This is a genomic window from Achromobacter sp. (genome assembly GCF_032113835.1).
Taxonomy (GTDB): domain Bacteria; phylum Pseudomonadota; class Gammaproteobacteria; order Burkholderiales; family Burkholderiaceae_B; genus Achromobacter.
In genome coordinates this window covers 1-44,557 of record NZ_DAMCTG010000043.1, presented here as the reverse complement: position 1 = coordinate 44,557, position 44,557 = coordinate 1, and the positions used below count along the sequence as shown (strand labels likewise).

The window sequence follows — 44,557 nt, the reverse complement described above, 5'->3', positions numbered from 1 at the left end:
TCACAGTATTATCTAACGTTTTGCGGCATTTTTGCAGGAACATCAACATGACACCGAAGGGAAAGCTAGGCGATGCAAGTCGCCGCGCGGACGGATCGGCCGGTGCTGGTGTGAAAGCTAAGCTGAATGCTGACCTGAATGCTGACGTCAAGCGCATCGACGCCTTTGCCTTTGCCCGTCTGGGTAAAAGCGCGCACGGCACGATCGCCTTGGTGCGTCTGGCGCGTGTGGTCGACGGCTTGCCCGAGCAACCGCCGGGCGAAGCCGGACTTGTGACCTGGTCCGTGCAAGGCGAAGAAGGCAAGACCGGCTTGCTGCTGGGCCAGCCGATTCTGCGTCTGAATGTGCAGGCCAATCCGGTGGTCGTGTGCCAGCGGTGCAATGCGCCGTTTGCGTATCCGGTCGACAGCGAAGTCGTGCTGCAACTGGTCAAATCCGAAGACGATCTCGACGACGATCATTCCTTTGCCGATCAAGGCGACGATGACGACGACGAGGACGACGAAGGCGTAGGAAGGGATTCTGTGTCCCAGCTACCTGAAAAGGTGGTGGGTTCGCATCATTTTGATCTGTTGGCCCAGATCGAAGATGAGCTCATTCTGAGCATTCCGTATGTGCCCAAGCATGATGTATGCCCGGGCGCGCAGGCCAAGACCAGCGAAGCTCCTGAAGAGGAGCCCGCTGTCAAGCGTCCGTCGCCGTTTGCGGTGCTGGAACAACTGAAGCACAAAGATTGAGATCAACATCGGGCCGCATCGCGTACAATGCGCCCCGTTTCTAGGAGTCATCATGGCCGTTCAACAAAACAAGAAGTCCCCCTCCAAGCGCGGTATGCACCGTTCGCACGATTTTCTGGTGGCCCCGTCGACCGCCATCGAACCCAACACCGGTGAAACGCACCTGCGTCACCACATCAGCCCCAACGGCTTCTACCGTGGCCGCAAGGTCCTGAAGACCAAGGCCGACGAATAAGGCCCCCGGGCCGAACTCGTACTCGGACCATTTCGGCTGAGCGCTGATACCTGGCACCCGTGATACGCATCGCCATAGACTGTATGGGCGGAGACTTCGGTCTGCCCGTCACGATTCCGGCTGCGATCGAGTTCGCCCGGCAATTTCCGGACACCCGGCTATTGCTGGTCGGGCTTCCCGACGCTATTGAAGCGGCGCTCTCCGAGCACCGCAACGTGGCGCGCGATCGCATTGAGATCGTGGCGGCTTCCGAAGTCGTCACCATGGACGACCCGGTCGAGGTCGCCCTGCGCCGCAAAAAAGACTCCTCCATGCGCCTCGCTGCCCAGTCCGTCAAGGATGGGCGGGCGGACGCCTGCATTTCCGCGGGCAACACCGGCGCCTGGATGGCCATTTCACGTTATGTGCTCAAGACGCTGGACGGCATCGACCGCCCGGCGATCGCCACGTCCATTCCGAACCAGACGGGCCGCGCCACCACGGTGCTGGACCTGGGCGCGAATGTGGACTGCACGGCCGAGCACCTGCTGCAATTCGCCATCATGGGCGCCGCGCTGTCGCAGGCGGTGGACCATCGCGACAACCCCACCGTGGGCTTGCTGAACATTGGCGAAGAAGTCATCAAGGGCAACGAAGTCGTCAAGGAAGCCGCCGAGCTTCTGCGCGGCAGCCCGCTGAACTTCTACGGCAACGTCGAAGGCAATGACATCTTCAAGGGCACGGTCGACGTGGTCGTCTGCGACGGCTTTGTCGGCAACGTCGTGCTCAAGTCCGTGGAAGGACTGGCGAAGATGCTGTCCAGCATCATTCGCGAAGAGTTCAAGCGCAATCTGATCACGCTGATCGCCGGCGCGGTGGCCAAGCCTGTGCTGAACCGCCTGCGCAACCGCGTGGACAACCGCCGCTACAACGGCGCAGCCTTGCTCGGCTTGCGCGGCGTGGTCATCAAGAGCCACGGTTCCGCGGACGTTTACGCTTTCGGTTTTGCCTTGCAACGCGCCCGCGAAGCCGTAGTGAGTAAACTGCTTGAGCGCACCGCGCAGACGGTCGCCCAAATTACCAAGCGCGTTCAATCCGGCGATCGCCCTTCGGCGGCGTCGCCCAACGTGGCTGGGGATACCGCTTGATGGATACCGCAATGAAATACTCCGTGATCGCGGGCACCGGCAGCTTCCTGCCGGAACGCGTGGTTTCGAATGACGAACTGGCTGCGGAACTGGCGACGCGCGACATCGCCACCTCCGACGAATGGATTGTCGAGCGCACGGGCATCCGTCAGCGCCATCTGGCCGAGCGTGGCGTGACCACCAGCCAGCTGGCCACCGAGGCCTCGCGCCGCGCGCTGGCCGATGCGGGCGTTGATGCTTCCGAAATCGACCTCGTCATCGTCGCCACGTCCACCCCCGATTTCGTGTTTCCCAGCACGGCTTGTCTGGTGCAGGCCAACCTGGGCGCCAAGGGCTCGGCCGCGTTCGACGTGCAGGCGGTGTGCAGCGGCTTCGTTTACGCGCTCACCACCGCCGACAGCTTCATCCGTGCTGGCCGCGCGCGCTGCGCGCTGGTGATCGGCGCCGAAGTGTTCTCGCGCATCCTCGACTGGAACGATCGCAGCACGTGCGTGCTGTTTGGCGACGGCGCCGGCGCCGTCGTGCTGAAGGCCTCCGACAAGCCCGGCATCATGGCCGCGCAACTGCATGCCGACGGCAGCCAGATGAAGATCCTCAGTGCCGCGGGCAACGTGGCCTACGGCGACGTCACGGGCGATCCCTTCCTGCGCATGGACGGCCAGGCCGTCTTCAAGCAGGCGGTCACCGTCCTGGACCGCTCCGCGCGCGACACCTGCGCCGAAGCCGGCGTCACCGTTGCCGACGTCGATTGGTTGATTCCACATCAGGCCAACGTGCGCATCCTGAATTTCCTGGCTCGCAAGCTGGACGTGCCGGTCGAGAAGGTCGTCATCACCGTCGACAGTCACGCCAACACGTCCGCGGCCAGCGTGCCGCTTGCGCTCGATGCCGCGCGCCGCGACCGCCGCGTCAAGCCGGGCCAGCTCATCCTGATGCAAGGCGTGGGCGGCGGATTCACCTGGGGCTCGGTACTGGCTCGCATGTAAGCGCGAGTTCGGGTCGCGGCGGCAAGTGTGTCGCTGGCGGCCTGAGAGCGCGCCTGGCATCCCACACAGACACTGAATCAATCCACACGCTCAATCATGAAAATCGCTTTTGTCTTTCCTGGCCAGGGTTCGCAAGCTGTCGGCATGCTCGACGCCTGGTCCGGCGTGGCGGCGGTCACCGACACCGTGGCGCGGGCCTCGCAGGCGCTGGGTCAGGACCTGGGCGCGCTGATCGCGCAGGGTCCCGTCGAACAGCTCAACCTGACGACCAACACGCAGCCGGCCATGCTGACCGCCGGCGTCGCGTTCTACAACGCCTGGATTGCCGCTGGCGGCCGCAAGCCTGATGTCGTGGCCGGCCACAGCCTGGGCGAATACGCCGCGCTGACCGCCGCCGGTTCGCTGGCGCTGGAAGACGCCGTGCGCCTGGTGCGCGTGCGCGCCGACGCCATGCAGGCTGCCGTGCCGGTCGGTACCGGCGCCATGGCCGCCATTCTGGGCCTGGACGACGATGCCGTGCGCGCCGCGTGTGCGCAAGCCGCGCAAGGCGAAGTGGTCGAAGCCGTCAACTTCAATGCGCCCGCGCAAGTCGTGATCGCCGGCCACAAGGCCGCCGTCGAACGCGCCTGCGAACTGGCCAAGGCCGCCGGCGCCAAGCGCGCGTTGCTGCTGCCCGTGTCCGCGCCGTTCCATTCCAGCCTGCTCAAGCCCGCCGCCGACGTGCTGGCTGGTGCGCTGGCCGGCGCCGCCGTGTCCGCCCCGCAAGTGCAGGTCATCAACAACGTTGATGTGGCTTCGCCCACGGATCCCGACGGCATCCGCGATGCGCTGGTGCGTCAGGCGTGGCATCCTGTGCGCTGGGTCGAAACCCTGCGCGCCATGAAGGCGCAAGGCGTCACGCACGTCATCGAATGCGGTCCGGGCAAGGTGCTTGCTGGCCTGACCAAGCGCATCGATCCCGAACTCACCGGCCTGGCCATCACCGATCCTGCTTCGCTGGAAGCGGCGTTGGCTGCCGTCAACGGAAACTGATCAATGGACAACACCTCGACCGAACTGCAGGGCAAGATCGCGCTCGTCACGGGCGCGACCCGCGGCATTGGCCGGGCGATCGCCCTGGAACTGGCCGGGCGCGGCGCAACCGTCGTCGGCACCGCCACGTCCGAATCGGGCGCGGCTGGCATCACTGAAGCGCTGGCGCCGTTCGGCGGCCGCGGCGTGGTGCTGGACGTGACCGATGCCGCCGCCTGCGATGCGCTGATCGACGCGCTGGGCAAGGAAGGCGGCGGTCCGCACATCCTCGTCAATAACGCCGGCATCACCCGTGATACGCTGGCGATGCGCATGAAGGACGACGACTGGTCGGCCGTCATCGACACCAACCTGGCCTCGGTCTTCCGCCTGTCGCGCGCCGTTTTGCGCAGCATGATGAAGGCCCGTTGGGGACGCATCATCAACGTGACTTCCGTGGTGGGCTCCAGCGGCAACGCGGGCCAAGCCAATTACGCTGCCGCGAAGGCCGGCGTGGCGGGCATGGCGCGTGCGCTGGCACGTGAACTGGGCAGCCGCAACATCACCGTGAACTGCGTGGCGCCTGGCTTCATCGACACCGATATGACGCGTGCCCTGGGCGAAAACCAGACCGCGGCGCTGCTGCAACAGATTCCGCTGGGCCGGTTGGGCTCGCCGTCTGACATTGCGCATGCCGTGGCCTTTTTGTCCGGGCCGCAGGCGGGTTACATTACCGGCACCACCCTGCACGTCAACGGCGGGATGTACATGCAATAAATCACGAATCACGCGCCGCCGCCGGGCAATCGGCAAGGCGGCGCGCGATTCTCCGGAAACGCCGCACATGGTCATCCTGCGCCGCTCTCGGCGACAGAACAAATGCGCGGTGTTATTTTTGTCACGGTCAGGCGTTGCATCACTCCGCGCTTGGCTATAATTCGCGGGATTTTTCCCAATTGGAGATCTGCATGGAAAGCATCGAACAGCGCGTCAAGAAGATCGTCGCTGAACAACTTGGCGTCAACGAAGCCGAGATCAAGAACGAATCCTCCTTCCTTGACGACCTCGGTGCCGATTCGCTCGACATGGTCGAACTGGTCATGGCCCTCGAAGACGAATTCGAGACCGAGATCCCCGACGAAGAGGCCGAAAAGATCACGACCGTGCAACAAGCGATTGACTACATCAATTCGCACGGTAAGCAGTAAGCTCAGCCTATATCGTCCTGGTTGCCCGATTTCTTCGGCCAACCTGGAATCAGGGCGGTTTCAGGAGTGCCGTGTGGTCCACCGGCGGGTCGGGCGTTGTAACGCCTCACCTGCCTTCATGTGGCCCACACGCGCAGCGCATCCCGAAAACCGCCTTTCTTTTGTCTGTTTGAGGAGTCATCCGTGAAGCGACGTGTCGTCATCACCGGCCTGGGTATCGTTTCCCCCGTAGGAAATGATCTGACCACCGCTTGGGACAATATCGTCAACGGACGTTCTGGCATCAGCCGCATCACCCGTTTCGATCCCTCGGCCATCACCACCCACATTGCTGGCGAAGTCAAAGACTTCGACATCAGTACCTATATTTCGGCCAAGGAAGCCCGCCAGATGGATACGTTCATCCATTACGGCCTGGCTGCCGGAATGCAGGCCTGGCGCGATTGCGGCCTGGAAGTCACCGAAGAAAACGCCGAGCGTATCGGCGTGATCGTGGGCTCCGGCATCGGCGGTCTGCCGCGCATCGAAGAAACCCAGGTCGATTACCTTGCCAAGGGACCTCGGCGCATTTCGCCGTTCTTCGTGCCGGGTTCGCTGATCAACCTGATTTCCGGGCATCTGTCGATCGCCTACGGCATGAAGGGCCCCAGCTACGCCGTGGTGTCGGCCTGCACGACCGGCCTGCATTGCATTGGCGATGCCGCACGCCTGATCGAATACGGCGATGCCGACGTCATGGTGGCCGGCGGCGCCGAATCCACCGTGTCGCCGCTGGGCATTGGCGGCTTTGCCGCCATGCGCGCGCTGTCGACCCGTAACGATGATCCTCAGACCGCATCGCGTCCCTGGGACCGCGACCGCGACGGCTTTGTGCTGGGCGAGGGCGCCGGTGTCCTGGTGCTGGAAGAATACGAGCACGCCAAGAAGCGCGGCGCGCGTATCTACGGTGAACTGGCTGGCTACGGCATGAGCTCCGATGCCCACCACATCACCGCGCCGGACAAGGACGGCCCGCGCCGCGGCGTGATCAACGCGCTGCGCAACGGCGGCCTGAATGCCGAAGACGTCCAGTACGTCAACGCGCATGGCACGTCTACGCCGCTGGGCGACAAGAACGAAACCGACGCGCTGAAACTGGCGTTCGGCGACCACGCCAAGAAGCTGGTGGTCAATTCGACCAAGTCGATGACCGGCCACCTGCTGGGCGCCGCCGGCGGCATCGAAGCCGTGTTCACGACGCTGGCCGTGTACAACCAGGTCTCGCCTCCGACGATCAACATCTTCAATCAAGATCCTGAATGCGATCTGGATTACTGCGCGAACGAAGCGCGGCAGATGAAGATCGACGTGGGCCTGTCCAACTCGTTCGGCTTTGGCGGCACCAACGGCTCGATGGCCGTTCGCCGGGTCTGATTTGGACGGCTCGGTCGGGGGGCGTTGGTCGTTCCGCGTACCTGTCTCGCAGCCCAGGGGCGCCGTCGCGCTCTTCGGGCTGGCGCTGGCCGCCGCAGCGGCCAGTGTGCTGACAGCGGCCGCCTGGCATGGTCATGCCTGGACGGCGGCTGCGCTTCTCGCCCTTCTGTTCCTCTTGGCCGGGCTGTTACACTCGGCTCGGAATACCCCGTCCCCGGTAACGGCGCTACGTACCGCGACCGGGGCTGGCCACTGGCAGCTACGCCGGCCGCAAGGCTGGCAGGATGCGGCGCTGCTGGACCAGCAACGGGGTCCAGCGTGGCTGACGCTTATCCTGCAGCCCTTGCCCACCGGGAGTACGGCCTTTACCACTAGCAAAATTACCCTCACCGTCTGGAAGCACACGCTGCGACCCGAATCCTGGCGCCGTCTGCGCCTCGTCGCGGGCACGGCGCGACAGGCACGCCCGGCGCGCCGTTTGCGGGAGGCCTCATGAGCGAGCGCGAAGTCGACGCTGAGCTTGTCGCCCGCGTGCAGCGGGGCGACAAGAAGGCATTTGACCTTCTGGTGCTGAAGTACCAGCGCAAGATCCTCCGCCTCTTGGCCCGGATGATCCGCGATCCCTCCGAAATCGAGGATGTGGCGCAGGAGGCCTTCATCAAGGCCTACCGCGCCTTACCCCAATTCCGCGGCGAAAGCGCCTTCTACACCTGGCTGTACCGTATCGCCATCAATACCGCGCGCAACTGGCTCGCCTCGCAGGGGCGGCGCCCCAGCGCGCCCAATGCGATTGAAACGGAAGACGGTGAAACTTTTAACGAAACCGACAACCTAATGGATATAAGCACGCCGGAATCCATGGTTGCCAGCCGCGAAATCGCCGAGACGGTGAACGCGGCCATTGAGGAATTGCCTGAAGAATTGCGCACCGCAATTGTCCTGCGTGAAATCGAAGGTATGAGTTACGAAGACATCGCCCAGAGCATGGATTGCCCGATCGGTACGGTGCGCTCCCGCATTTTTCGTGCGCGTGAAGCCATTGCGACCAAGTTGCGTCCATTGCTCGACACCGATGTCGAGCGTCGCTGGTAAGGAGTGGCAGTCATGCAAACAGCAGCCAAATCCGTTGAGATCGCCGAGTCCTCCTGGGAGGAATCGGTTTCCGCCTGGATGGACGGAGAGGATTCCGACGATATTCTTCCCAGTCTGTTGTCCAAAGAGGGACGTCAGACCTGGGACACCTATCATCTGATTGGTGATTCCCTGCGCAATTCCGATCTGGCGCTGACGCCCAGCGCGGCCTTCTCGGCCCGTCTGGCGCGCGCGCTGGACGCGGAACTGCCCATCGTAGCGGCGCCTCGGCGCCGCTCGCCATTGCGCATGGGCCTGTCCGGCCTGGCCGTCGCCGCTGCCGTGGCCACGGTCGCGTGGGTGGCGCAGCCGTACGTCACTGGCTCGCCCACGACGGATGTGCGCGTGCTGGCCGATGCCAGCTCGCCGGCTTCGGCCTCCGACGACTCGGGCCTGCGCGACTACCTGGAGGCCCATCGCCAGATGGCCGGCCCCAGCGCGGTCCGGCAGGTGTCGTTCGATGTCGGAGCGGGACGTTGATGGCGCTTGTGCTTCCATCACGCTGGCCGGTGCTGGGACGTGCTGCCTCGTGGCAGGCTCATCGCGCCGGCTGGTTTGCCGCCACGCTCCTCACCGCATTCCTTGCCGCGCACGGTCCCGCAGCCGCCGCTGGCGCCACGCCGGCCGGCCAAACCGAAGACGTCGTGCAGTTGCTCACGCGCATCCAGCAGGCGGCGCGCAAGCAGGACTACGCCGGCGTCTTCATGTATCAGCAGGGCGATGTGATCCAGTCCTCGCGCCTCGTGCACGTTCTGGACGGCACCGGCGAGCGCGAACGCCTCGAGATCCTTGATGGCCAGCCGCGCGAATACCTGCGTCACAACGACGACGTGCAGTGCCTGATCCCCGAGCGCAAGACCGTGCTCGTCGAGCGCCGCCGCGGTGATCGCTTCCCCGGCCTGCTGCTGGGCGATCCGGCCAATCTGTCGGAACACTACAAGATCCGCACGGAGCCCACGCCGCACCGCGTCGCGGGCCGCGAATGCCGGCTCATCACGATCGAACCGCTGGACAAGCTGCGCTACGGCTATCGCCTCTGCGCGGACGTCGAAACCAATTTGCTGCTGAAGGCCCAGACGCTGAATGCCGCGCGTGGCGTGGTCGAGCAGGTGTCCTTCACCTCGCTGCGGCTGGGTTCCGAAGTGGATCCGCAGTCGCTATCCTCGCGCTGGAATACCCGCGACTGGAAGGTGCTCGAGGCCAACATGCAGCCCGTGGACCTTGCGGCCCAGGGTTGGCGCATTCCGGCGCCCAACGGCTTCAAGACCATCATGCAGGTGTCGCGCGCCATGAAGCGCGGATCGCCGGTCAGCCAGATGGTGCTTTCCGACGGCCTGGCGGCGATCTCGGTTTTCATCGAACCCTATGACAGCCAGCGCAACCACCAGCCGGCGCATGGCGCGTCGCAGCGTGGCGCGATCAACGTGTACGGCGCGCGCATTGCGGACTTCTGGCTGACCGCGGTGGGCGAAGTGCCCGCTGCCACGCTGGAACAGCTTGCGCAGGCCACTGAGTACGTGCCTCCCGCACCCGCGGCAGCCGCACCCGCGGAGGGCGGGGCCAAATAATTCCCGCCGTTCCGCAAGCAGCAATTTCGGAGTGACATATGAAAGCAATGACGGTCTCGAACGCTTTTTTCCGGCGCTTTCTGGCGGCTGTCGCGGCGGGGACAATGCTGTCCACCGCCTACGTGCCGGTGACGGTGGCGCAGACAGCGCCTGCCGCGGTCGGATTGCCCGACTTCACGGCCATCGTTGAAAAGGCCGATCCGGCCGTCGTCAACATCCGCACGACCGCCACCGTTCCCGTGCGCGGCGGGGGCAATGGTCCTGGCGGCAGCGATCCCTACGAACTGTTCCGCTGGTTCTTCGGCCCCGAATTCCAGCCGCCCGGCCAGCAATCGCCCAATCCGCGCCAACGTCCGCAGCCGACGCCGCCCGAAGAGCGCACCGTGCCCCGCGGCGTGGGTTCGGGCTTCTTCGTGTCTGCCGACGGCTACATCCTGACCAACAACCACGTGGTCGTGGATGCGACGGATATCTACGTCACCCTGACCGATGGGCGCGAGTTCAAGGCCAAGGTCATCGGCACGGACGAGCGCACGGATGTGGCGCTCATCAAGATCGAAGCCAAGGACCTGACGCCGCTGGTGATCGGCGATCCCAAGAAGCTCAAGAAGGGCCAGTGGGTGCTCGCCATCGGCTCGCCGTTCGGCCTGGACTCCACCGTCACTTCCGGCATCGTCAGCGCCATCGGCCGCGATACGGGCGAATACCTGCCTTTCATCCAGACCGACGTCGCCGTCAACCCCGGCAACTCGGGCGGCCCGCTGATCAACCTGGACGGCGAGGTTGTGGGCATCAATTCCCAGATCATCTCGCGCAGCGGCGGCTTCATGGGCATCTCGCTGGCCATTCCGATCGACGAAGCCATGCGCGTGGTGGACCAACTGCGCACGACCGGCAAGGTCACGCGCGGCCGGGTTGGCGTGCAGATCGGTGAAGTCGGCAAGGATGTGGCCGAGGCCATCGGCCTGCCCAAGGCCGAAGGCGCGCTGGTCAGCAGCGTAGAAGCCGAAGGTCCTGCCGAGCAGGCGGGCGTGCAGCCTGGCGACGTGATCCTTAAGTTCAACAAGGAACCGATCAAGCGCTGGTCCGACCTGCCGCGCATCGTTGGCGAAACCAAGCCGGGCACGCGCGCCGACATGGAAATCTGGCGCAAAGGCAAGAGCATGACGCTGTCGGTCAAGGTGGGTGAAATCCCGACCGAGAAGGCGGCTGCCGCCGGCAAGAAGCCGGCGCCGGAACCCGAGGTCACCAACGCGCTGGGCCTGGGCGTCATCGATGTGCCTGCCGACACGCAGAAGAAGCTGCGCATCAAGGGCGGCGTCCAGGTGAAGGTTGCCGATGGCGCTGCCGCGAAGGCGGGGCTGCAGGAAGGCGACATCGTGTTGGCGCTGAACGACACCGACGTCACCGGCGCCAAGCAGTTCGGCGAACTGGTCTCCAAGCTGGACAAGAGCCGCGCGACGGGCCTTCTGGTGCGCCGCGGCGACCAGACGCAATGGGTAGCGGTGCCTGCGTCCAAGTGATGACGGCGCTTTTTGTCCCGGGGCGCGCCCCGGGCAAAAAAAATGGCTCAAGACCGGCTAAAATGGTTGGTTGCCGCAAGAGGGGGCGCTTGGCGCCCCCTCAGTTTTGTCCGGGCATAGCCCGTCAGCGCCTCACACGTCGGCCGTGCACATTCCGGCGGCGGTGTCTCCCGGCCGTGTGCCGCCTGTTCCGTCCCTTATAAATTCAAGCATGCAGCATATCCGCAACTTTTCCATCATTGCCCACATCGATCACGGCAAGTCGACTCTGGCCGATCGCCTGATCCAGCGCTGCGGCGGACTGGCGGATCGCGAGATGTCGGCGCAGGTCCTCGATTCCATGGAAATCGAGCGTGAGCGCGGCATCACCATCAAGGCCCAGACGGCCGCGCTGCATTACAAGGCGCAGGATGGCAAGGTCTACAACCTGAACCTGATCGACACCCCGGGGCACGTGGACTTCTCGTACGAAGTCAGCCGGTCCCTGTCCGCCTGCGAAGGCGCGCTGCTGGTGGTGGACGCATCGCAGGGCGTGGAAGCGCAGACGGTGGCCAACTGCTACACCGCCATCGAACTTGGCGTGGAAGTCGTGCCGGTGCTGAACAAGATGGACCTGCCGCAGGCCGATCCTGAAGGCGCCCGCCAGGAAGTCGAGGACGTGATCGGCATCGACGCCTCTGACGCGGTACTGGCCAGCGCCAAGACCGGCATGGGTATCGACGAAATCCTCGAAACCATCGTCGCCCGCGTCCCCGCTCCGGAAGGCAATCCCGATGCGCCGCTGCAGGCGCTCATCATCGATTCGTGGTTCGACAACTACGTCGGCGTGGTCATGCTGGTGCGCATCATCAATGGCGTGCTCAAGCCCAAGGACAAGATCCTGCTGATGGCGTCCGGCGCCACCCACCTGTGCGAGCAGACCGGCGTGTTCACGCCCAAGTCGCAGCAGCGCCCGCATCTGTCGGCGGGCGAAGTGGGCTTCATCATCGCCGGCATCAAGCAGCTCGAAGACGCCAAGGTCGGCGACACCGTCACGCTGGCCAACAAGCCGGCCGCGACCCCGCTGCCGGGCTTCAAGGAAGTCAAGCCGCAGGTGTTCGCCGGGCTGTATCCGGTCGAAAGCTCCGAATACGACCAACTGCGCGATTCGCTCGAAAAGCTGAAGCTCAACGACGCCGCGCTGATGTTCGAGCCCGAAGTCTCGCAGGCGCTGGGCTTCGGTTTCCGCTGCGGCTTCTTGGGCCTCTTGCACATGGAAATCGTGCAGGAGCGCCTGGAACGCGAATTCGACATGGACATCATCACCACCGCGCCGTCGGTGGTGTACGAGGTCGAGCAGCGCGATGGCTCCGTGATCACCGTGGAAAGCCCGTCCCGCATGCCCGAGATCGGCAAGATCCAGGACATCCGCGAGCCCATCGTGAAGGTCACGCTGTTCATGCCGCAGGACTACGTCGGTCCGGTCATGACGCTGTGCAACAACAAGCGCGGCGTGCAGGTCAACATGAGCTATCACGGCCGCCAGGTTCACCTGGTGTACGAGATCCCGCTGGCCGAGATCGTGCTGGACTTCTTCGACAAGCTGAAGTCGGTGTCGCGCGGCTATGCCTCGATGGACTACGAATTCCTGGAATACCGCTCCGCTGACGTGGTGCGTGTGGACCTGCTGATCAACAACGACCGCGTCGACGCGCTGGCCGTCATCGTCCACCGCAGCAACGCGCGCCACCGTGCGCGCGACGTGGTGACCCGCATGCGCGGCCTGATCCCGCGCCAGATGTTCGACGTGGTCATTCAGGCGGCCATCGGCGCAGAAATCATTGCGCGCGAGAACGTGAAGGCGCTGCGCAAGAACGTGCTGGCCAAGTGCTATGGCGGCGACATCTCGCGCAAGAAGAAGCTGCTGGAAAAGCAGAAGGCTGGCAAGAAGCGCATGAAGCAGGTGGGTAGCGTGGAAATTCCGCAGGAGGCATTCCTGGCCATCCTGCAGGTGGAAGACAAATAGAACCCCAGAAGGCGATTAGCTGATGAGTTGGAACTTTGCCCTGATCCTTTTTATTCTGCTGGTGGTTACCGGCGTTATCTGGGTGCTCGATCTGGCCGTGCTGCGCAAGGGGCGCGAGCGCCGCGCGCAGGCTGCGATGGCTCAGTACGACGCGGCACTGGTGGGCGATGCGCAAGAGGCCGAGCGCCTGCGGCGCGAAGCCGGCGACGCCGCGCGGCGCGTGCCCTGGTGGGTCGAGTACGCGGTCAGCTTCTTTCCCGTCATCCTGTTCGTGTTCATGCTGCGCTCGTTCGTGGTTGAGCCCTTCCGCATTCCGTCCGGCTCGATGCTGCCCACGCTGCAGTCCGGCGACCTGATCCTGGTGAACAAGTTCAGCTATGGTCTGCGCCTGCCCGTGATCGACAAGAAGGTCATCCCCGTCGGCGAGCCCAAGCGTGGCGACGTCTTCGTGTTCCGGTACCCCGTGGATCCCAACGTTGATTACATCAAGCGTGTGGTGGGCCTGCCGGGCGACGAAGTCGCATACATCGACAAGAAGCTCTATGTCAACGGCGAACTGGTCCCGCACGTGCGTGATGGAGACTATTTCGAGCCGGATCGTGTTTCGTACATCGCGCAATATAAGGAGAAGTTGGGCGACGTTGAGCACAAGATCCTGCTCGAAGAGAAGGTTCCGCAGATGTATTCCCCGGAAAGGTGGACTTTTCCGTACCGCGAAAACTGCCAATACAGCCACAATGGGGTACGCTGCAAAGTACCCGAGGGCAATTATTTCGCCATGGGCGATAATCGGGACAACAGCGCGGACAGCCGGTATTGGGGCTTCGTTCCGGAAGCCAACATCGTCGGCCGCGCTTTCTTCATCTGGATGAACTTCAGCGATCTGAGCCGTATCGGCCGATTCAACTGATTATGTCGCTAGCCACGCTAGAAAACCGCCTCGATTACCACTTCGGTGACGCGGCCTTGCTTGAACAGGCGCTGACGCACCGCAGCCACGGTGCGCGCCATAACGAGCGGTTGGAATTCCTAGGGGATTCCGTGCTGAACTTCGTCGTGGCGGCGATGCTGTTCGAGCGCTACTCAAAAATCGACGAAGGCGATCTGTCGCGTCTGCGGGCCAACCTGGTCAAGCAGGCGTCGCTGGCGGATATCGCCCAGCGGCTGGAACTGTCCCAATACCTGCGCCTGGGCGAAGGCGAGCTCAAGAGCGGCGGATTCCGCCGCCCGTCCATTCTGGCCGACACGGTCGAAGCCATCTTCGGCGCTGTCTTTCTGGATGCGGGTTTCGAGGCGGCGCGCCGCGTGATCGTGCGCCAGTACCAGCCGGTGCTGGCTTCGGTGGATCCCAAGACGCTCGGCAAGGACGCCAAGACCTTGCTGCAGGAATTTTTACAGGGCCGCAAGCTGGCCCTGCCGCTGTATACGGTGGTGGCCACGCACGGCGCGGCCCACAGCCAGCAGTTCGAAGTCGAGTGTGCCATTCCGGCGCTCGATATCAAGGTAATGGCGCCCGGCGCCAGCCGCCGCGCCGCCGAGCAGTCGGCCGCAAAGCTGGCGCTCGAGGCCGCGCTGGCCGTCAGCCCGGCCACCAAGGCTGCCCGCAAGTCGGGCAAGGCGCGCAAAACCGCGCAATTGTCGCTGCCCGTGGCAGTGTCTCAAGAGACTAAATGAGCGATACCCCTTTTCGTACCGGCTTCGTTGCCATCGTTGGCCGTCCCAATGTGGGCAAGTCCACCCTGACGAACGCCCTGATCGGTTCCAAGATCTCCATCGTGTCGCGCAAGGCGCAGACCACGCGCCACCGCATCCATGGGGTGCTGACGCGCGAGCACGAGCAGTTCGTGTTCGTCGACACCCCGGGTTTCCAGACGCGCCACGGCGGCGCAATGAACCGCATGATGAACCGCGTCGTCACGCAGGCCCTGGCCGACGTGGACGTGGTGGTGCATGTGGTTGAAGCCGGCAAGTGGTCCGAAGGCGACGCCAAGCTGTTGCCGCTGTTGCCCAATCCCGAACGCACGATCCTGGTCGTCTCCAAGATCGACGCGCTGAAGAACCGCGACGACCTGTTCGCGTTCGTGTCCAAGATCATGGCGCTGCATCCGTTCGGCGCCGTGGTGCCGGTCAGCGCCACCAAGAATCAGCAACTGGATCAGTTGCTCGACGAAATCGCATCGCGCTTGCCGGAAGGCGAGCCGATGTTCGAAGAAGACACGCTGACCGACCGCCCCATGCGCTTCATCGCCGCCGAACTGGTGCGCGAGAAGATCTTCCGTCTGGTGGGCGACGAGCTGCCGTACGGCTGCACGGTCGTCATCGAGCAATGGGAAGAGACCGCCAAGGGCGCCACCATCAACGCCTGTGTCGTCGTCGAGCGCGACAGCCACAAGCCCATCCTGCTGGGCACGGGCGGCATGCACATGAAGCGCATCGCCACGGAGGCGCGGCAGGACATCGCCAAGCTGCTGGACAAGCCTGTGCATCTGGAGGTCTACATCAAGGTGCGCAAGGGCTGGTCCGACCGCGAGGGTGCGCTGCGCGATCTGGGCTATGAGTAGACGGGCGCCACGCGTCCAGGATCGACCAGGATTCATGCTCCACGCCACGGCGTGGCGTGAAACCTCCCTGATTGTCCAGACTTTTTCTCGCGATCATGGCTGCGTGGCCATGGTTGCCAAGGGCGCCAAGCGCCCTTATTCCGTTTTGCGCCCCGTGTTGTCGGCTTTCCAGCCGCTGCTGCTGTCCTGGACGGGCAACGGCGAGGTCAAGACGCTGACGCGCGCCGAGATCGCAGGCATCCGGCCGCTGGCCGGCGCCGCGCTGATGTCCGCCTGGTACATGAACGAACTGCTGCTGCGCCTGCTGCCGCGCGAGGACGCGCACCCGCTGCTGTTCGACGCGTATGACATGGCCTTGCAGCAGTTGTCGGCCGGCACCCGGGCGGCCGGCGCGCTGCGCCGCTTTGAATGGACCTTGCTGCGCGAGACGGGCTACGGCGTCGATGAGGCGCCGCCCGATTTCGAAGATCCCACCATCGAGCCCGCGCTGCGCACCGACTTGCGCGCGCGCCTGGCCGAGATTCTGGCTGGCCGTCCGCTCTCCACGCGGCGTGTGCTGCTGGATCTGCAACGCATCTGATTGCGGCGCCGGCCTCATGACGTTCTCGCTCAAACAGGTCGAAACCTTCCGCACCGTCTACGAGACGGAAAGCGTCACCGCCGCCGCACGGCGGCTGGACGTATCGCCCGCCACTGTCAGCGCGACGCTGGCCGCGCTGGAAGCCAGCATCGAGTTGCGCCTGTTCGAGCGCGTGCGCCAGCGCATGCAGCGTACGCCCGAGGCCACGTTGCTGTACGAAGAGATCCGCCGCCTGAATGTGGGCCTGGAAAGCCTGGGACGCAAGATCCGGGCGATCCGCGGGGCCGCGCAGCCGCGGCTGCGCATCGGCTGCATCCACGCCTACAGCGGCGCGATCGTCAGCGATGCGATTTCGCGCTTTCGCGTGCGCTATCCCGATACGCCGCTGTACCTGCAGATCCGCGATTCCAATACCCTGCGCGACATGGTGGTGTCAGGGGAGCTGGACCTGGCGGCGGTCGCCGATGAATCCGAACTCGAGGGGCTGCGCGGGCATCGTCTGGCCAGCCTGCGGGCGGTTGCGGTGTTTCCCGCCGGCCATGCGCTGGCGCGCGTGGAATCGGTGAATTTCTCACATCTGGCCGAGGTCGACGTGATTGCGCTGAACGCCGAAGACGGTTCGCGCAAGCGGCTGGACGCGCTGCTGCGTCAGGCAGGTCAAAGCCTGCGCGTGGCGATCGAGACGCCGTATTCCAGCACTGTATGTCAGCTTGCGCTGGCCGGTCATGGCGTTGGCATCGCCAACCCGGCGACGGCGCTGGGCATGGAGGCCGCCGGCCTCAGCTACCGGCCGTTGGAAGCCTCCGTGCATTTCGAATGCCACATGATCGTGCACGGTAGCCGGCCGTTGTCCGAAGCCGGCAAGTTCTGGGCGACGTGTCTGCGCGGCGCGCTGGCGCCGCTGATTGAACGGTTTGGCGTGTAGCCCGGGATTCAGCCCCGGCGGCCGTCCGATGTCAGCATCAGCACCACGTTCGATTCCGCATCCAGCTTGCCTGCGCGCCTGAGCCGCGCGATGGCCGCCAGCGCGGCCGCCGACGACAGTTCCGCGCCCAATCCCATGCGTTCCAGGCGTCGCCGCGCCTCGGCCGCCTGAGCGTCCGATGTCTCCACCGGCATGCCGCCCGATCGCGACAGAGCTTCCAGTGCTTGCAGCGTGCATGTGCCGCCCGCAATGGAATACTGCTGGGTCGCGCTTTCCCATTGGCCGCGGGCATCGCCGGTTTCGAGCGCGCGCGACAGGCGGGCGTAGGGTTCCACCGCGTGCAGCCGGGGCAGCCGCGCGATGCGCCCAATCTGAAGCAGATGCTGCCAGCCCAAAAAGATGCCCCACAGCAGGTCGCCGCGCGCCGTCGGGACGATGATGTCCGTGGGCAGGCCGCAGTCGTCCAGGATTTCCTGGGCAATCGGCTTGTAGCCCTCGACGCCGTACGGATGCGTGCCCACGGGCGGATTCAGATAATTGGTGCCGGCGAACGCGCCGTGGTTGCGGCACAGGTCTGCCACGTACGGCCAGCGGCCCAGGCTGTCTTCGAAGGCACGCAGCCGCGCGCCGAAGCGCTCCATGGCTTCGCGCTGCAGCGGCGGGCAGTTGTGGGTAATGGCGATGTCGGCTTGCAAGCCGGCCGCTGCGCAGTAGGCGGCCAGCGACACGCCCGCGTTGCCGCTGGAGGCCGCCGCGACGCGCGTGGCGCCGGCCAGCCGGGCGCGCGAGACCAGTTGCGCCGACATGCGGTCCTTGTGGCTGCCGGTGGGATTGGCGCTTTCGCACTTGAGCCACAGCCCGCCCACGCCTTCTTCCCGCGCCAGTTCGGGCGCGGACAGGCACGGGGTGCCGCCTTCGCCCAACGTCACCGGCGACAGCACCGGCAGGGGCATGGCCTCGTCCCGCGCCGGCGCTTCATATTGGCACTCCAGCGTGGCGGGGTGTCCAGCAGCCAGGCATGAAGGGCAGCCTTCGGGATAGTCTCCCGCGGGCCAGAGGGTTGCGCAGCGGATGCAGCGCAGGCCGGTCAATCTGGGGTTCATCTGCATGGGTCAGTATCTTGATGCGAGAGAGTCCAAGGGAAGGGCGGGCGCTACCTGCAGCAGGCAATCGCCGTCATCGCTGCGCGCGATGGGACGCAGGCAGACGATCGTGCCCGCCTGCGGGCTGAGTAACGGACGCGGCGAGGTGTCGGGCCGCGCCGGTTCGATGAGGCGGCCAATGCACTGGTGCGCGATCACGGATTGTCCCAGTTCCACGGCGGGAACGAACACGCCGGAATCGCGAGCTCGCAGCGTCGCGGCAGGCGCGTCCATGTCGTAGAGGCGGACTTCCGCGGCGCGGGCGGGGTTTGCGTGTGCGGGTGCGGGACGGGTCAGCAGCCCCAATTCCGCCAGGCAGCCCAGCAGCCCGTCGCGGCAGCGGTCCGCCAGCGACTGGCTGGTTTCCCGGCCGCCGCCGATCTCGGCAGAGAGCCGCAGCACGCCGTGCCGGCTGGCCGCCGCCGGCATGGAACCGATTTCGCCGCTGCGAAAGAACACGCAGTCAGGCAGTCCGAACGCCCGCGCAAGCGCCGGCAGACGTTCGTCATACGCGTCGTTCCCGTAGCGCGTGATGACGGATGACGGCAGGTAGCGCAGCGACGCGCCGCCGCTGTGCACGTCCACCATGGCCTGCACGCGGGGAAGCAGCCGGGCCTCCAAGGCCGCAGCGATGCTTTCGGTGTAGCCGCGCGCCGGCTCGCCCAAAAACGCGCGGTTCAGATTGCCGCCGTCAGACGGCGACAGCCGCGTGCCGGCCAGCGATGCTTCCGCATTGACAGCCGGAAGCAGATAGACGGTGCCGCGTTGCAGGATGTCGGGCATCTGATGCCAGAGGTACAGGATGGCGGCCTGCCCCTCCCATTCATCGCCATGCACGCCGGCGATGAGCGCGACGGCAGGCCCCTGGCCCGCCTCGATCCGCAGCACTGGAATCGTGACGCGCCGGTAAGCCGACGCGTTGGTGGCGGCGGCCACGGAAAAGTCCTCGCGGGTTACGTTGGCCATGCGGCGGCTCCGTTGGGTGTGCGGGCGAGGTTCAATCCAGCGTGGCGGCCTTGATGATGCTTTCCCACTTGGGCAGCTCCTTTTTGATCTGCGCTTGTACATCCTGCGGCGTGCCGCCCAACGGCTCCTGCGAGCGGCTGCGCAACTCGCGGCTGACGGCGTCCGAGCGCAGCGCCTGATTCATCGCGGCGTTCAACCGCGAAATGGCGGCGACCGGGGTACCCGCGGGCGCGACAAGGGCGCTCCACGCGGACTGCTCGTACTCCGGATAGCCCTGTTCGGCCACCGTCGGCACGTCCGGGTTGGACGCGGCACGCTTGCGCGTGGTGACGGCGAGCGCGCGCAGGCGCCCGTCCTTCAGGTTGCCGATCAAGGGCGGCAGGTTTTCCATCATTGAATCCACATGGCCGCCCAGCAGGTCCGAAAGCTGCGCTGCCGTCGCCTTGTAGGGAATCTGGCGAACCGCGGCGCCGGTCTGCGCGATGAACAGCTTGACGCCGACTTCGCTGGTCGTGCCCGGATCGGCCGAGGTCATCGTCAGGCGGTCGGGCTGTGCCCGGCTGGCTTCGATGAAGCCTTTCAGATCGCGGTACGGCGACGCGGCATTCACGACGATCACGTTCGGGGTCTCGGCGACCAGCCCGATGGGCTTGAGGTCACGGTCCAGGTCGTAGAGCTGCTGCTTGAACAGGTAACGGTGCAGCACCAGCGTGCCGACGTGGGCATAGCCGATGGTGTAGCCGTCCGCGGGGGCCCGGACCACGGCTTGGGTACCGATGCGGCCGCCCGCTCCCACGCGGTTTTCGATGACGACGGGCTGGCCGAGCAGCCGGCTCATCTCCTGGCCGATGAGGCGGGCGGTGATATCGGCATTGCCGCCCGCCGCGGCCGGCACGATGAGCGTGATGGCGCGTTCGGGGTAGTCGGCGTGCGCGTGCGGCGCGGCAAGGCAAAGCAACAGGGCGGCAAGGCAGGCAGAGCGTTTCATGACGATTCCCGAGGCGTTGAGGGCAGCGCCATTGTGCGGCTGGGAACCGGCGTTTCCGTTTGGCTGAATCAGATGGTTGTTCAGATCAGGCTAAGGAAGATCGCCGTTTCGGCGATCAGCCTGCTTGCCCAACCCGTAGCCCACGGCGGCCGCGCCCAGGGCCACGGCGGCGCCCAATAGCGCAATCAACGCCGCGCCGTAGCCCAGCATGTCGATGCCTGCCTTTACCCAACCGCTGGCGGCGTCGCCGCCGCGATAGACCACCGTATCAATGACATTCTTCGTCTTGTATTTGTCTTCCGGCGTGACAGCCGTGAACAGCATCTCCCGCCCCGGCCGTATCAGCGCATACTCGCCGGCGCGGCGCAGGATCATGGCAGCCGCCAGCACCGCGAATACGGGGAACGCGGCCAGCGCCAGGAACGCCAGTGCGACCGCCAGCGGCACCGCGGTCAGAAGGAACCGCAAACCCAGACGCGCGGCCACGCGCCCAGTGATGAAGATCTGCGACAGCAGCGCCAGCGTCTGCACGGTGAAATCCAGCGCACTGAAGACCCGGATGCGCTGGGCGGTATCCGGAAACGCATCGGCGACGAGCCGCGCCTGTTCCATGTACAGAAACGTGTTCAGGGTGGCGAGCAGCACGACAAGCAGCGAAATGCCCAGCAGATAGCGGGACTGGAAGATGCGCGCCAGCCCGGCAAGAATGCCGCCTTCGATGGGGTGCTGCATGTCCTGCAGGCCGACTTCCGGCCGGGAGGCGGCGCGCCACGCCAGCAGCCATTGCTTGAGCGGCAGCGTGGCGGTCAGCAGCAGCGCCGACAACACAAGTAGACCCGCTGGACCCAGCACGCCCGCCAGCAGCGCGCCGAGCAGCGGGCCGCACAGGCCGCCCGCGCTGGCGCCCGCCGCAATCAGCGCGAACAGCCGCTTGGCAGATTCCATGCGGAACACGTCGGCCATCAGGCTCCAGGCGATGGACACGACGAACAGGTTGAACACCGACAGCCAGACATAGAACGCGCGAGCCGCCCAGATGCTGCCGGGTTGCTGGTGGAGCAGGGCGGCAAATCCCACCATGGTCAGCGCGAAGAGGGCGTAGACCCAGGTCACCAGCGTCGTGCGTGGCACGCGGGTGGAGATCCAGCCAAACAGCGGCACGACGGCCAGGGTGGCAAGAAAGGTGGCGGTGAACAGCCATTGCAACTGGTTTACGCCGGCCTGGATCCCCATCGTCTCGCGGATGGGGCGCAGCATGAAATAGCCGCAGAAGAGAAAGAAGAAAAACGCGAAGCCGCAGGCGGCCGGGGCGAGTTCGTCCTCTTGGATGCCCAGCGCCCGCGACATGCGGGCGCGCCAGGACAGGGGGGCGGCCGCCATGGCGTCAGGCGAGCAGCGCGGCGATGCGGTCGCGCAGGGCGGCGTCGGGCTGGCGGCCAAAGCCGGCGCGCGCGTTGTCCGCCATGTTGGCGGGCTTGGACGTGGCGGGAATGACGGCGGTGACGGCGGGATGGCCGATGATGAACTTCAGGAAGATCTGCGCCCAGGAGGTGCAGTCGATCTCGGCCGCCAGCTTGGGCAGCGCCACGCCCTTGACCTGGCGGAACAGCGCGCCGTCCTCGAACGGGCGGTTGATCAACACGGCGACACCGTTGGCCTGGCACGCGGGCAACAAGCGCTTTTCAGCGCTGCGCGAGGCGATCGACAGGTTCACCTGCAGGAAGTCGGGCTTTTCCTTTTCGACCAGCTCGGTCAGGTCGTCGTGCGCGTGGTCCGTGTAGTGCGTGATGCCGATGTAGCGCGTCACCCCTTGCTGCTTCAGGTCGCGCAGCAGGGCGAGCTGGTTGCGCGTGTCGATCAGGTTGTGCACCTGGATCAGGTCCAGCTTGTCGCTGCGCAGCGCCTCTTGCGATTGCCGCACCTGGCGCATCGCGGATTCGTGGCCGCGTGTGCTGATCTTGGTGGCGAGGAACACGCGCTTGCGGAGGCCCCCATCGCGAGCCAGCAGCGCGCCCGTCACGGCCTCCGCCTCGCCGTAGCTGGGCGCCGTGTCGATCAACGTGCCGCCCGCTTTCATCAGCGTTTCAAGGACCTGGGCCAGCGGCGCCATGGCCGACGCATCGCTCGGGGATACGTTGAAGGTGTCCGCGGTGCCCAGTCCCACGACCGGCAGCATTTCGCCCGTCGACGGGATCGCGCGTTTGAGCATGGCTTGCGCCGGATCAGCCGCCCATGCCGGCCACGCGGTTCCAAGGAGGGCGGCGCTGGCGGCGGTCTGGAGGAAGCGGCGGCGATCGGGCATGGCGGGGCTCCGGGCGGGATGAAGGTGAACAGGCGGGCCAAAGAGAAAGGGCCAAAGAAAAAGGGCCTACATGTTGTGCATGCAGGCCCTTTCGGTGCTGGTCTGGCGACGGCGCGTTACTCGCGATTGCCGCCGAAGATGCCCAGCAGCATCAGCAGGTTCGAGAAGACGTTGTACACGTCCAGGTAGATCGCCAGGGTGGCGGAGACGTAGTTGGTTTCGCCGCCGTTGACCACGCGCTGCAGGTCAACCAGCATGAATGCCGAGAAGATCACGATGGCGAGCACCGAGATGGTCAGCATCAGGGCCGGCAGTTGCAGGAAGATGTTAGCCAGCGCGGCGACCAGGATCACGACGGCGCCGATGAACAGGAATTTCTGCAGTCCCGAGAGATCGCGCTTGATGGTCGTGGCCAGGGTGGCCATGGTGCCGAACACGATTGCGGTGCCGCCGAATGCCGTCATGACGAGTTGCGAGCCGTTGCTCATGCCCATCACGAAGCCCAGCAGGCGCGAAAGCATGACGCCCATGAAGAACGTGAAGGCCAGCAGCAGGACGACGCCCAGCGAGCTGTTCTTGTTCTTTTCGATGGCGAACATCAGGCCGAAAGCGCCGACCAGGAAGACGACGGCCGACAGGCCGGGGCTGGCGCCCATGACACGGTTGATGCCGGTGTAGAGGCCGACCGCCGCGCCCAGCACCGTCGGGATGAGCGACAGGGCCAGAAGCCAGTACGTGTTGCGCAGGACCTGGTTGCGAGCGACCTCGCCCGGCGCGCCGGCGACAGAGCCGGAACGGTTAAAAGGGGACGGACGATATTCGTTCATGGAGAACTCCTGTATACGGCAAATATGGTGATTGCCTAGAAGGCTTAGATGCGAAGGATACCTTACAGTTCCCTGAAGAATCCAGTCACCCCCGTCGTACCTCATTGAGCACACGGGAAACGATAGCAGGCAATTCCGCATCCATGCGCGCCTGAAGCTGCGTGACAGACTCGGCAAGCGCCTGCCGCATGAGCTGTTCGACCTCGGCTTGCAGGCGTGCGGCGAGCACGGTGGCGTCGGGCAGGGGGGCGGCGGCTGGCGCAGGCGCCGCCGGGGTTGCCTTATCGGTTGCCGTTGGCGCTGCAAGCGGGTTTGCCGCCGGCTCGGACGTGCGTGAGATCGGCATCAGGGCCGGCTCGTCGTCCTCGTCGGCCACGTCCGTCAGGACGGGAAACGGGTCATGTTCATACGGGTCATTTTCGTACACGGGGCCGGCTTCGTCGGCCAGCTCGGTCAGGAGCGGCGCGTCGGCGTCGTCGTCGGCCGGGTCATGGAACGAGGGTTCGGCCCGATGGGTCAGGGTGGGGATGCCGGGGTCGGATGGGCGAGCGGGCATGGAAACTCCCGTAGTCTGGTGGACGCGGCGCGCGGGCGCGCGTGGGGGCGGTTCAGCCGCCTTGGGCCTTGCGGCTCAGGTCGTGGCTTTGCGGCGTATGACCGGCCGTCTGGTAAGTCCGCCAGCGCTGCCGGGCCGCCTGCTTGTCGTCGGGGTCGTCGGAGACGATTTCCAGCAGACGTTCGAAAGTGTCGAATCCGGGCGGGCAATCGTCGTCCAGGTTCAGCAGCCAGGGCTGCGGCTGGTCGGGCTGCCCCGCCGACTGCAAGGCCTGCAGCGGGTCCCCGGCGGTGAGCACCACCGGGGTTTCAGCGGCCAGCGGATCGTTTGCCAGGACATGCGGCACGAAGGCCGTGTCGTCGAACGCCCACAGCATCCGGTCGAACGCGGACAGGCGCGAACCGTCTTTACAGTACACCACCAGTCGCTGACCTGCCAGGACGCGCTTGCGCACGACCTGGCAGGCCATGCGCAGGCGGTCGGGCGCGCCGAAGGCGAAGTCGATGCGCGTCATGGGGCAGTCGGCGTCAGGCGGTTCAAGCCTGGTCCAGCAGGTATTGCATCAGGAGCGGCACCGGGCGGCCGGTCGCGCCCTTGTCCTTGCCGCCGCGCCAGGCCGTGCCGGCGATATCCAGGTGCGCCCAGGGGTAGGCCTTGGCGAAACGGGACAGGAAGCAGGCCGCCGTGACCGCGCCGGCCGGAGGGCCGCCGATGTTGGCGAGGTCGGCGAAGTTGGACTTCAGCTGTTCCTGGTAGGCGTCGTCCATGGGCATGCGCCATGCGGTGTCCAGCGAGCGGCGGCCGGCCGAGGCCAGCGCGTCGGCCAGAGCGTCGTCCTTGGAGAACAGGCCGGTGTTGACGTTGCCGAGCGCCACGACGCAGGCGCCGGTCAGCGTGGCGATGTCGATCACGGCCGACGGCTTGAAGCGTTCGGCGTAGGTCAGGGCATCGCACAGGACCAGGCGGCCTTCGGCGTCGGTGTTCAGGATTTCGATGGTCAGGCCGGCCATGCTGGTGACCACGTCGCCCGGCTTGTTGGCCTTGCCGCTGGGCAGGTTCTCGCAAGCGGGGATGAGGCCGACGACGTCCAGCGGCAGTTCGAGTTCGGCCAGGGCGCGGAACGAGCCGAGCACGCTGGCGGCGCCGCACATGTCGTACTTCATCTCGTCCATGGTGGCCGCGGGCTTGAGCGAGATGCCGCCCGCGTCGAACGTGATGCCCTTGCCGACCAGCACGATCGGGCCTTGCGCGGCCTTGGCGCCCTTCTTGGCGGTCTTGGCGCCGGCGTGACGCAGCACGATGAAGCGCAGCGCTTCCTCGGAGCCGCGCGCAACCGACAGGAAAGAGCCCATGCCCAGCGCTTCGACCTGCTTGCGGTCCATGACCTCGACCTTGAGCGACTTGAATTCGCGGGCCAGGCGCTTGGCGGTGTCGCCCAAGTATGTGGGCGTGCAGATGTTGCCCGGCAGGTTGCCCAGCGTGCGGGTCAGTTCCATGCCGTTGGCGATGGCGCTGCCTTCGCGCAGGCCTTTCTGGGCCTGTGCGGCATCGGCGCGTTCGACGACCTGCACGATCTTCTTGAGCTTGGGGCGCGCGTCGCGGTCCGGTTTGCCGAAGCTGGCGTCGTAGTGGTAGACCGCGCTGCCGGCCGCGATCGCGGCGCTGCGGGCGCGAGCAATGAGGTCGATGTCGGCGATGGGGTTGGCGAGCAGCGTGGACACGCCTTCGGCAAGCTGGGCGGCGACGCAGGAAGCGGCGAATGCCTGCTCGGCCGACGCATGGGTGCGGGCCGAGTATTCTTCCTGCTTGCCCAGACCGACCAGGACCACGCGCTGCGCGGCGACGCCCGGCAGCGTGCGCAAGGTCAGCGTCGCGCCGGCTCGGCCGCGGAATTCGGTTTTGACCACCGCACGCACGGCGCCGTTGGAAGCGCGGTCGATGATGTCGGCGGCGGGGCTCAACACGCCGTCCGCGAACACGCCGACGGCGAGGGCCGCGGTTTTGACCTGGTGCAGGGAAGCAGTGGTCTGTGTGCTAAATTCCATGAGGGTTTCCCGTGTGCGTCTGTGTATGATGCGGTCGATTATCCCGCATATTCTCCCATGTCTCTATTCAAACGCTCTGTCGTCAGCGAGATCACCAGTCACGCTGGCGTTGTCTTTTCCACGTTGCTCGTTGTGTGGCTCAGCGTGCTTCTCGTGCGCCTGCTCGGCGAGGCCGCGGGGGGCAACATCGGAGCGGACGTGGTGGTGGTGCTTGCCGCGCTCTCGACCATCACCGCGCTGCCGACCATTCTGGCGGTCTCGATCTTCATCGCCGTGCTGACCACGGTCACGCGCAACTATCGCGAATCCGAAATGGTGGTGTGGTTCGCCAGCGGCCTGTCGCTGGCTGACTGGCTCAAGCCCGTGCTGCGCGTGGCGGTCCCCGTCGCGATTGCCGTGGCGGGCCTGACGCTGGTGGCGTCGCCCTGGGCCTACCGCCAGATCGGCGAATACCACGAACGCTTCGAGCAGCGCTCCGACCTGTCCAAGGTCACGGCAGGCCAGTTCGCCGAGTCGTCCGGCGGCAGCCGCGTGTTCTTTGCCGAAGACCCGGTCAATCCCGCCGACGAACTCGGCAACGTGTTCGCGCGCGAGATCGGTCCTGAATGGCTCAGCGTGCTGACCGCAAGCAGCGCGCACAGCGAAACGCTGCCCAACGGCGACCGCTTCCTGGTGCTGGGCGAGGGACACCGCTACGACCTGAAGCCGGGCACGCCCGAACTGCGGCTCGTGCACTTCGAAAAATACGGCCTGCGTCTTGAAAGCAAGTCGGGCGGCGATCCGATGGCCGAGGCCCGCGCGGCGGCGGAGCGTTCCTCCAAGGCGCGCAGCACACCGCAACTGGTTGAAGACAACACCAACAGCAGCTGGTCGCAGGTCATGTGGCGGATCTCGCTGCCGCTCGCGGCGCTGAATCTCGCGCTGCTGGCCATTCCGCTGGGCGCGGTGAATCCGCGGCTGGGGCGCTCGGGCGACCTGCTCATCGCCGGTCTGGTCGGTCTGCTCTATATGAATATGATCAACCTGTCGCGCGCCTGGATCTCCAACGGCAAGCTCAGCTTTGGCGTGGGCGTGTGGCTGATCCACGGCGCTGTCGCGCTGCTGACGGCCTTCCTGCTGATGCGCCGCTTGCGTGTGAAGGCGCCAAAGAACAACGCCTAGCGCAGCGGGCGCCGCCGGCCGGCGTGCTCAGGGCAGATACTTCATCGTTCCACGCCGGCCTGCCAACAGGTCGGCGTTTTTCAATACCGACTTCCGGATGAATTCCCACAACACCGTCACGCGCTTGAGCTTGCGCAGGTCTTCGTGGCAGTACATCCAGAACGAGCGCGTGATGGCGATCTCGTCCTGCAGCACGGGTTTCAGCCGCGGATCCTGGGCTGCGATGAAGCACGGCAGGATGGCAAGCGACTGGCCCTGCAGCGCCGCGTGGTACTGGGCCACGACGCTCGTGCTGCGCAACACCACCTTGCTCGCCGGCAGCACGTCTTCCAGATAGCGCAGGCGCTCGCTGAACAGCAGCTCGTCCACATAGCCGATGAACGTGTGATCCGCGAGGTCCTCGCGCCGGGTGATGGGCGCGTGGTTGGCGAGATAGCCCGGCGTGCCGTACAGCCGCAGCGTGTAGTCGCACAGCTTGCTGCATACATACGGCCCGCGCTGCGGGCGCTCGATGGTGATGGCCAGATCGGCCTCGCGCTTGGACAGGCTGACAAAGCGCGGCACGGGCAGGATGTCGAGCGTGATGTGCGGATATCGCCGCTGGAAGTCCGCGGCAAGCGGGGTCAACACATAACTGCCGAAACCCTCGGTGGCGCCGATGCGCAAATGACCCGATAGCGCCTGCCCGATGCCGGACAGGTTTTCGCGCGCGGTGTGCACGACGCTTTCCATCTGTTCGGCGTGGACGAAAAGGCGCTGGCCGTCGTCGGTCAGCACGAAGCCCGCGCTGCGGGATTTTTCAAAGAGCAGGGTGTCCAGTTCCGTTTCCAGCGCCCGGATGCGGCGCGATACGGTGGTGTGCTCCACGCCCAGCTTGCGCGCCGCCGCGCTGACGCGCTGCGTGCGCGCCACTTCCAGGAAATACCGCAGGCTGTCCCAATCAAGCAAGATCCATCGCTCCTAGGCCCCGGCAGCACGCTGCCAGGCGGCTTTTATTGTGTGTGCATGAATGCACAAGGAATGTGCATTTCTGGTGTTGCTTGTTGATTTTCACACATCTACACTGGATCGGCTGGCCTTGGGCTATGCCCTGGGACCGCAGGCCGCGAAGACGGCGCCACAACGCTACTACTCAGCGCATAAAAACTCAGGAGACAAATCCATGAAAGTGCACGCACGCGGACTCGCCGCAGGCTTGTGTCTGGGCGCCGGTTTGCTTGGGCAGGCCCATGCGGCGGATAAGCCGCCAGTGAAGATCGGCATTCTGACGGATATGTCCGGCACCTATGCCGGCATGGGGGGCGCAGGTTCGGTCGCCGCGGCGCAGTTGGCCATCGACGACTGCCTTGCGGCGGAGTGCAAGGGCATGAAGATCGATCTGGTGTCCGCGGACAACCAGAACAAGGCGGACGTCGGCGCCGCGCGCGCCCGCGAATGGTTTGACCGCGACGGCGTCACCGCCATCGCCGACCTCACCAATTCCGCCGTCGCGCTGGCCGTGCAGGGCATCGCCCGCGAAAAGAACAAGGTGGTGATGTTCTCCGGTCCGGCCACCACGGCGCTGACCAACAAGGAATGCTCGCCGGTCGGCTTTCACTGGATGTTCGACACCTACTCGCAATCCGCGGGCGGCGCCAAGGCGACCGTGCGCGAGGGCGGCAAGTCGTGGTTCTTCATCACCGTCGACTACGCGTTCGGCCACTCGCTGGAAGCCGACACGGCCAAGGCGGTCAAGGCGCTGGGCGGCACGGTGGCCGGCAGCGTGCGGCATCCGCTGAACGCGCCCGACTTCGCGTCCTATCTGCTGCAGGCGCAAAGTTCCAAGGCGCAGGTGGTGGCGCTGGCCAACGGCGGCCAGGACACCGTCAACGCCGTCAAGCAGGCACGTGAGTTCGGCATCGTGGCGGGCGGCCAGCGGCTGGTTTCGCTGCTGATCTTCCTGTCCGACCTGCGTGCGCTTGGCCTGGAGAACGCGCAGGGCTTGTCCTACGTCGACGGTTTCTATTGGGACTATGACGATGCCTCGCGCGAATGGTCCGGGCGTTTCGAAAAGGCCTTCCGCGGCCTGAAGCCCACCATGACGCAGGCGGGCGTGTATTCCAGCGTGTTGCATTACCTGCGCGCCGTGGCCGCCGCCAACAGCACCGATGGCAAGGTCGTGGCCGACAAGATGCGTGAGATCCCCATCAAGGATCCGATCATGCGCAACGCCTCGATCCGCCCGGACGGCCGCGTGATCCACGATATGTACCTGTACGAAGTCAAGAAGCCCGCGGACTCCAAGGGCGGCTGGGACTATTCGAAGCTGGTGGCCACCATTCCGGCGGCCGAAGCCTTCCAGCCCCTGGCCGATTCAACCTGCCCGCTGGTGAAGAAATAACCCGAGGCCCGCGGGCGCTTGTCCCGCGGGCGCGGCTCGATCCAAGAACGCGGACGACCATCCGCATCGACTACGCAGTGTGAGGAGCATCAAAATGAGTGAAGTCCCGCGCGTTCCGCTACTGATCGGCGGCAAGCTTGTGCAGTCCAAATCCACCGAATGGCGAGACGTGATCAACCCCGCCACCCAGGAGGTCGTCGCCAAGGTGCCCTTCGCCACGCGCGAAGAACTGGACCTGGCCGTCTCCAACGCCAAGGAGGCTTTCAAGACCTGGCGCAACGCCGGGCAGGGCGCACGCATGCGCGTCATGCTCAAGTTCCAGGAGCTGCTGCGCGCCAATACCGGCAAGCTGGCCGAGATGATCACCCGCGAACACGGCAAGACGCTGCCGGACGCCGAAGGTGAAGTCGGCCGCGGCCTGGAAGTGGTCGAGCACGCCTGCTCGATCGCCAACCTGCAGCTGGGCGAATACGCGGAAAACGCCGCGTCCGGCATCGACGTCTACACCCTGATCCAGCCGCTGGGCGTGTGCGCGGGCATCACCGCGTTCAACTTCCCGGTGATGCTGCCGTGCTTCATGTTCCCCATCGCCGTGGCTTGCGGCAACACGTTCGTGCTCAAGCCCTCCGAGCAGGATCCGACCTCGTCGCTGTTCCTGGCGGAACTGGCGCTGGAAGCCGGCCTGCCGCCGGGCGTGCTGAACGTGGTGCACGGCGGTCCCGAGACGGCCAACGGCCTGTGCGAGCACCCGGACATCAAGGCGGTGTCGTTCATCGGCTCGACCCGCGTGGGCACCGAGATCTACAACCGCGCGTCGGTCGCCGGCAAGCGCTGCCAGTCGATGATGGGCGCCAAGAACCACTGCGTGGTCCTGCCGGACGCCGATCCGGAAGTCGCGCTGAACCAGCTGCTGGGCGCCGCCTTCGGGGCGGCCGGCCAGCGCTGCATGGCGTCGTCTGTCGCCGTGCTGGTGGGCGAGGCCCGCAACTGGCTGCCCGATTTCGTCGAGCGCGCCAAGAAGCTCAAGGTCAACGCCGGCACGGATCGCCAAGCCGATCTTGGCCCGCTGGTGTCGCCCAATGCGAAGAAGCGCGTGGAAAGCCTGATCCAGAAGGGTGTGGACGAAGGCGCCAAGCTGCTGCTCGACGGCCGCAACTTCAAGGTGGCCGGATTCGAGGAAGGCAACTTCGTCGGTCCGACCGTGTTTGACGGGGTCGCCGAGAACATGACCATCTACACCGAGGAGATCTTCGGGCCGGTCCTGTGCTGCGTCGGCGTCGAGACGCTGGAAGACGCGGTGGCGTTCATCAACCGCAACCCCAACGGGAACGGCGTCGCGCTGTTCACGCAGGACGGGGGCGCGGCACGCTACTTCCAGAACAACATCGACGTGGGCCAGGTCGGCATCAACGTGCCGATTCCGGTGCCGGTGGCGTGGTTCAGCTTCACGGGCTCCCGTGGTTCCAAGCTGGGCGACCTGGGCCCCAACGGCAAGCAGGCGGTGCAGTTCTGGACGCAGACCAAGACCGTCACCGCACGCTGGTCGGCGCACGCCAAGACCGTCAACACCACGATCTCGATGCGCTAAAAGAGGGGACGCCTTGCTCCTAAGCTTATACAAATAATTCATATAGCAAGGCGTTCTTATTACTTATAATTGGCCCGTCTATCAGGGGCCAATTAATGAACCTCCAGCAATTTCGTTTCGTGCGTGAAACCATCCGGCGCGACTTCAACCTGACCGAAGCCGCCCGGATGCTCTACACGTCGCAACCCGGCGTGTCCAAGGCCATCATCGAGTTCGAGGACGAGCTGGGCATCAAGATCTTCGAACGCCACGGCAAGCGCATCAAGGGGCTGACCAAGCCCGGACTGGCTGTTTCTCAGGTGATCGACCGCATCATGCGTGAAGTCGACAACCTGAAGAAAGTCAGCGATGAATTCGCGCGCCGCGATGAAGGCGGCCTGGTCATTGCCTGCACGCACACACAGGCGCGCTATCTGCTGCCCCGCGTGATTCCTGCCTTCCGCAAGCAATTCCCCAAGGTCCACCTGTCGCTGGCCGAGGGCAGCCCCGCGCAGTTGGCCGAAATGGTCCTGCATGAACAGGCGGATCTGGCGCTGGCCACCGAATCGCTGGCGCTGACGCCGGGCCTTGCCACCTTGCCGGTCTATGCGTGGGAACACACCGTGGTGGTGCGGCCCGATCATCCGCTGGCCGAACTGACCTCCAGCGCCGCCAAGCGCCTGTCGCTGGCGCAACTGGCCGAATACCCCATCGTGACCTACGACCGCGCCTTTACCGGCCGCAGCACGATCGACGAGATCTTCGCCAACCAGGGCATCCATCCCGACATCGTGCTCGAGGCCATCGACGCCGACGTGATCAAGACATATGTGGACGTGGGCCTGGGCATCGGCATCATCGCGGGCGTCGCCTATGACCCGCGCCGTGACTCCAATCTGGTCGGCCTGCCGGTGGGACACCTGTTCGGCACGCATACCACCCGCGTGGGGGTGAAGGCGGGCGTGTTCCTGCGCGACTACGTCTACACCTTCCTGGAAATGCTGGCGCCGTCGCTGACCCGGGCGGTGGTCACCGATGCGGTGCAGGGGTCGCCGAAATAGCCTCTCTGCCGGCTCCCGGCTCCTGCCTCGACAACACGCGACGTCCTCACGACGTCGCGTTTTTTTTGCCCGATGACCCTGTGGAAAGCGTGAGACGGCTATCCCTTTCCATAAGCTCATAAAAATAATTAAATAAGAACCGATCTCATTTGAGTTGACGAAAAAATAGGAATCATTATCATTACATCCAGGCTCAACGACCCAGTGAGGTAAATCATGACGGCAGGACTTAGTGCAGTAGTAGTGGGCGCCGATCGCCTCGGCAATATTCCCGATCTGCTCAAGGGACACAACATCTCGATCACGCACCACATCAGCGGGCGCGATCCCTCGCATCAGAAGAAGACCCTGCAACTGCCGTCTGGCACGCAGCTGGTCATCCTGCTTACCGATTTCCTTGGCCATAACGTCATGAAGACGTTCCGCAACGCCGCACAGCGCGGTGGCATCCGGGTCGTCGCTTGTCGCCGTTCCGTGTGCAGCATGCAGCAGGCCCTGCAGCAGTGCGGCCTGTGCCCGCGCGCCGGTACCGTTCATTGATGGGACGCGTCTTGCCGCGCATCCACGACAAACTGGGGAGGCCGATACGGCCTGCGGTCTGAACACCGCGAAGAGAACAAACAAAAACGCCGCCGGACAAAAGTCTGGCGGCGTTTTGCATTTTTGGACAATGGCGGCGCGTGGGCCTGCGTGCGAATATGTTGCCTTGTGAACAGGCAGGGCGGGGCGGTCAGTTTGCTGCGCGGGCCGATGCCATCAGGGTGTTGTCGAGGCGGCGGGCGCCGTTGTAGCGCTTGGACCAGTAGGCCATGGTCATCTTTTCGACACGCACCACGCCGCCGGCGCTGGGAGAATGCACGAAGCGGTCGTCGCCCAGATAGATGCCGACGTGCGAATAGCGGCGGCCCATGGTGTTGAAGAAGACGAGGTCGCCGGCCTGCAGTTCGTTCTTGGCGACGGCCACGCCTTGCTGCGCGATTTCGGCGGCGTTGCGGGGGAGTTTGAGGCCCAGGCCACGTTCGGCCGAATAAGCAACGAGGCCGCTGCAGTCAAAGCCGGTATCGGGGGAACTGCCGCCGAAGCGGTAGCGGATGCCCAGGTGATTCAGGGCTTCGCTGACCATGGCGTTGTCGGTGCCGACACCCGAATGGGTCCGCTGGCGTTCACGCTTGAATTTCTGGACCACCAGCATGCCGATGGGGTCATCGGCGGTGGCAACCCATTCCATCTCGTAGGGATCGATCTCGGACGTATGGGCGGTTGACTTTTGGCCAGTACCTGCACAACCCGCCAGACCCGCAAAGCAAGCAACCAACGCGAGCATGCGCAGACCGCGCTTTGCAAGGCCAGAGGTTGAATTGAATCGCGCGGGTATGGAGTGTCGATGCATTCGCCTGGGGAAGAATCACTGAACACAGCAAAAACCGCGCATTAGCCGCGGTTGGGGCCGAGATGTCAGCAAATTCAACAATTATGTGCAACTTCGCGGGGATTCTACCAAACTTTTAGTGCCGCTTCGTTACGTATCGGCCCTAAATATCCATGCAGCGTGGACATCTGGAAGAATTTTTTGACGTGCGGCAAGCCTCGTGCAAGGTTTGCCTACCAGAATGACCGAAATGATTAGACAAAAAATCAATCAGCCGTAAGGCCTATGAACAATACCAGGAGACAAGCATGCAAAGAACCCGGGATTTCCACTATCGCTCGGTGAACGACCGCGACGCGTTCTGGCGTGAAGAGGCCTCGCGCATCCACTGGGAAACGCCTTTTGACAATGTGCTGGACTTCTCGCGTCCGCCCTTCGCCAAGTGGTTCGTGGGCGGGCGCACCAATCTTTGCTACAACGCGGTGGACCGCTGGCTGCCCACGCAGGCCGACAAGCCGGCGCTGATCTGGGTGTCCACCGAGGTGGACCGTGAGCAGGTCTACACGCGGCAGGACGTCTACGAGGAAGTGAACGCGGCCGCCGCCATGCTGCGCGAGCTGGGGGTGGGACGCGGGGACCGGGTGCTGCTTTACATGCCGATGGTGCCGGAAGCCGTGTTCACCATGCTTGCCTGCGCGCGCATCGGGGCGGTGCATTCGGTGGTGTTCGGCGGGTTTGCGTCCGTGAACCTCGCGCAGCGAATCGACGATGCCGCGCCCAAGGTGGTGGTGTGCACGGACGGCGGTTCGCGGGCCGGCAAGGTCGTGCCGTACAAGCCCCTGCTGGACCGCGCCTTGAGCCTGGCCAAGTCGCCGCCCGCCTCGGTGGTGGTGTTCGATCGCGGCCTGGCGCCGTTCGAGCCGGTGGCGGGGCGCGACCTCGACTACGCCACGCTGCGCGAGCTCCACCGCGGCGCGCGGGTGCCCGTCGAATGGCTGGAATCGTCCGAGCCCAGCTACATCCTCTACACCTCCGGCACTACCGGGCGTCCCAAGGGCGTGCAGCGCGACACGGGCGGTTACGCCGTGGCGCTGGCATCGTCCATGGAATACCTTTTCGATGGCAAGCCCGGCGACACCTATTTCTGCACCAGCGACATCGGCTGGGTGGTCGGGCATTCGTACATCGTCTATGGACCGCTCATCGGCGGGCAATCGACCATCCTGTACGAGGGGACGCCTGTACGCCCGGACGGCGCGATTCTCTGGAAGCTGGTCGAGCAGTACGGCGTGAACACGCTGTTTTCGGCACCCACGGCGGTGCGCGTGCTCAAGCGCCAGGATCCCGAACTCCTCAGGCGGCACGACCTGTCCACGCTGCGCGCCGTGTATCTGGCCGGAGAACCGCTCGACGAGCCGACGGCGCAATGGATCTCCGAAGGCCTGGGCAAGCCCATCATCGACAACTACTGGCAGACGGAATCCGGCTGGCCGATCCTGTCGGCGCAGCCGGGCATCGAAAAAGTCGCCACGCGGTTCGGCAGCCCGTCGTTCCCGGTGTATGGCTTTGACGCGCGCATCGTCAGCGAGTCCACCGGCGAAGACCTGGGACCCGACGAGAAGGGCGTCGTCGCCATCGTGCCGCCGCTGCCGCCCGGCGCCATGTCCACCATCTGGGGCGACGACGCGCGCTTCGTCGAGACCTACTTCACGTCGATTCCTGGCCGGCAGGTGTATTCGACCTTCGACTGGGGGCGGGTAGATGCCGACGGCTACTGGTTCATCCTGGGCCGTACGGACGACGTGATCAACGTGGCGGGCCACCGGCTGGGCACGCGCGAAATCGAGGAATCGGTCAACAGCCACAACGGCATCGCGGAATGCGCGGTGGTGGGCGTGTCCGACTCGCTCAAGGGGCAGGTCGCCATGGCGTTTGCCGTGCTGAAGAATCCGGCCGGCGCCGACACGCCGGAAGCGGCAAAGGCGCTGGAAGCGGATATCATGCGGCTGGTGGAAGAACAGCTTGGGGCGGTGGCAAGGCCGGCCAGGATCCGGTTCGTGGGCGCCCTGCCCAAGACCCGTTCCGGCAAGGTGTTGCGCCGCGCGATCGTCGCGGTATGCGAGTCGCGCGATCCCGGCGACCTGACCACCATGGAAGACCCTAACGCCCTCGAACAGATCAAGGAGTCACTGCAATGAAAACCAAACCCGTGCTGAGCGCCGACGACGTCAAAAAGATCCTGGCCGCGGCCGAAGCACACGCCTTGCAGAACAAGTGGGCCGTCACCATCGCGGTGACCGACGATGGCGGCCATCTGCTGGGCATGCTGCGCCTGGACGATGCGGCGCCGATCTCGTCGCACATCGCGCCCGCCAAGGCCAAGACGGCCGCGCTGGGCCGCCGCGAATCGCGCATCTACGAAGAACTGATCAACAACGGCCGCTACTCGTTCCTGTCGGCGCCGCTGATCGAAGGCATGCTCGAGGGCGGCGTGCCGGTCGTCGTTGATGGCCAGGTCGTGGGCGCGGTGGGCGTTTCGGGCGTCAAGTCGACCGAAGACGTGCAGATCGCGCAAGCAGGCATCGCCGCGCTGGGCCTATGAGCCAGGCGCTGCCGCCGGAAACGCCGGCAGGCGTTTCCGCGCAGGACACCCGGGGGGCGGACAACGGTCCGCTGAACCCCGGCGTGAAACGGCGCGAAGTCTGGGCCTGGGCCATGTACGACTTCGCGAACTCCGGCTACACCACCGTGATTCTCACGGCGGTCTTCAGCACCTATTTCGTCGGCGTCGTCGCCGGGCGCGCCACATGGGCCACGCTGGCCTGGACGTCCGCGCTGTCGCTGTCGTACCTCCTCATCATGCTGACCATGCCCACGCTGGGCGCCCGCGCCGATGCGCGGGCCAGCAAGCGGCGGCTGCTCTACACCAGCACGGCCGGCTGCGTGGCGGGCACGTTGATTCTGACGCAGGCGGGGCCGGGCGACGTCTGGCTGGCGCTGGCCGCCATCGTCGTGTCCAACTTCTGCTATTGCGTCGGCGAATCCGTGGTCGCGGCGTTCCTGCCTGAACTGGCCAGGCCGCAGGCGCTGGGCCGCGTCTCGGGCTGGGGATGGAGCTTTGGCTATTTCGGCGGCATGTTGACGTTGGGGTTGTCGCTTGTCGTGGTGACGCTGGCCGAAGCCCGCGGCGACACTGCCGAGCAATTCGTGCCGTGGGTCGTCGTGGTGACGGCATCAGTGTTTGCGCTGGCCGCGCTGCCGTCGTTCTTCATGCTGCGCGAGCGCGCCAAGCCGCAGCAGGGCAATCCGCCCGCGCTGCATATGCTCAAGCGCCTGGCCTACGCCTGGCGCGAAACGGGCCTGCATTTTCCCGAGTTCCGGCGCCTGTTGATGTGCATTGCCTGCTACCAGGCCGGCATTTCGGTCGTGATCACGCTGGCCGCCGTGTATGCATCGGAAGTCATGGGATTCACCACGCCGCAGATCATGCTGCTGGTGTTCACCGTGAACATCGGCGCGGCGGCCGGGGCGTTTTCGTTCGGCTACGTGCAGGACCGCATCGGCCACAAGCCGGCGCTGGCCATCACGCTGGTGGGGTGGATCGTGATGGTGCTGACGGCTTACGCCGCCGTGACCGCGCCGGTGTTCTGGGTGGCGGCCGTGCTGGCCGGCCTGTGCATGGGCACCACGCAGAGCGCGGGCCGCGCCATGACCGGCGCGCTGGCGCCGGCGGGCCGGCTGGCCGAGTTCTATTCGCTGTGGACCTTTGCCGTGCAGCTTGCCGCCGTGATCGGCCCCTTGACCTACGGGCTGGTGACGTGGATTACGGAAGGCAATCATCGCCTGGCCATCCTCGTCACGGGGCTGTTCTTTGTTGGCGGACTGGTCCTGTTGTCGCGGGTGGACATGAAGCGCGGACTCGCCCGGCAGGCCGCCTGAATGCGGTATACGCCAAGCGGGACGCGGCTGCTATCCTTATGGACTGCCTTGTGCCGCCGTGTCTCGACGCGGCGGCACATGCTGATTGCTTGGCATTATTGGCGCGTCGCGGTGCGGCGCGTCGTTGGCTTGTGCATGCTGCCCGGTTGGCGCCTCCCGGCGTCTTCCTGCCCAGATCCGGCGCAGACGCATCGCCTTGGGCCTCGTCAATCTGCGGGCTCCGGCCCGCATTTTGCGTAAGGTGCCCGTAAGAGCGCGGCGATACGGTTGCAGGTGGGTAATAAAAAAGCAGCATAAACAACAGAATCACCGATTGGAGACAAGATCATGTCGAACGCTATTGAGTCCGTCCTGGTGGAAAACCGCGTGTTTCCGCCGCCCGAGCGCGCCGCGCAGGGCGCCGCGATTTCCAGCATGGACGCCTACAACGCGCTGTGCGCGCAGGTCGAGAACGACTTCGACGGATTCTGGGCCGGACAGGCCCGCGACAATCTGCAGTGGACCAAGCCCTTCACGCAGGTGCTGGACGAGTCCGATGCCCCGTTCTACCGCTGGTTCGGCGATGGCGAACTGAACGTCTCGGCCAACTGCCTGGACGTACATCTGACCAACGGCAACGCCGACAAGACCGCCATCATCTTCGAATCCGACGACGGCAAGGTCGACAAGGTCACCTATCGCGAGCTGCTGGCTCGCGTTTGCCGCTTTGCCAACGGGCTGGCGGCACTGGGCTACAAGAAGGGCGACCGCGCCATCATCTACATGCCCATGTCCATCGAAGCCGTGGTCGCCATGCAGGCCTGCGCCCGCCTGGGCGTGACGCACTCGGTGGTGTTCGGCGGCTTCTCGGCAAAGAGCCTGCAGGAACGCATCGTGGACGTGGGCGCATCGCTCATCATCACCGCCGACGAACAGGTGCGCGGCGGCAAGACCATTCCGCTCAAGCCTGCGGTTGAAGAAGCCATCGCCATGGGCGGCTGCGAAGCCGTCACCAAGGTCGTCGTGTACCGCCGCACGGGCGGCAAGGTGCAATGGAACGAAGGCCGCGACGTCTGGATGCAGGACGTCGAGGCCGGCCAGCCCGACACCTGCGAACCGGTTCCGGTCAACGCCGAGCATCCGCTCTTCATCCTGTACACGTCCGGTTCCACCGGCAAGCCCAAAGGCGTGCAGCACTCGTCCGCCGGCTACCTGCTGTGGGCGCTGCTGACCGTCAAGTGGACCTTCGACGCGCGCAAGGACGACGTCTACTGGTGCACGGCCGACGTGGGCTGGGTCACGGGCCATACGTACATCACCTACGGTCCGCTTGCCGCGGGCCTGACGCAGATCGTCTTCGAAGGCGTGCCCACGTTCCCCAACGCCGGCCGCTTCTGGGACATGATCGCGCGCCACAAGGTCACCACGTTCTACACCGCGCCGACCGCGATCCGCTCGCTGATCAAGGCCTCGGAAGCCACGCCCGACGCGCATCCCAAGAACTACGACCTGGACTCGCTGCGCATCATCGGCACGGTGGGCGAGCCCATCAACCCCGAAGCCTGGATGTGGTATCACAAGAACGTCGGCCGCGAGCGCTGCCCCATCGTGGATACCTGGTGGCAGACTGAAACCGGCGGGCACATGATCACGCCGCTGCCGGGCGCCACGCCCACCAAGCCGGGCTCGTGCACGCTGCCCCTGCCGGGCATCGCCGCGGCCATCGTCGACGAGACCGGCGGCGACGTCGAAAAGGGCAATGGCGGCTTCCTGGTCATCAAGCGTCCGTGGCCCGCCATGATCCGCAACATCTGGGGCGACCCGGAACGCTTCAAGAAAAGCTACTTCCCGTCCGAACTGCGTGGCTATTACCTCGCCGGTGACGGCGCGCAGCGCGATGCCGACGGCTACTTCTGGATCATGGGCCGTATCGACGACGTGCTGAACGTCTCGGGTCACCGTCTGGGCACGATGGAAGTCGAGTCGGCGCTGGTGGCGCACGAAATGGTGGCCGAGGCCGCCGTCGTGGGCCGTCCCGACGACACGACCGGCGAGGCTGTCGTGGCCTTCGTGGTGCTCAAGCGCTCGCGTCCGGAAGGCGAAGAGGCCCAGGCCATCGCCAAGCAATTGCGCGACTGGGTGGCCCGCGAGATCGGCCCCATCGCCAAGCCCAAGGACATCCGTTTTGGCGACAACCTGCCCAAGACCCGTTCGGGCAAGATCATGCGCCGCCTGCTGCGCGTGGTCGCCAAGGGTGAGGAAGTGACGCAGGACGTGTCCACGCTGGAGAACCCCGCCATCCTGGAGCAGCTCGCCAAGCCGCTGTAAATGCAACCGGTCGGATGATACCGGCCGTATGCAGCGCGACAGGCGCATAATGACAACGCCCGTGCCGGCATGTAGCGGCACGGGCGTCGTCATTCCTGGATTGCCAAATCTCTTTGCATGGAGCCGCACCCGTGAGCAGCAGTTTCGATCGCGCAGGCCTTGCCCTGATGTTCAGCACCATCCTGGTCTGGGCGGGAAGCTGGATCGCGATGAAACTGATCGTGCCCTACATCGGGCCGTTCGACTTTGTGGCGCTGCGCTACGTGACGGGCAGCCTGGTGCTCTTTGCGCTCGCGTTCGCCACGCGCCGGCCGCTGGCGATGCCACCGTGGAAATTGACCCTCTTGATCGGCCTGACCCAGACCGCGGGGTTTCAGGGCTTCGTGCAGACCGCGCTGGTGGACGGGGGCGTGGGCAAGGTGTCGCTCATGGCCTACACCATGCCTTTCTGGGTGGTGTTGTTTGCGTGGTGGCTGCTGGGCGAGCGTCCCACGGCCCGGCATGCGGCCGGCATCGCGCTGGCCGCCGTCGGCCTGATCTGTTTCGTCGAGCCCTGGAACGGGCTGGGCGACATCCGCCCTGTGTTGCTGGGCCTGGGCAGCGGCCTGTGCTGGGGCGTGGGCACGGTGCTGTCCAAGCGCATGTTCGACCGCCATGCGCCGGACGTGATGACGTTCACTGCGTGGCAGATGCTGTTCGGCGGCCTGGTCATGGTGCCCATCGCCTATCTGGTGCCGCAGATGACTTCCCAATGGGGCTGGCCGCTCTGGACAGGCATGACCTACATTGTGCTGATCGCCACCGCGGCGGGCTGGCTGCTGTGGCTGCAGGTCGTGCGCCGGGTCCCCGCGTCGATCGCCGGTCTGTCCAGCCTGGGCGTGCCCGTGGTCGCCATGCTGCTGGCGTGGGCCATCCTGTCCGAGCGCCCCACGCCCGTCGAGTTGGGCGGCATGGTGCTGATCCTGGCTGGCATCTTTGTGGTCAGCCGCGCCGCGCCTGCCGCGCGTGCCGAATGACCTTTCCGAATTCCTGTCCTCTCCAATCCCCTGGAAACTTTCATGATTGATCTGCGTAGCGATACCGTCACCCGTCCCGATGCGGCCATGCTGCAGGCGATGGCTAATGCCCCGCTGGGCGATGACGTGATGGGCGACGATCCCACCGTGATCCGCCTGCAAAAGACGTTGGCCGAGCGCACCGGCAAGGCCGCAGGCCTGTTCTTTCCCTCGGGCACGCAAAGCAACCTGGCGGCGATGATGGCGCATTGCGACCGTGGCGACGAGTACCTCGTTGGTCAGCTGGCGCACACGTACAAATATGAAGGCGGCGGCGCGGCGGTGCTGGGCAGCATCCAGCCTCAGCCCATCGAGCATGCGCCCGATGGCTCGCTGCCGCTGGACAAGCTGGCCGCGGCGCTCAAGCCCAAGGGCGATCCGCACTTTGCCCGCACGCGCCTGCTGGCGCTGGAAAACACCTTTCACGGCAAGCTGCTCCCCGCCTCGTACATCCAGGCCGCGACGTCGTGGGCGCGCGAGCAGGGGCTTGCCACGCACCTGGACGGCGCGCGCGTGTTCAACGCGGCCGTCGCCAGCGGCAAGCCCGTGGCCGAGCTTTGCCAGCCGTTCGACACGGTGTCCATCTGCTTTTCGAAGGGACTGGGGGCGCCGGTCGGGTCGGTGCTGGTCGGCAGCGAAGCGCTGATCGCCCGCGCGCACCGCTGGCGCAAGATGCTGGGCGGCGGCCTGCGCCAGTCCGGCGTGCTGGCGGCCGCGTGCCTGTACGCGCTGGAGCACAACGTGGAGCGGTTGGCCCAGGACCACGAGAACGCGCGCCTCCTGGCCGAAGGCCTGCGCGCCATTGGTGGCGTCAAGGTGCTGAGCCAGGACACCAACATGGTGTTCGTGGAATTCGAGCCCTCGCGCTGCGATGCGCTGACGGGGGCGTTGGCCAAGGAAGACATCCTGATGCGCGCCGTCTATGGCGGTCCGACGCGCCTGGTCACGCATCTGAACGTGTCGGCCGACGACGTGCGGCGCGTGGTCGAGGCGGTGGGCCGGCTGCTGCGTTAAGCCGCCAGGCCGAACGCAAACGGCCCATTGCCGGCGGATCAGCCGTGATGCTTGCGGCTGTCCGCGGGCGCCTGGTCTCGTTCCTGCATGCCGTAGTCGCGCAGCACCTGTGCGACGCGCAGACGGTAGTTTTGAAAGACGCCGCCGCGCCCGGCCTCCTGGGCGCGGCGGTGCGATTCCAGCGAGCGCCAGCGCAGCACCGCCGCCTCGTCGCGCCAGAATGACAGCGACAGCAGCTTGCCGGGCGTGGACAGGCTTTGGAAACGTTCGACGGAGATGAAGCCGTCGATCGTGCGCAGCTCGTCGATCAGGCCGGCGGCAATCTCCAGATAGGGGGCGGGGTCGCCATGGGCGGGCTCGACTTCGAATATCACGGCAATCATGGGTTGCTGTCCTCTTGAAAATCAAACTGGGGCACGCGCGCGTTGGGGAGCGGGCGATAGCGGAATCGCGCGGCCAGCGCCGCCGGGTCCACGCCGGCGTGCAGCAGGTGGAGCAGGGCGCCGGCCGCATGGCGTCGCGCGAGGGCCGCGCCCGGGCAGGCATGGCGCTGCGCGCCGAAGGTCCAGTCCGCTTGCGGTTCGATCCGGGCGGCTGCGGCAAGGACCAGCAGCACGGTCTGGCCGGCGGCGATGCGCTGTCCCGCAATCTCGGCGGATTCGGCCATGAAGCGGCGGGTGTTGTGCAAGGGCGGATCGAGGCGCACGACTTCGTCGATCAACGCCAGGGCGGCTTCACTCGTCAGCGGTTGGGATACGCGGCGCCGTCCGGCCATGATGAGCGCGTTGCCCAACAGCCCGGCGCCGGCTTCACAGGATTGGAATAGCAGGCCAGCCAGGTTGGCGGTCACGAGGTCGGGCGCGATGCCGTCTTGCGCCGCCTCCTCGATCAACTGGCGCAGCGCCGGCGTGGCATGCGGTCCGGCGAGATGCGCCTTCAGCCGGGTGAGCAGCCGAGCGGCGGCGGCATGCCCCGCCGCAGTGCGGTCCGCGCCCGCGTTGGCGGGCAACGCGTGCAGGAAGCTGCCGATGTCCGCGGCACAGTCCGCATGCAACGCAGGGGGCAACCCCAGAAATGCCGACTGCGCATGCACCGGCGCGGCGTACAGGTAACGATCGACGCCGGCAGCGTCGTACGTCGCGGGCGGAAGCGGCGGCGGGGCCGCCGACTCATGTGGATCTTCGTGTTCATTTTCCTGCTCTCGCTCCCGGATGAACGCGACGAGCAACGTCTTCAAGCGCGCGTGTGCCGCGCCGTCGTTCATCCGCACGAACCGGCCAAACAATTCTCCTGCCGGACCCGGGCACAGGCCGTGCGGCACGGGCTCGTCTGCCGGCCGCACGCGCGCGGCGGGATGGCGCATGACGGCGGTAATGGTCTCGGGATGCGCGGCGACCCACATGCCCAGCGTCGCGTCGCGATACAGCGGCTGATCGCGCGCCAGCGTGGCGTAGTAGGAATACGGGTCGGGATGCGTGACGGCGTGCAGGGGATGGGCGGGCGGCATGGCGGGGCGGGCGATGTCCGTTGGTGGATATGGCCGCCAGTATCCGCCAGCCCCGCAGGCTACGATTCGGCGTGCGCCGAACTATGCCTGCGCCACTCCGCCCTCGGCCAGCAACGCGGCGTAGCCCTGCCGCGAGTCGGGCCATTGCAGCGTCAGGCCGGTCGCGCGCAGGCGCGCATTGCTGAGTTTCTTGCTGCCCACGTTGGCGGGCGCCGCCGCCTCGCGCGGCGCCGGGGCGCCGATCATCCTGGCCAGTTCGGCATACAGGACATGCAAGGGCAGGGGCGTGTCGTCGCAGCCGATGTACATCGGCGCGACCTCGGGCAGCAGCGCCAGATGCACCACCGCGGCGGCAGCGTCGTCGATGTGGATGCGGTTGGCCCAATGCTCGGGCTGCACGGGCGCGCCCGCCGCGCCGCTGCGCAACCGTTCGATGAGCTGCATGCGGCCCGGCCCATACAGGCCCGCCAGCCGCAGCGCGGTCGAGGAAACAGGCTGGCCGGCCAGCGCGGACTCGGCTTCGAGCAGCACTTTCCCGTTGAAACCCTGCGGCGCGGGCGGCGTGTCTTCATCCACCCAGCCGCCGTGATGCTCGCCGTACACCGCGCTGGAGGACACGAACACGATGCGCTTCAGGCTGGACGTGTCCAGCGCCTTCAACACGTTGGCCAAGCCATCGACAAACACGCCGCGGTATGCCTGCGGATCGCGCGCGCCGGGCGAGGGCAGGTGGATGAGCCGCGTCACGCCTTGCGGCAGGCCGTCCAGCGTGTCCGGGCGCGTGATGTCGCCCTGCAGCCACCGGATGCCGCTGGCATCGCCGGCGGGCGGATGGCGGCGCAGCGCATGGACCTCGTCACCGCGCGCCAGAAAGCGCTGCGCCGCACGCAGGCCGAGGTCGCCGCAGCCGATCAGAAGTACGCGTTCGCTCATGGTGTCGCTCCAGGCAGTCGGAAAAAAAGGCGCCCCGGGGGGCGCCTTCTGGGCGGGCGCACTGCGCCCGTTGTGTCACATGCCGCTGTAGACCGGCCCTTCGCCGCCTTGCGGCGCCACCCAGACGATGTTCTGCGTGGGGTCCTTGATGTCGCAGGTCTTGCAGTGCACACAGTTCTGCGCATTGATCTGCAAGCGGTCCTCGCCATGGTCGTCCTTGACGAACTCGTACACGCCGGCCGGGCAGTAGCGCGACTCGGGGCCGCCGTACTTGGCCAGGTTCACCTTCACCGGCACGGACGGATCCTTGAGGGTCAGGTGGACGGGTTCGTTCTCGTCGTGGTTGGTGTTGGAGATGAACACCGAGCTCAACTTGTCGAACGTGAGCTTGCCGTCGGGCTTGGGGTAGTCGATGCGCGCGCATTGCG

At 65.6% G+C, this 44,557-nt stretch carries 44 protein-coding genes; 29 read left to right on the top strand and 15 right to left on the bottom strand.

The window, feature by feature from the left end; all coding sequences use genetic code 11:
• Nucleotides 1-47 precede the first annotated feature (47 nt).
• The 18 genes from RT697_RS16175 (at nucleotide 48) to RT697_RS16090 (ending at nucleotide 17,010) form a co-directional block, all read left to right on the top strand.
• The gene (locus RT697_RS16175) at nucleotides 48-737 is read left to right on the top strand and encodes a YceD family protein (RefSeq protein WP_409517444.1); all 690 of its coding nucleotides are present in this window, start codon (nucleotides 48-50) and stop codon (nucleotides 735-737) included.
• A gap of 52 nt (nucleotides 738-789) precedes the next feature.
• Nucleotides 790-972: a 50S ribosomal protein L32 gene (gene rpmF / locus RT697_RS16170; protein WP_006218037.1), complete on the top strand. Its 183-nt coding sequence runs from the start codon at nucleotides 790-792 to the stop codon at nucleotides 970-972.
• A 59-nt stretch (nucleotides 973-1,031) separates the two neighbouring features.
• Complete coding sequence (gene plsX / locus RT697_RS16165) at nucleotides 1,032-2,099, top strand: phosphate acyltransferase PlsX (RefSeq protein WP_313700181.1); 1,068 nt, start codon at nucleotides 1,032-1,034, stop codon at nucleotides 2,097-2,099.
• Nucleotides 2,099-3,085: a beta-ketoacyl-ACP synthase III gene (locus RT697_RS16160; protein ID WP_313700179.1), complete on the top strand. Its 987-nt coding sequence runs from the start codon at nucleotides 2,099-2,101 to the stop codon at nucleotides 3,083-3,085. Before plsX ends, RT697_RS16160 begins: the two co-directional genes overlap by 1 nt.
• Nucleotides 3,086-3,181: 96 nt before the next feature.
• The gene (fabD, locus tag RT697_RS16155; protein WP_313700176.1) at nucleotides 3,182-4,117 is read left to right on the top strand and encodes an ACP S-malonyltransferase; all 936 of its coding nucleotides are present in this window, start codon (nucleotides 3,182-3,184) and stop codon (nucleotides 4,115-4,117) included.
• A 3-nt stretch (nucleotides 4,118-4,120) separates the two neighbouring features.
• Nucleotides 4,121-4,873: a 3-oxoacyl-ACP reductase FabG gene (gene fabG, locus RT697_RS16150; protein WP_312430355.1), complete on the top strand. Its 753-nt coding sequence runs from the start codon at nucleotides 4,121-4,123 to the stop codon at nucleotides 4,871-4,873.
• Nucleotides 4,874-5,064: 191 nt separating this feature from the next.
• On the top strand, nucleotides 5,065-5,304 hold the full coding sequence (acpP, locus tag RT697_RS16145) for an acyl carrier protein (protein ID WP_003813816.1): 240 nt from the start codon (nucleotides 5,065-5,067) through the stop codon (nucleotides 5,302-5,304).
• Between the two features lie 183 nt (nucleotides 5,305-5,487).
• On the top strand, nucleotides 5,488-6,717 hold the full coding sequence (gene fabF, locus RT697_RS16140) for a beta-ketoacyl-ACP synthase II (protein WP_175122952.1): 1,230 nt from the start codon (nucleotides 5,488-5,490) through the stop codon (nucleotides 6,715-6,717).
• A gap of 492 nt (nucleotides 6,718-7,209) precedes the next feature.
• Nucleotides 7,210-7,809 carry an RNA polymerase sigma factor RpoE gene (gene rpoE / locus RT697_RS16135; protein ID WP_313700174.1) on the top strand — a complete coding sequence of 200 codons (600 nt, stop codon included), beginning with the start codon at nucleotides 7,210-7,212 and terminating at the stop codon, nucleotides 7,807-7,809.
• Between the two features lie 12 nt (nucleotides 7,810-7,821).
• Nucleotides 7,822-8,328 (top strand): sigma-E factor negative regulatory protein, encoded by a 507-nt coding sequence (locus tag RT697_RS16130; protein ID WP_313700172.1) that lies wholly within the window; start codon nucleotides 7,822-7,824, stop codon nucleotides 8,326-8,328.
• Entirely contained in the window at nucleotides 8,328-9,416 is a 1,089-nt protein-coding gene (locus tag RT697_RS16125; protein ID WP_175122951.1) for a MucB/RseB C-terminal domain-containing protein, read from the top strand. Before RT697_RS16130 ends, RT697_RS16125 begins: the two co-directional genes overlap by 1 nt.
• Before the next feature lie 38 nt (nucleotides 9,417-9,454).
• A complete protein-coding gene (locus RT697_RS16120; protein WP_313700169.1) occupies nucleotides 9,455-10,939 on the top strand; it encodes a DegQ family serine endoprotease in 1,485 nt (494 codons plus the stop codon).
• A 211-nt stretch (nucleotides 10,940-11,150) separates the two neighbouring features.
• Nucleotides 11,151-12,944 carry a translation elongation factor 4 gene (gene lepA / locus RT697_RS16115; RefSeq protein ID WP_313700167.1) on the top strand — a complete coding sequence of 598 codons (1,794 nt, stop codon included), beginning with the start codon at nucleotides 11,151-11,153 and terminating at the stop codon, nucleotides 12,942-12,944.
• 22 nt (nucleotides 12,945-12,966) lie between these two features.
• Nucleotides 12,967-13,854, top strand: a complete 888-nt coding sequence (lepB, locus tag RT697_RS16110) for a signal peptidase I (protein WP_313700166.1) — start codon at nucleotides 12,967-12,969, stop codon at nucleotides 13,852-13,854.
• 2 nt (nucleotides 13,855-13,856) lie between these two features.
• Nucleotides 13,857-14,618, top strand: a complete 762-nt coding sequence (gene rnc / locus RT697_RS16105; protein WP_313700163.1) for a ribonuclease III — start codon at nucleotides 13,857-13,859, stop codon at nucleotides 14,616-14,618.
• Nucleotides 14,615-15,505, top strand: coding sequence for a GTPase Era (gene era / locus RT697_RS16100; RefSeq protein WP_280020071.1), 891 nt, complete (start codon nucleotides 14,615-14,617; stop codon nucleotides 15,503-15,505). Before rnc ends, era begins: the two co-directional genes overlap by 4 nt.
• Complete coding sequence (gene recO, locus RT697_RS16095; RefSeq protein WP_313700161.1) at nucleotides 15,498-16,085, top strand: DNA repair protein RecO; 588 nt, start codon at nucleotides 15,498-15,500, stop codon at nucleotides 16,083-16,085. Before era ends, recO begins: the two co-directional genes overlap by 8 nt.
• A 16-nt stretch (nucleotides 16,086-16,101) precedes the next feature.
• Nucleotides 16,102-17,010, top strand: coding sequence for a LysR family transcriptional regulator (locus tag RT697_RS16090; protein WP_313700160.1), 909 nt, complete (start codon nucleotides 16,102-16,104; stop codon nucleotides 17,008-17,010).
• 8 nt (nucleotides 17,011-17,018) lie between these two features.
• Here the strand turns inward: RT697_RS16090 and RT697_RS16085 are convergent, their stop codons facing one another.
• The 9 genes from RT697_RS16085 to RT697_RS16045 form a co-directional block, all read right to left on the bottom strand.
• Nucleotides 17,019-18,119, bottom strand: coding sequence for a pyridoxal-phosphate dependent enzyme (locus tag RT697_RS16085; RefSeq protein ID WP_313700158.1), 1,101 nt, complete (start codon nucleotides 18,117-18,119; stop codon nucleotides 17,019-17,021).
• 3 nt (nucleotides 18,120-18,122) lie between these two features.
• Nucleotides 18,123-19,118: a succinylglutamate desuccinylase/aspartoacylase family protein gene (locus RT697_RS16080; RefSeq protein ID WP_313700156.1), complete on the bottom strand. Its 996-nt coding sequence runs from the start codon at nucleotides 19,116-19,118 to the stop codon at nucleotides 18,123-18,125.
• Nucleotides 19,119-19,149: 31 nt separating this feature from the next.
• A complete protein-coding gene (locus RT697_RS16075; protein ID WP_313700154.1) occupies nucleotides 19,150-20,106 on the bottom strand; it encodes a tripartite tricarboxylate transporter substrate binding protein in 957 nt (318 codons plus the stop codon).
• 90 nt (nucleotides 20,107-20,196) lie between these two features.
• Complete coding sequence (locus RT697_RS16070; RefSeq protein ID WP_313700152.1) at nucleotides 20,197-21,486, bottom strand: MFS transporter; 1,290 nt, start codon at nucleotides 21,484-21,486, stop codon at nucleotides 20,197-20,199.
• A 4-nt stretch (nucleotides 21,487-21,490) separates the two neighbouring features.
• On the bottom strand, nucleotides 21,491-22,408 hold the full coding sequence (locus RT697_RS16065; protein ID WP_313700151.1) for an aldo/keto reductase: 918 nt from the start codon (nucleotides 22,406-22,408) through the stop codon (nucleotides 21,491-21,493).
• Nucleotides 22,409-22,524: 116 nt separating this feature from the next.
• Nucleotides 22,525-23,235: a Bax inhibitor-1/YccA family protein gene (locus RT697_RS16060; RefSeq protein ID WP_313700149.1), complete on the bottom strand. Its 711-nt coding sequence runs from the start codon at nucleotides 23,233-23,235 to the stop codon at nucleotides 22,525-22,527.
• A gap of 85 nt (nucleotides 23,236-23,320) precedes the next feature.
• A complete protein-coding gene (locus RT697_RS16055; protein WP_313700147.1) occupies nucleotides 23,321-23,791 on the bottom strand; it encodes a hypothetical protein in 471 nt (156 codons plus the stop codon).
• Between the two features lie 52 nt (nucleotides 23,792-23,843).
• The gene (locus RT697_RS16050; protein ID WP_313700145.1) at nucleotides 23,844-24,305 is read right to left on the bottom strand and encodes a DNA polymerase III subunit chi; all 462 of its coding nucleotides are present in this window, start codon (nucleotides 24,303-24,305) and stop codon (nucleotides 23,844-23,846) included.
• 22 nt (nucleotides 24,306-24,327) lie between these two features.
• The gene (locus RT697_RS16045) at nucleotides 24,328-25,836 is read right to left on the bottom strand and encodes a leucyl aminopeptidase (protein ID WP_313700143.1); all 1,509 of its coding nucleotides are present in this window, start codon (nucleotides 25,834-25,836) and stop codon (nucleotides 24,328-24,330) included.
• A 57-nt stretch (nucleotides 25,837-25,893) separates the two neighbouring features.
• Between RT697_RS16045 and lptF the strand changes: the two genes are divergently transcribed.
• Complete coding sequence (gene lptF, locus RT697_RS16040) at nucleotides 25,894-26,997, top strand: LPS export ABC transporter permease LptF (RefSeq protein WP_313700141.1); 1,104 nt, start codon at nucleotides 25,894-25,896, stop codon at nucleotides 26,995-26,997.
• 27 nt (nucleotides 26,998-27,024) lie between these two features.
• On the opposite strand, the gene RT697_RS16035 is transcribed toward lptF, so the two are convergent.
• The gene (locus tag RT697_RS16035) at nucleotides 27,025-27,945 is read right to left on the bottom strand and encodes a LysR family transcriptional regulator (protein ID WP_175122934.1); all 921 of its coding nucleotides are present in this window, start codon (nucleotides 27,943-27,945) and stop codon (nucleotides 27,025-27,027) included.
• A gap of 214 nt (nucleotides 27,946-28,159) precedes the next feature.
• Here RT697_RS16035 and RT697_RS16030 point away from each other — a divergent pair, with 214 nt between their 5' ends.
• The 4 genes from RT697_RS16030 (at nucleotide 28,160) to RT697_RS16015 (ending at nucleotide 32,545) form a co-directional block, all read left to right on the top strand.
• Nucleotides 28,160-29,377, top strand: coding sequence for an ABC transporter substrate-binding protein (locus RT697_RS16030; RefSeq protein WP_313700139.1), 1,218 nt, complete (start codon nucleotides 28,160-28,162; stop codon nucleotides 29,375-29,377).
• A 94-nt stretch (nucleotides 29,378-29,471) separates the two neighbouring features.
• Complete coding sequence (locus tag RT697_RS16025) at nucleotides 29,472-30,965, top strand: CoA-acylating methylmalonate-semialdehyde dehydrogenase (RefSeq protein ID WP_313700136.1); 1,494 nt, start codon at nucleotides 29,472-29,474, stop codon at nucleotides 30,963-30,965.
• Nucleotides 30,966-31,060: 95 nt separating this feature from the next.
• The gene (locus RT697_RS16020) at nucleotides 31,061-32,005 is read left to right on the top strand and encodes a CysB family HTH-type transcriptional regulator (RefSeq protein ID WP_313700134.1); all 945 of its coding nucleotides are present in this window, start codon (nucleotides 31,061-31,063) and stop codon (nucleotides 32,003-32,005) included.
• Between the two features lie 216 nt (nucleotides 32,006-32,221).
• The gene (locus RT697_RS16015) at nucleotides 32,222-32,545 is read left to right on the top strand and encodes a DUF2325 domain-containing protein (RefSeq protein WP_035212827.1); all 324 of its coding nucleotides are present in this window, start codon (nucleotides 32,222-32,224) and stop codon (nucleotides 32,543-32,545) included.
• 190 nt (nucleotides 32,546-32,735) lie between these two features.
• Here the strand turns inward: RT697_RS16015 and RT697_RS16010 are convergent, their stop codons facing one another.
• Nucleotides 32,736-33,395, bottom strand: a complete 660-nt coding sequence (locus RT697_RS16010; protein ID WP_312430308.1) for a C40 family peptidase — start codon at nucleotides 33,393-33,395, stop codon at nucleotides 32,736-32,738.
• A gap of 248 nt (nucleotides 33,396-33,643) precedes the next feature.
• On the opposite strand from RT697_RS16010, the gene RT697_RS16005 reads away from it, so the two are divergent.
• The 6 genes from RT697_RS16005 (at nucleotide 33,644) to ltaE (ending at nucleotide 41,689) form a co-directional block, all read left to right on the top strand.
• Nucleotides 33,644-35,572 carry a propionate--CoA ligase gene (locus RT697_RS16005; RefSeq protein WP_313700185.1) on the top strand — a complete coding sequence of 643 codons (1,929 nt, stop codon included), beginning with the start codon at nucleotides 33,644-33,646 and terminating at the stop codon, nucleotides 35,570-35,572.
• Nucleotides 35,569-35,976, top strand: coding sequence for a heme-binding protein (locus RT697_RS16000; protein WP_056567970.1), 408 nt, complete (start codon nucleotides 35,569-35,571; stop codon nucleotides 35,974-35,976). Before RT697_RS16005 ends, RT697_RS16000 begins: the two co-directional genes overlap by 4 nt.
• Nucleotides 35,973-37,313: an MFS transporter gene (locus RT697_RS15995; protein WP_313700131.1), complete on the top strand. Its 1,341-nt coding sequence runs from the start codon at nucleotides 35,973-35,975 to the stop codon at nucleotides 37,311-37,313. Before RT697_RS16000 ends, RT697_RS15995 begins: the two co-directional genes overlap by 4 nt.
• Before the next feature lie 327 nt (nucleotides 37,314-37,640).
• Nucleotides 37,641-39,620 carry an acetate--CoA ligase gene (gene acs, locus RT697_RS15990; protein WP_313700129.1) on the top strand — a complete coding sequence of 660 codons (1,980 nt, stop codon included), beginning with the start codon at nucleotides 37,641-37,643 and terminating at the stop codon, nucleotides 39,618-39,620.
• A 167-nt stretch (nucleotides 39,621-39,787) separates the two neighbouring features.
• Complete coding sequence (locus RT697_RS15985) at nucleotides 39,788-40,636, top strand: DMT family transporter (protein WP_313700183.1); 849 nt, start codon at nucleotides 39,788-39,790, stop codon at nucleotides 40,634-40,636.
• Nucleotides 40,637-40,678: 42 nt separating this feature from the next.
• Entirely contained in the window at nucleotides 40,679-41,689 is a 1,011-nt protein-coding gene (gene ltaE / locus RT697_RS15980; protein ID WP_313700128.1) for a low-specificity L-threonine aldolase, read from the top strand.
• A 38-nt stretch (nucleotides 41,690-41,727) separates the two neighbouring features.
• Here ltaE and RT697_RS15975 read toward each other — a convergent pair whose 3' ends face one another.
• The 4 genes from RT697_RS15975 to RT697_RS15960 all read right to left on the bottom strand — a co-directional run.
• On the bottom strand, nucleotides 41,728-42,072 hold the full coding sequence (locus RT697_RS15975) for an antibiotic biosynthesis monooxygenase (RefSeq protein ID WP_313700126.1): 345 nt from the start codon (nucleotides 42,070-42,072) through the stop codon (nucleotides 41,728-41,730).
• Nucleotides 42,069-43,196 (bottom strand): cytochrome, encoded by a 1,128-nt coding sequence (locus RT697_RS15970; protein ID WP_313700125.1) that lies wholly within the window; start codon nucleotides 43,194-43,196, stop codon nucleotides 42,069-42,071. Before RT697_RS15970 ends, RT697_RS15975 begins: the two co-directional genes overlap by 4 nt.
• Before the next feature lie 81 nt (nucleotides 43,197-43,277).
• Nucleotides 43,278-44,129, bottom strand: coding sequence for an NAD-dependent epimerase/dehydratase family protein (locus RT697_RS15965; protein WP_313700124.1), 852 nt, complete (start codon nucleotides 44,127-44,129; stop codon nucleotides 43,278-43,280).
• Nucleotides 44,130-44,204: 75 nt separating this feature from the next.
• Nucleotides 44,205-44,557 (bottom strand): 4Fe-4S dicluster domain-containing protein (locus tag RT697_RS15960; RefSeq protein WP_313700122.1); only part of this gene is annotated, 353 nt, incomplete at its 5' end.

What these genes read in the sequence shown, in the direction of transcription:
- lepA (WP_313700167.1), top strand. Translation starts at nt 11,151, where the DNA reads ATGCAGCATATCCGCAACTTTTCCATCATTGCCCACATCGATCACGGC.
- rpoE (WP_313700174.1), top strand. Translation starts at nt 7,210, where the DNA reads ATGAGCGAGCGCGAAGTCGACGCTGAGCTTGTCGCCCGCGTGCAGCGG.
- RT697_RS16175 (WP_409517444.1), top strand. Translation starts at nt 48, where the DNA reads ATGACACCGAAGGGAAAGCTAGGCGATGCAAGTCGCCGCGCGGACGGA.
- RT697_RS16130 (WP_313700172.1), top strand. Translation starts at nt 7,822, where the DNA reads ATGCAAACAGCAGCCAAATCCGTTGAGATCGCCGAGTCCTCCTGGGAG.
- RT697_RS16020 (WP_313700134.1), top strand. Translation starts at nt 31,061, where the DNA reads ATGAACCTCCAGCAATTTCGTTTCGTGCGTGAAACCATCCGGCGCGAC.
- RT697_RS16025 (WP_313700136.1), top strand. Translation starts at nt 29,472, where the DNA reads ATGAGTGAAGTCCCGCGCGTTCCGCTACTGATCGGCGGCAAGCTTGTG.
- RT697_RS15970 (WP_313700125.1), bottom strand. Translation starts at nt 43,196, where the DNA reads ATGCCGCCCGCCCATCCCCTGCACGCCGTCACGCATCCCGACCCGTAT.
- rnc (WP_313700163.1), top strand. Translation starts at nt 13,857, where the DNA reads ATGTCGCTAGCCACGCTAGAAAACCGCCTCGATTACCACTTCGGTGAC.
- era (WP_280020071.1), top strand. Translation starts at nt 14,615, where the DNA reads ATGAGCGATACCCCTTTTCGTACCGGCTTCGTTGCCATCGTTGGCCGT.
- RT697_RS16050 (WP_313700145.1), bottom strand. Translation starts at nt 24,305, where the DNA reads ATGACGCGCATCGACTTCGCCTTCGGCGCGCCCGACCGCCTGCGCATG.
- RT697_RS16075 (WP_313700154.1), bottom strand. Translation starts at nt 20,106, where the DNA reads ATGAAACGCTCTGCCTGCCTTGCCGCCCTGTTGCTTTGCCTTGCCGCG.
- RT697_RS16010 (WP_312430308.1), bottom strand. Translation starts at nt 33,395, where the DNA reads ATGCATCGACACTCCATACCCGCGCGATTCAATTCAACCTCTGGCCTT.
- RT697_RS15975 (WP_313700126.1), bottom strand. Translation starts at nt 42,072, where the DNA reads ATGATTGCCGTGATATTCGAAGTCGAGCCCGCCCATGGCGACCCCGCC.
- RT697_RS16090 (WP_313700160.1), top strand. Translation starts at nt 16,102, where the DNA reads ATGACGTTCTCGCTCAAACAGGTCGAAACCTTCCGCACCGTCTACGAG.
- RT697_RS15995 (WP_313700131.1), top strand. Translation starts at nt 35,973, where the DNA reads ATGAGCCAGGCGCTGCCGCCGGAAACGCCGGCAGGCGTTTCCGCGCAG.
- acpP (WP_003813816.1), top strand. Translation starts at nt 5,065, where the DNA reads ATGGAAAGCATCGAACAGCGCGTCAAGAAGATCGTCGCTGAACAACTT.
- RT697_RS16080 (WP_313700156.1), bottom strand. Translation starts at nt 19,118, where the DNA reads ATGGCCAACGTAACCCGCGAGGACTTTTCCGTGGCCGCCGCCACCAAC.
- acs (WP_313700129.1), top strand. Translation starts at nt 37,641, where the DNA reads ATGTCGAACGCTATTGAGTCCGTCCTGGTGGAAAACCGCGTGTTTCCG.
- RT697_RS16085 (WP_313700158.1), bottom strand. Translation starts at nt 18,119, where the DNA reads ATGCAGATGAACCCCAGATTGACCGGCCTGCGCTGCATCCGCTGCGCA.
- RT697_RS15965 (WP_313700124.1), bottom strand. Translation starts at nt 44,129, where the DNA reads ATGAGCGAACGCGTACTTCTGATCGGCTGCGGCGACCTCGGCCTGCGT.
- RT697_RS16045 (WP_313700143.1), bottom strand. Translation starts at nt 25,836, where the DNA reads ATGGAATTTAGCACACAGACCACTGCTTCCCTGCACCAGGTCAAAACC.
- RT697_RS16160 (WP_313700179.1), top strand. Translation starts at nt 2,099, where the DNA reads ATGGATACCGCAATGAAATACTCCGTGATCGCGGGCACCGGCAGCTTC.
- lptF (WP_313700141.1), top strand. Translation starts at nt 25,894, where the DNA reads ATGTCTCTATTCAAACGCTCTGTCGTCAGCGAGATCACCAGTCACGCT.
- lepB (WP_313700166.1), top strand. Translation starts at nt 12,967, where the DNA reads ATGAGTTGGAACTTTGCCCTGATCCTTTTTATTCTGCTGGTGGTTACC.
- rpmF (WP_006218037.1), top strand. Translation starts at nt 790, where the DNA reads ATGGCCGTTCAACAAAACAAGAAGTCCCCCTCCAAGCGCGGTATGCAC.
- RT697_RS16120 (WP_313700169.1), top strand. Translation starts at nt 9,455, where the DNA reads ATGAAAGCAATGACGGTCTCGAACGCTTTTTTCCGGCGCTTTCTGGCG.
- RT697_RS15985 (WP_313700183.1), top strand. Translation starts at nt 39,788, where the DNA reads ATGTTCAGCACCATCCTGGTCTGGGCGGGAAGCTGGATCGCGATGAAA.
- RT697_RS16125 (WP_175122951.1), top strand. Translation starts at nt 8,328, where the DNA reads ATGGCGCTTGTGCTTCCATCACGCTGGCCGGTGCTGGGACGTGCTGCC.
- RT697_RS16015 (WP_035212827.1), top strand. Translation starts at nt 32,222, where the DNA reads ATGACGGCAGGACTTAGTGCAGTAGTAGTGGGCGCCGATCGCCTCGGC.
- RT697_RS16055 (WP_313700147.1), bottom strand. Translation starts at nt 23,791, where the DNA reads ATGCCCGCTCGCCCATCCGACCCCGGCATCCCCACCCTGACCCATCGG.
- RT697_RS16060 (WP_313700149.1), bottom strand. Translation starts at nt 23,235, where the DNA reads ATGAACGAATATCGTCCGTCCCCTTTTAACCGTTCCGGCTCTGTCGCC.
- RT697_RS16000 (WP_056567970.1), top strand. Translation starts at nt 35,569, where the DNA reads ATGAAAACCAAACCCGTGCTGAGCGCCGACGACGTCAAAAAGATCCTG.
- ltaE (WP_313700128.1), top strand. Translation starts at nt 40,679, where the DNA reads ATGATTGATCTGCGTAGCGATACCGTCACCCGTCCCGATGCGGCCATG.
- fabG (WP_312430355.1), top strand. Translation starts at nt 4,121, where the DNA reads ATGGACAACACCTCGACCGAACTGCAGGGCAAGATCGCGCTCGTCACG.
- RT697_RS16065 (WP_313700151.1), bottom strand. Translation starts at nt 22,408, where the DNA reads ATGCCCGATCGCCGCCGCTTCCTCCAGACCGCCGCCAGCGCCGCCCTC.
- recO (WP_313700161.1), top strand. Translation starts at nt 15,498, where the DNA reads ATGAGTAGACGGGCGCCACGCGTCCAGGATCGACCAGGATTCATGCTC.
- fabD (WP_313700176.1), top strand. Translation starts at nt 3,182, where the DNA reads ATGAAAATCGCTTTTGTCTTTCCTGGCCAGGGTTCGCAAGCTGTCGGC.
- RT697_RS16030 (WP_313700139.1), top strand. Translation starts at nt 28,160, where the DNA reads ATGAAAGTGCACGCACGCGGACTCGCCGCAGGCTTGTGTCTGGGCGCC.
- RT697_RS16070 (WP_313700152.1), bottom strand. Translation starts at nt 21,486, where the DNA reads ATGGCGGCCGCCCCCCTGTCCTGGCGCGCCCGCATGTCGCGGGCGCTG.